Here is a 43,948-nt window from a genome sequence, read left to right as displayed (position 1 = left end):
CCGCTACCGCACGACGAACTGGTCCACCTACAACGATGCGCTCAGGAAGCGCGGGTCGCTGCTGATCTGGCTGGACAAGGAGATGACCTGGCACGCGCCGCATGAGGGACGCCCGGGGCGCCCCCCGGTCTTTTCGAATGCCGCGATACAGTTCTGCCTATCGATCAAGGTTCTGTTCAAGTTGCCGCTCAGACAGACTGCCGGGATGGTCGCCAGTCTGCTGCGACTCGCGGGGCTGGACTGGCCCGTTCCGGACTACTCGACCCTGTGCCGTAGGCAGAAGACCTTGAAGGTTCAGATCCCCTATCGCCGTGCTGGCGGGCCACTGAACCTGCTGGTTGATAGCACCGGCATCAAGTTCCTCGGCGATGGCGAGTGGCAGGCCCGGAAGCATGGCATTCAGGGTCGCCGCCAATGGCGCAAGGTGCATCTGGCGATGGACACCGCCACCTCGGATATCCTGGCCGTCGAGTTCACCCACAGCCGGGAAGGCGACAGCCCCGTCCTGCCGGACCTGTTGGGCCAGATCCCCGAAGACGAAGACATCGGCACCGTGACCGCGGACGGCGCCTACGACACCCGCCGCTGCCACGGCGCCGTCATCGCACGCGGTGGCACGGCAATCATACCCATCCGAAGGAACGGTCGGGCTTGGAAGGAGGACTGTCCGGCTGCCAAGGCACGCAACGAAACCCTGCGCGCCACGCGTCACTACGGTCGGGCGTTTTGGAAGCGGTGGACCGGATACCACGCCCGAAGCCGCGTGGAGGCCAAGATGCGATGCCTGAAGGCCTTCGGCGAGCGCATCGCCGCGAGAGACCCAGACCGCCAGACCGCCGAAATCCACATCCGTGTCGCCCTTATCAATCGCTTCAACGCGCTCGGCACCGCCGAGGTCGTCCGCGTGGCCTGAACCCGAACGGGAAAGGGACACTCACGCCTCAGGCGGCCTTTCTGCAACAAAAACCCCTACGAGGTGGAGATCCTCGACGGCGCGACCGTGAAACGCGTGCTGAGCGCGGCCACCACGAGCGCGATTTACACCGCCGCCGCCCAGACCGCCGACTGGGGCGCGCCGCTCGGCTCCGGCGACACGCTCGTTATCCGCATCTTCCAGCTTTCCGCCCTGATCGGGCGGGGTGCGCCGAAAACAGTGACGCTGACCATCTGAGGCCCCCATGTCCGACGCCGCGATCCATCTCCTGCTGCCCTACCTCCTCGCGGCGCAGGCCCAGAAGCATGTCACTCACAATGAAGCGCTGCGGATCCTCGACGGGTTCGTGCAGCTCTGGCCGAGCAACTCGGATGGGCGCATCGCCGACGTTGCTGCCGGTGATCTCGATGGCCCGGATCGTCGGACGTACGAAAGGCCGCCTGAACTCGAAACTGCACGCTGTCACCGATGCGATCGGACGACCGATCCGGATGTTTCTGAGCGGCCGCCAGACCAGCGATAGCATCGGTGCGCAGGCCATGGTGGGCGGATTGTCCAGAGTCGAGTGTCCCGATCCCTGGTCGAGCGCCAGAGGCGCGCATTCGGCCTTGTGGTGTGGCGCCAGGCCATCGCGGTCGGAGCTCGTGTCGGCGATACAACGACCGCGGCGAAAAGCCTGCTTTTTTGAAGGTCCAGCCCGTTTCTTCCTACCTCCGTCCGGTCTGCACCCCGGACAGAGGGGTCGGCCGCATCGGCGCGCTGGGGTCACCGCACTGTTGAGGTCCAGTCGATGCTCTGGGGCGCGCGAATGACGTCCAGGTCGTCCAGGCTGAAATCCGGCGCGTTCTGGACGTTCGCGACCTGCATGTTGCCGATCCATATCTGCGCTTCGTCGCCGCCCTCGGACGGACGGACGGACACCTCACCGTCCAGATCGGTTTCCACCCGCAGAATGTCGGCCCCCTTGTCGAAGAACCGGATCAAAGCCGACGGATCGCCCTGATCGACAATCTCTTCCGACACCACCTGCTGGACCGCGACGGTCGGCGGCCGGTCCTCTTCGATCTCCGCGCCGTCAGCGGCGGGTCCGGAGACGGTATCGGTCGGCGCCGGCACGATCGAGGCGTCCGCCCCCGCGGCGACGCCCGCCAAGTCCGGCCCGGCGTCCGACGGCACGGCGCAGGAGTATCCTTCGGGCGATGCGGCCGCCTCACCATTTTCGGCCGTCAGCCCGCCGGCCCCGTCCAGGAGCAAGTCTGTCAGGGGAATTGATGCGCCGTCGTCTCCGCGGATGCTTACGGCATCCGCCGGCACGGCGGAAAGGCCGGGAAAGCGCATCGTTACCGCGCCGTCGGGAACCTCGAACGTCAGGGACGGAGGCAGCGGCGGATCGACCGTATCGTTGCCGGGGTGGGTCAAATAGCCGGTCGTATTCAGCGGCACCTGCACGACCAGGGCGTCGCTGTCGGGATCGAAATCGAGCACATCGTGGACGCCGGGATCGATCTCGACGACATCCAATTCGTCCGGCAGTTCGGCGGGCGCATCGCCGGACGCGGGGTCCAGCCACGCCTCCGCGTCGCCGGGCGCGGCCCCGGCCTGGACGGCATCCGGGTGAAGCGCCGCATCGCTGCCGGCGTTGCCCGGACCGGCCGCTGAGTCGCCTGCGCCGGTCGGACCGGCCCCGGGGTCGCCGGTCCCGTCCGGATTACCGGATGCGGTGGTCAGAAGGTCGCCGTTGCGGCCGTCCGGAAGGTCGGGCGCCGCCTCCGCCTCTTCGTCGTCATCGCCGAGCCGCATCAGTTCCGGCAGCGCCAAACCGCCCAGAACCGCCGCCAAAATCATTCCGGTGAACATGTTGCCCCCAACCCCGACACACATCCTGCACGCTACTGGATGTTCCCTCATTGTTCCAATATATTCGACCGACGCGGTTAATGCGCCGGGGTCAACGGCGGATCTTTTCATTTTCGCGCGCTTGGTCTAGTCACCTGCCGGTCGCGCCTTCGCGCGGCAAGGGGCCCGGACTGGACGACATCCCGGACGGCGCCGTCACACCGGAACCATGAAGGAGACGCCCGATGTCGATCACGGCAGAAGACAAGCAGAAGGTCATCAAGGATTACGCGACGAAGGACGGCGATACCGGCTCGCCTGAGGTGCAGGTCGCGATCCTGACGCACCGCATTTCCGCGCTGACCGAGCATTTCAAGACCCACGCCAAGGACAACCATTCCCGCCGCGGTCTGCTCAAGCTCGTGGCACAGCGGCGCAAGCTGCTCGACTACACCAAGGCCCGCGACGAGGCCCGCTATCAGGATCTCATCAAGCGCCTGGGCATCCGCCGCTGAGGCGGCCGCCGGGCATACCGGCACAAACACGGCGAGAGACCGAAAGGGCCCCGGCGGGCCCTTTTTGCTGGGTCCGGTGCCGGAGTGCCGCCGGCCAGAACCCGGACGCCGCGGGGTGCCGGCGCAATCCCCGTCCGCAGCGCCGCCGGCCCGAACCGGGCCGCGACATGCGCGCGATTGCCGCGCGTGCCGGACGCGCGAAAAACGGTTGCCGGACGACCCCATGCACCGATCCCGTCGCACCGCGCCGCATCCGCACACCCCACTGGCCTTGAAACGCGAAATCCTGTAGGGGCGCCTGATCTGAGACGTGACGCCCTGACCCCGGCGCATGGAACGATAGGGGGGTCGGCGGCAATACGGCCGCCATGCAAACGGACCGGCGGAGAGGGCTCCGCGCGGCCCAGACAGGATACGACAGATGTTCAACGAGACCAAGAAATCGATGCAGTGGGGCGAAGAGACCCTCACGCTGGAGACCGGAAAAGTCGCGCGTCAGGCCGACGGATCGGTCATCGCCACGCTGGGCGAGACCAGCGTCATGGCCAACGTCACCTTCGCCAAGAGCCAGAAGCCGGGGCAGGACTTCTTCCCGCTGACCGTGCATTACAACGAGAAATACTATGCCGCCGGCAAGATCCCCGGCGGCTTCTTCAAGCGCGAGGCCCGTCCCACCGAGAAGGAGACGCTGACCTCCCGCCTGATCGACCGTCCGATCCGTCCGCTGTTCGTGCCGGGCTTCAAGAACGAAGTGCTGGTGATCTGCACCGTGCTGTCCCACGACCTGGTCAACGACCCCGACGTGGTGGCGATGATCGCCGCATCCGCCGCGCTGACGCTGTCGGGCGCGCCGTTCATGGGGCCGATCGCGGGTTGCCGCGTGGGGTACGAGGACGGCGACTACGTGCTGAACCCCGAGATCGACGACATGCACAAGCTGCGGGAAAACCCCGACCAGCGCCTGGATCTGGTCGTCGCGGGCACCAAGGACGCGGTGATGATGGTCGAGTCCGAGGCCTACGAGCTGTCGGAAGAGGAAATGCTCGGCGCGGTCACCTTCGCCCATGAGCAGATCCAGCCGGTGATCGACCTGATCATCGACCTGGCAGAGGCCGCCGCCAAGGAGCCGTTCGACTTCCAGCCGCCGGATTACGCCGACCTTTACGCCGCGGTGAAATCCGCCGGCGAGGAGAAGATGCGCGCCGCCTTCGCGATCACCGACAAGCAGGACCGCACCACCGCGATCTCCGGTGCGCGTGCGCATGTCATGGGCCAGCTGTCCGATGAGCAGACCGCCGACGAGAACCTCGGCGCGGCGTTCAAGAAGCTCGAATCGTCCATTCTTCGCGGTGACGTGGTCAAGGGCGGCAAGCGGATCGACGGCCGCGCCACGGACGAGGTCCGCGCCATCGTGGCCGAAACCGGCATCCTGCCCCGCACCCACGGCTCTGCCCTGTTCACCCGCGGCGAGACGCAGGGCCTTGTGGTCACCACCCTGGGCACCGGCGACGACGAGCAGATGATCGACGCGCTGAACGGCACCTACAAGTCGAACTTCATGCTGCACTACAACTTCCCGCCCTACTCGGTCGGCGAAGTGGGCCGCTTCGGCTTCACCGGACGGCGCGAGATCGGCCATGGCAAGCTGGCCTGGCGCGCGCTCCAGGCCGTCCTGCCCGCCGCGACCGACTTTCCATACACGATCCGCGTCGTGTCGGAGATCACCGAATCGAACGGCTCCTCCTCCATGGCCTCTGTGTGCGGCGGCTCGCTGTCGATGATGGACGCGGGCGTGCCCCTCAAGGCGCCGGTCGCCGGCGTCGCCATGGGCCTGATCCTGGAGGAGGACGGCGATTACGCGATCCTCACCGACATCCTGGGCGATGAGGATCACCTGGGCGACATGGACTTCAAGGTAGCGGGCACCGAAAACGGCATCACCTCGCTCCAGATGGACATCAAGGTGGCCGGGATCACGCCGGAGATCATGCGCAAGGCGCTGGAGCAGGCCCGCGCCGGGCGGATGCACATTCTGGGAGAGATGAACAAGGCGCTCTCCGAGACCGCCGAATTCTCCGAGCACGCGCCCCGGATCGAGACCATGCAGATCCCCACCGACAAGATCCGCGAAGTGATCGGCTCCGGCGGCAAGGTCATCCGCGAGATCGTGGAGACGTCCGGCGCCAAGGTGGACGTCAACGACGACGGGGTCATCAAGATCGCCTCGCCCAACGGAGAGGCCATCAAGCGCGCCTACGACATGATCTACTCCATCGTGGCGGAGCCGGAAGAGGGCAAGGTCTACAAGGGCACGGTCGTCAAGATCGTGGACTTCGGCGCCTTCGTGAACTTCTTCGGCAAGCGCGACGGGCTGGTGCACGTGAGCCAGATCGAAAGCCGCCGCCTCAACCATCCGTCGGACGTCCTGAAGGAAGGCCAGGAGGTCTGGGTCAAGCTTCTGGGATTCGACGACCGCGGCAAGGTGCGCCTGTCGATGAAGGTGGTGGACCAGGAGACCGGCCAGGAAATGGTCAAGGAAGACGCCGAGGGCTGAACCCTGTCCGACGCTCGACATCAGCGAGAGGCATCCGTTCGGATGCCTCTTCGCGTTCGGGGGCTCCCCGGCCGAACCCCGCCCGTTCGTGCCAATACGAGCAATCTCGCTTTCTACTTCGTCGCCGACGAACGATATGTTCCACCGGCACTGATGCAGGCGTCCCGCATCCGCCGATTGTGGAACGCCGATGTCCGCATCTTCGTGGAATCGGCCGGCGGGTCCGGTGGCGTCACGCGGCTGGGCGATGGGGTCTTTCGCCACGACAACCGCCTGATGCCGCTTTTGCCGCAGCCGCTGCCGGCGACGGATGACTGGCCGGCCATCGTCTACTGCCGCTTGTTCGCTCCGGCCCTGCTGCGCGACTACGGCCGGGTGATGTATCTGGACGCGGATATCTGTGTGATGGACCGGGACGACGCCCTCCTGTCGGTTCCGCTGCCGGGCGGTCTGGGGGCGGTGCAGGACGGCGCCTCTATCGGCAAGGGACCGGCCGGGACCGGCCTGAGCCGCGGTGAATGGCTCGCCTCGATCGGTCTGCGCGGGCAGCGCTATTTCAACTCGGGCGCCCTGCTCATCGACCCTGCGCCATGGGCCGACATCGACATGTCGGCCGAACTCGGCCGGTTTGCGACCCTTTGCGGTCCTGCCGTGATGATGCCCGACCAGGACTTCCTGAACTGGCTCTTCCAGGACAGATGGACCGAACTCAGCCCCCGCTTCAACTTCCAGCAGGCGCTGTTCAACGATGGGTTCGAGACCGTGTTTCCGCCGGTGTTCCTGCATTTCTCCAGCCGCGACAAGCCGTGGCAGGGCGCGGCCGACCCCGCCACCCCGCACGGCCAGCCGCATCCGCTCTACCGGCGTGAGATCGCGCACCTCGGGCACGACCCGGACCGGCTGGACTGCCGCAGGCCGGAATCGCTGCCGGTGGCGCTGCGGCGCAGGATCCGCCACGGCCTGACCCGGCTCGGGGCGACCACCGGCCGAGAGCGGCGTCTGCGCAGGGACTGGACATGCCGGTGCCGGGTCATGGCCGACGCCCTGATCGACGACATCGCCTGCGGACGCTACGCCGATCCTCATGTCGGCGCCGACGCACCGCTCCAGGATCCCGCGGCCGTCACTTTCGACGGCCGCCACCTGCGGCGTCCTCTGCATCTGGACCTGGCGGCCATGGAGCCATGACCACCGATCCCGTCCTTGTGTTGTGCATGAAATGGGGCAACCTCTACGGGGCCGATTACGTCAACAACCTGGCGCGCGGCGTCGCCCGGCACCTGTCGCGGCCGCACCGCTTCGTGTGCTTCACCGACGACGCCGCCGGGCTGGATCCGCAGGTCGAGGCGATGCCGCTGCCGGATCTGGGCCTGCCGCCCGGCCATGGCGACACGCGCTGGCGCAAGCTGGCGCTGTTCCGGCGCGATCTGGGCGGGTTGTCCGGCACCGCGCTGTTTCTGGACCTCGACCTGGTGATCGTGGACCGGCTCGATCCGTTCTTCGACCTGCCCGGCACCTTCCGCATCCTGCGCGACGACGACCTGTTCCGCGCCAAGCCTCTGCGCCGCCTCAACCCAGAGCGGGACCGCTTCCTGCATATGGTCGGCAATTCGTCGGTGTTTCGCTACCGGATCGGGCAGCACGCCCATGTGCTGGACGCCTTCCTGGCCGACCCGGTCGCCGCCACCCGCGATTACGAGATTTCGCAGCAGTTCCAGTCCGCCCAGCTCGCCGCGCGCGGTGAGCTGGACTACTGGCCCCGCGGCTGGTGCGTCAGCTTCAAGAACGACTGCGTGCCGCGCTACGCGGCAAGCTACCTGCGCGACCCGGCCGTGCCGGAGGGCGCCCGGATCGTCGTTTTCGCCGGCGCGCCCAAGATGTCCGACGTGCTGAACGGGACCGGCGGCAAGTGGTACCGCCGGATCGGCGACGTGGACTGGCTGGCACGCGCCTGGCGCGGAACATGACGCGGCCCGCAGAGCTGATCCGCGCCGCAAAGCACCGCTGGCGGGTCCGCCGCGCCCTCGCCGAGATCGCCGCCCGTCCGTTGCGCGTTTCGCCGCGCCCGCACGGGCTGAAAACGCCGCTGGTGGTCAGCCTGACCAGCTACCCGGCCCGGTTCGGGTGCCTGCATCACACGCTGGCCGCGCTGCTGTGCCAGACCGTCGCGCCGGACCGCGTGGTGCTCTGGATCGCGCGGGACGACATGGCGTCCCTGCCGCGCGCCGTCACCGACCTTGCGGCCCGGGGGCTGGAGATCGCGCCCTGCGGCGACCTGCGCTCCTACAAGAAGATCGTTCCGGCCCTGCACGCGATGCCGGAGGCGACCATCGTGACCGCGGATGACGACACCTACTATGGGGCCGGCTGGCTCGGATCCCTGGTCGCCGCGGGCGCGCCGGTCGTGGCCAACCGCGCGCATCGGGTGGCGCTGGACCCCGGCGGCGCGCCGGCGCCCTACCGCGACTGGCGGCGCAACATCCCGCATCCGGAAACCGGGCCGCTGGTGTTTCCCACCGGGGTCGGCGGGATACTCTACGCCCCCGGCACGCTGCATCCGGACGTCTGCCGCCGCGACCTCTTCGACGCGCTGGCGCCCGGCGCCGACGACGTCTGGCTCTACTGGATGCACCGGCTCTGCGGCAGCCGGCCGGAAAAGGTCGGCGGCCCGATGCGCCTCATCGAATGGCCGGGAACCCAAGGCACGGCGCTGCGGCAGGCGAACCTGGTGCAATCGGGCAACGACCGCGCCATCGCCGCACTGACCGCCCGTTACGGGTTTCCTCAGCCGCAATAGCCACTGACAACTATCGCCTGAGAAGATAACGTTCGTGTCAACGCGGGTCCGGGATCCGCCTGGATCGTTTAAGTGTTGCCTCCGAACGGCTGAGAAAAAAGGGATTTCGCCATGCAAAGAAGAGAGTTCATGACCACCGGCCTTGCGGCCCTGGGCGCCAGCCTGCTGGGCTCTGCCGCATCCGCCCAAACGCTTCCGCCCCGGCTGCAACCCGCCCTGGTGACGCTGCGCCAGCCGCTCCCGGTCGGTGAGGTGCACGTGTTTCCCGACCATTTCCAGCTCTTCTGGACCCTGCCTAACCAGCAGGCCTGGCGCTACGGGATCCGCGTCGGGCGCGAGGGTCTGTATGAGCCCGGCCGCTACTACGTCGGCGCCAAGAAGGAGTGGCCGTCCTGGAAGCCGACGCCCGGGATGATCGAGCGCGAGCCGGAGAAATACGCCCAGTTCGCAGAGGACGGCATGGAGGGCGGCATCGACAACCCGCTGGGCGCCCGCGCCCTCTACCTGTTCGAGCCGGGCCGCGGCGACACCTTCCTGCGCATCCACGGCACGTCGGACCCCAGCACCATCGGACGCGCCGTGTCGAACGGCTGCGCGGGCCTGCTCAACGAGCATGTCAAGATCCTCTACGACCAGGTGCCCATGGACACGACCGTGGTGCTCTACCCCAAGATGGTCTGACGCGCCCCGGGCGGCGGGGCGCCCTGCGTCCCGCCGCCCGCCTCCTGCGCGGCAACTGCGACATCACGCAGCGCCGCCGCTGCGTGGACTCCCCCGGCCGGATGGCTATCTAACGGGCATCATCTCATAAAAGGGCCCATGCGATGGATACCTTCCTCGGTCTCGACGCATTGATGCTGGCGCGGATACAGTTCGCATTCACCATCGCGTTTCACTTCATCTTCCCCGCCTTCTCGATCGGACTGGCAAGCTATCTGGCCGTGCTGAACGGGATGTGGCTGAAGACCGGGGACCGCGTCTATCTCAGGCTCTTCAAGTACTGGGTGAAGATCTTCGCGATCTCCTTCGCCATGGGCGTCGTGTCCGGAATCGTCATGTCCTACCAGTTCGGCACCAACTGGTCGGTGTTCTCGGACCGGGCGGGGCCGGTGATCGGTCCGCTCATGGCCTATGAGGTGCTCACCGCCTTCTTCCTGGAGGCCGGGTTCCTGGGCATCATGCTCTTCGGCCGGGAAAAGGTCGGCCCCCGGCTGCACATGTTCGCCACGCTGATGGTCGCCGTGGGCACGGCGATCTCGGCCACCTGGATCCTGTCGGTGAACTCGTGGATGCACACGCCCCAGGGCTTCGTCATGGGCGAGAACGGCCAGTTCCTGCCCGACGACTGGCTGGCGATCATCTTCTCGCCGTCCTTCCCCTACCGTCTCGCCCATACGCTGACGGCGGCCTATCTGGGCACCGCGTTCATCGTCGGCGGCGTCGGCGCCTGGCACCTGCTGCGCGGGCGCCAGACCAACCGCGGCGTCAAGATCATGTTCTCCATGGCCATGTGGATGGCCGCTGTGGTCGCGCCCCTGCAGGTGTTCCTGGGCCATGAGCAGGGGCTGAACACCTATGAGTATCAGCCGAACAAGGTGCTGGCGATGGAGGGCCATCTCCAAAGCTACGATAACGGCATCCCGCTGATCCTGTTCGGCATTCCGGACCAGGAGGCAGGTATAGTACGCTACAAGGTCGAAATCCCCAAGCTCGGCGGTCCGATCCTGGGCAAGGGCTGGAATGCCTCCATGGACGGGCTGGACACCGTGCCCGATGCGGACGAGCCTCCGGTCGCCGTCGTCTTCTGGTCGTTCCGCATCATGGTCGGCCTGGGGATGCTCATGGTCGTCGTCGGGTTCTGGTCGCTCTGGTCGCGCTACCGGGGCAACCTGCACTATGACCGGTGGCTTCACCGCGCCGCGCTGCTGATGGCGCCGTCGGGCCTGGTCGCGATCATCGCCGGCTGGGTCACCACGGAGGTCGGCCGGCAGCCCTACACCATATACGGGCTGATGCGCACCGGAGAGTCGGTCTCGCCGATCGCGGCGCAGGCGGTGGGCGCGTCGCTCATGGCTTTCGTGGTGATCTATTTCTTCGTCTTCGGCGCGGGGATCATGTATCTTTTCAAGCTCATGGCCAAGGCGCCCGAGATCGGCGAGCCGGAAAGCGACACCTCGGGTCCGATCCGGACCGCCGGCATCACACCGGGCGCCGGTCCCGAAGTCAGCCCAGCAGAGTAAGGACAGACCATGGACATCAGCCTCGACCTGACGGTCGCCTGGGCCCTCCTCCTGGCTTTCGCCGTCTATGTCTACGTGGTGCTCGACGGGTTCGACCTGGGCATCGGGATCCTCTACCCCGCGTTTCCGGCCAAGGAAGACCGCGACCTGATGATGAACACCGTGGCGCCGGTCTGGGACGGGAACGAAACCTGGCTGGTGCTGGGCGGCGGCGGGCTCTTCGCCGCCTTTCCCCTGGCCTATGCGATCATCATGCCCGCGCTCTATCCGCCGATCATCGCCATGCTGCTGGCCCTGGTGTTCCGCGGCGTCGCGTTCGAGTTCCGCTGGCGCGCGAATTCGGCCTTCACCCGGCGGTTCTGGGACTGGGCGTTCATCGGCGGCTCGACCGTGGCGGCGCTGGCGCAGGGCATCACCCTGGGGGCGCTGCTGCAGGGGATCGACGTCGACGGGCGCCAGTACGGCGGCGGCTGGTGGGACTGGCTGACGCCGTTCACCGTGATCTGCGGTCTTGCGGTGGTCGCCGGCTACGGACTTCTGGGGGCCTGCTGGCTCAACTGGAAAACCAGTGGCGAGCTTCGTGACAAATCCCGCCGTATCGCCCGCCTGCTGGGCTTCGTCACGGTGGGGTTCATCGGCATCGTGTCGCTCTGGACACCGTTCCTGGAGGCCGCGTACTTCCAGCGCTGGTTCGCCTGGCCCGAGATCCTCCAGGTCTCACCGATCCCGGTGCTGGTCGCGGGCTTCATCGTCCTGCTGGCCCGCGAACTCTACAACGAGGCGAACGACTGGATGCCCTTCGTCCTGGTGCTGGGCCTGTTCGGCCTGTGCTTCGTCGGGCTGGGGGTCAGCATGTGGCCCTACGTGATCCCGACGGAGGTCACGATCTACGACGCCGCCAGCCCGTACAAGTCGCAGCTGTTCATGTTCGTGGGCGCGGTCGTCCTGGTGCCGCTGATCCTGGGCTATACCGCCTATGCCTACTACGTGTTCCGCGGCAAGATGGAGAAGGGCGAAGGCTACCACTGATGCTGCGGAAACTGGCATGGTTCGTGGCGCTCTGGGTCTTTGGCGTCGGCGCGCTGGCGGTGATTGCCTACGGCATCCGCCTGATGATCCTCTGAGCGCCGGCGGCGCGGCATCCGGTCGGCGCCATGCGTACCGTGCATGGCGCCTCTGCCTGTCCGTCGATTGAAAACAGGCTCCGGAACGAAGATGTGAGCGGTACCGGTACCGATACCGGCCACATCGACCAAGGAGCCGACCAATGTCTTTCGTCAACCGCTTCAGCAAGCGCGCCGCCTACCTCCGCACCGCCCGGGAGCTTCGCAACCTGCCCCTCGACGTGGCGCTCGATCTCGACATCGACCGCAAGGATGCCAACCGCATCGCCCATCGCGCCGTCTACGGCGCCTGAGATGCGCAGGCCTTCGCCGGGCGCGGATGACGCGCCGCCGGCCCGGACCCCCGACCGGGACTCCTGAACGGGCAGACATCGCGTCTGCCCGTTCTTCGCTGCCGGCCGCCACCGCCCGGGCACCGGGCTTTGACCGCGCCGCGCGCCCGGTCTAGCGTCGCGCCATGATCAGAACAGTCCTTTTCGCCGCCGCCCTTCTTGCCACGCCCCTGTCCGCGCAGGAGGAGTCGCCCTCGGCCAGCCAGCCCGCCCTGGGCGGGCCGACCGAAACCGGCACCGCGCCCGACACGCTCATCGTCGCAACCCGTGAGGCCCCGCCCTTTGCCTTCCGCGGCGCGGATGGCGAATGGACCGGCATCGCGCTGGAGATGTGGGCCGCGCTGGCCGATGAGCTGGACCTGTCCTACCGGCTGGAAGAGGCAAGCCTCGACGACATGATCGCCGGCACCGCGGACGGGCGGTACGGCGCCGCGGTGGCCGCGCTGTCGATCACCCCCGCGCGTGAGGAGCGTGTGGATTTCACCTTTCCGTTCTACTCCACCGGCCTTGGCATCGCGGTCGATCCCGGCGCCGACGGCGGCTGGCTGCGGGTGGTCCGCAACTTCTTCACCTGGCAGTTCCTGGCGGTGCTGGCCGGACTGTCCGCGGTGCTTCTTGCCGCGGGCGCCGCGGTCTGGTTCTTCGAGCGTCGCGGCAACCCGGACGAATTTCCCCGCGCGCCGGTCAAGGGGCTCGGCGACGGATTCTGGTGGGCGGCGGTCACCATGACCACCGTAGGCTACGGCGACAAGAGCCCGCGCACCCTGGGCGGCCGGATCGTCGGACTGGTCTGGATGTTCACCGCCATGATCATCGTCGCCAGCTTCACCGCCGCCATCGCCGCGTCGCTGACCGTAGGCCAGCTCGGCGGACGGGTCGCGGGGTTGTCGGACCTCGATTCGGTGCGGGTCGGCGCGGTGGCGGACAGCTCCGGCTTGGACGATCTGGCGGAACGGCGCATCGACGCGGCCGGCTACGACAGCGTCGCCGCCGGGCTCGACGCGCTGGAAGCCGGCCGCATCGACGCCTTCGTTCACGACCGGCCCCTTCTGCTCTTCACCGCCCGGGAAGCGCGCGAGGGCCGGGTCCGCGTCCTGGAGGACACCCTGGGGCGTCAGGATTACGGCATCGCCCTTCCCGAAGGCTCCGACCTGCGGGAGCGTCTGAACCGTGCGCTGCTGGCCTATGTGCGCAGCCCGAACTGGGGCGCGCTGACCCGCCGCTACCTGGGCGCCGCCGACGACGGGTAGAGGGCCGCGGCGCGGCGGCCCCGGATCGTCCGCCGCCGCTGGTCCCACAGATAGACGGCCAGGGTCGCGACCACGACGCCGCCCCCCAGAAGCGCCCTGGGGCCCACCGCCTCGCCGATCGCGGCCCAGACCGCGAGCGGGCCCAGCACGGTCTCCAGCAACAGCAGCAGGCTCACGTTCGCGGCCACGGTGTAGCGGGACGCGACGTTGAAGGCGGTGAACGATACCGGCAGGATCACCAGCCCCGCGATCCAGATCGCCGGCAGCCAGCCGTCGGTGCGGGTCATGGACTCCACCGACAGCGCCGCGGCCAGCCCGGCCGCCAGCGCGCCGGCGCCCATGGTCGACAGCACCGGCAGATCCGGCGCCGCCCGAAAGATGGTGAAGGTCGCCGCCAGGATCGCCGCCACGCCCAGCCCGGCGACGGCCCCGAACAGCGCGCTGCCCTGCCCGCCCGCGCCGCCGCCACCGGACACCGACAGCGCGATCCCCCCCAGCACCACCGCCGATGCGGCCAGCGTGCTCGGGGTCATGCGGTCGCCCAGAGCCATCGCCCCCAGCAGCCCCGACAGCAGCGGCACCGTCGCCACGGCCACCAGCACGACCGCCACGGGCGCATGGGCGATCCCGTAGGCGAAGAGGCTGGCGTTCGCGGCCTGGCACGCCGCCGCACCCAGCCCCGCGGGCGTGGCGAGCGCCGCAAGATCTCCGCGCCGGTCGCGCGACAACACCAGCCACACCGACCAGAGCGCCGCGGCCATCAGCAGACCCCGCCACGCCACCATCTGCGCCGCCGACAATCCCGACAGGCGCATCAGCAGCGTGTCGGGCACGATCACCAGGGCGCCGAAAAGCGCGATCCCGATCCCTCTGAGGTTGCTGTCCATGCCCGGCACCTACGCGACACCGCCGGGCTTGGCGAGATGCCGCATCAGGCCCCCGCGTCGCGGTCCGCCGCGGCCGTTCCGCCGGCACGGCGCCCTCCGACCGGACCGGCCGGCCCCCGTCGCCGCCCGGCGGATCGCCGCGCCCCTCACGGCGGCGGCGCTGCGCACCGGCAACGGCATCCGACGCACCGCGAGCGCGGCCCCCCGCGTCCGGGCGGACGCCGGTGTCAGCCCGGCTGTTTCGTCGTGCGCAGATAGGGCAGCTTCTGGTCGAAACCGCCGAACTTCTCCCTGGCCTCCTCATCGGACACGGCCCCGGTGATGATCACGTCGTCGCCGCGGGTCCAGCCGGCGGGCGTCGCCACCTTGTGCTCGGCCGTCAGCCGGATCGAATCCAGCGCGCGCAGGATCTCGTCGAAATTCCGTCCCGTGGTCATGGGGTAGGTCATCGACAGTTTCACCTTCTTGTCCGGCCCGATGATGAACACCGTGCGGACCGTGGCGTTGTCGGCGGGCGTGCGGCTCTGCGGGTCGCCATCGGCCTCCGCCGGAAGCATGTCGTAGAGCTTGGCCACCTTCATCTCCGGGTCGCCGATCATCGGATAGGCCACCGAATTGCCGGTATAGCTGTGGATGTCGGACTTCCACTTGTGATGGTCGTCCACCGGATCGACGGAGACCCCGATGATCTTGGCGTTCCGCTCGGCGAAGGCATCGGCCATCCCCGCCATCATCCCCAGCTCGGTCGTGCAGACCGGGGTGAAGTCCTTTGGGTGGCTGAAGAGCACCGCGTAGCCGTCGCCGATCCAGTCGTGAAAGCGGATTTCCCCTTCCGTGGAATCGGCGGTGAAGTCGGGGGCCGTATCGTTGATGCGAAGTCCCATGGAATCCTCCTTTGACAGCATTGCCACTGACGTAGTGGCCAGGCACGCCGCCGCAAATGGGTGCGGCACGAAAAGAGCCGGGGTTCCACCGCGGGACCATGTGCGCAGGCGCACCCCGCCTATGCCGAAAACGGTATGGCGTGCGGTTTCGCGGCGCCCTATGTCCCCGGACGACAGGAGGAACGTCATGCTCACTGAGATCAACGGATTGCACCACGTCACGACCATCGGCTCGGATCCGCGGGCCATCGACGGATTCTGGACCGGCACGCTGGGTCTGCGGCGGGTCAAGAAGACGGTGAATTTCGACGCGCCGGACATCTATCACCTCTACTACGGCGACGATCTGGGCCGGCCCGGCACCGCCATGACCTACTTTCCGTTTCCCGGCGCCGCGCCCGGCCGCCGCGGCACGGGAGAGGTGGCAGAGGTCCGCCTGGCGATCCCGCAGGGTGCGGCCCCGTTCTGGGCCGACCGGCTTGGAACCGGCGTCTCCGCGGACCCGTTCGGCGCGCCCGCCGTGGCCGTCTTTGCCCCGGACGGCGACGCGTTCCTGCTGGTCGAGAGCGACGATCCCCGCCCCGCCGCGACGGCCGCCGTCGCCCCCGACCGCGCGATCCGCGGCTTTCACTCCGTCGCCGCGGTCCTGCGCGACACCGCCGGCACGGCGGATCTGCTGCGCCTCATGGGCTACCGGGAGACGGCGCGGGACGGAGCGGCCACCCGCTTCGCCATCGACGGCGGCCGGGCCGGGGCCGTGGACCTGATCGCCCGCCCCGACGCGCCCGATGCCCGCCAGGGCGCCGGATCGGTCCACCACATCGCCTTTTCCGTGGACACCCGCGCCCGCCAGCTCGACGTCCGGACGGCGCTGACCGACCACGGGTTCGACGTCACGCCGGTCATCGACCGGGACTACTTCTGGGCGATCTATTTCCGCAGCCCCGGCGGCATCCTCTTCGAGATCGCAACCGACGAGCCCGGCTTCGACCGCGACGAGCCGCCGGAGACGCTGGGCACCGCGCTGAAGCTGCCCGCCCGGCACGAGCATCTGCGCGACCGGCTGGAGAAACAGCTCGTCCCCCTCGACGCGGGGCGCTAGGTCGAATGGAACGCGGACAGCGCAGGGGGCGGCGGCACGATGGGATATGAGGCTTTGCGCGACGCCGGTAGCGATGGCCGGCTGGCGGTTACCTTCCACGCCACCGGGGCCGACGCGTCGCAGTTGCACGGACTGGCGCGGACCTTCCTGCCTGAGGCCCACGCGGTCTCTCCGCAGGGCGACGTGTCGGAGGGCGGTGCGATGCGCTTTTTCCGCCGCACGGCCGAAGGGGTCTACGACATGGAGGACCTGGCCCTGCGCGTTGACGCCATGGCGGCGTTCCTGCGCCGGGAAATCGCCCGTACCGATGCCGCCCACGTCACCGGGATCGGCTATTCCAACGGCGCCAACATCCTGGCCGCGACGGCCATGGCCGAGCCCGACATCTTCGACGCGATGGTGCTGATGCATCCGCTGATCCCCTGGCTGCCGGACCCGCAGCCGGAGCTGGCCATGACGCGCGTCCTCATCACCGCCGGCAGGGCGGACCCGATCTGCCCGCCGGGGATGACCCAGGGACTGGCCGACTGGTTCACCGCCCAGAAGGCCGACTGCCTGCTCGCCTGGCATCCCGGCGGCCATGAGGTTCCCCAGTCCGAAATCGACGCGGTCCGCGCGTTCCTGGTCTGACGGCCCGGCCTGCCGCCGCGCTCTGCGGTCGTCCGGCAGCGAGCGGAACTCTTACGGAACTCCTACAGACCTCCTACGGAAATCCGACGCGCCGAAAAGCGGGTTTTCGCGGGTCCATGGGTGCGGTCCGCTCAGAACGGTGCAGGTGCCGCAAAGCGCATCGCCCGCCCTCCGGTCGGATGGCGCAGCTCCAGCACTTCGGCATGGAGCATCATCCGCGGCCAGTCCCGCGCCGCCCCTTCGGCATAGAGCGTGTCGCCCAGGATCGGGTGGCCCAGCGACAGCATATGCACCCGCAACTGGTGCGAGCGGCCCGTGACCGGCCGCAGCCGCAGCCGGGTCTCGTCGCCGCTGCGCGCCTCCACGGCCCAGTCCGTCCGAGCCGCGCGGCCCTTTTCGTGGTTCACATGCTGGCGCGGGCGGTTCTCCCAGTCCACGCAGAGCGGCAGGTCCACGCGCCCGTGCGCGCCGGCGACCGCACCCGCCACCCGCGCCACGTAGCTCTTCGACGTCTGCCGCTTCTCGAACTGCAGACCCAGGTGCCTCTGGGCATGGGCGTTGCGCGCGAAGACCATGACGCCGGACGTGTCGCGGTCCAGCCGGTGAACCAGCAGAACACCGGGAAACTCATCCTCCAGCCGCGCGATCAGGCAGTCGGCAAGCGCCGCACCCTTGCCCGGCACGGACAAAAGCCCGGCGGGCTTTTCCACCGCCAGCAGATCGGCATCCGCATGGAGCACCCTCGGCGGCCCGTCGGGCGGCAGGTAGTCAGAGACGACAGAACGTGGCATCCAGGATCCGCCCAAGCCCCTCCGCATCTGCCTCGCCGAACGCATCCGGCTGGTCGCTGTCGATGTCGAGCACCGCGATGATCTGGCCGCCGCCGTCCCGCACCGGCAGGACGATCTCGCTCCGGGTCGAGCCTGCGCAGGCGATATGGCCTTCGAACGCGGTGACGTCCGGCACGATCTGCACCTCGCCCGACCGGGCCGCGGCGCCGCAGACACCCCTGTCGAACGGGATCGTCAGGCAGCCGTGCCCGCCCTGATAGGGCCCGATCTTCAGCTCTCCGGGCGCGGTCACGCGGTAGAACCCGGTCCAGTCGAATCGCGCATCGCTCTGATGTATCTCACAGGCCACGGTCGCCATGAGGGCGGCCGGGTCGGTCTCCGCCTCCGTGAGGCTAGCCACGCGCGCGGCAAGGGCCGCGTAGTCGATCTGCATGTCGTTCCCCATGTCGCCCGTTGTTAAGCGGCTGTTAGCATACGAGCACGTAAGTTGAACGCGCAACCACTGGAGGCCACATGAGACTCGAGACCGAATCGACTCCCCAGACGCTGGTGGTCCGGGTGCTGGAAGACAGGCTCGACGCGGCCGTTGCCGTGCAGTTCAAGGACGCGATCCGGGATCTCGCATGCGACGCCCCGGATCGCGTGATCCTGGATCTGGGTGAGGTCATGTTTCTGGACAGCTCCGGCCTGGGTGCCGTCATTGGCGCGATGAAACTGCTCGCCCCGCGGTCGCAACTGGAACTTGCGCGCCTGAACCCCGCCGTCATCAAGGTGTTCACGCTTACGCATATGGATAGGGTGCTGACCATCCACACCGATCTCCCCTTCATTCCGCCGGTTCCGGTCGAGGATCGGCTTCATGCCCGCTGAGTCGCACACGACCGGCGTCACCCTTCGGGCCGTCGCCCGCTCGAACGGACGCAGAGAATTGCGGATCATCTTCCCGGCGCTGCCGATGGCGGTCCGTGATGCCCTCGTCTCTACCCTGGGCGGGCTGCGGGACATGGGCATGGGCGACGACGATGCGATCCAGACAGAGCTGGTGATGGCGGAGGTGTTCAACAACATCGCCGAACACGCCTATGCGGGACGCGAGGACGGCATCATCGAATTGCGCCTGCTCCAGGAAAGCGACCGGCTGACCTGCACGGTCATCGACGGGGGCCAACCGATTCCGGGCAGCGACCTTCTGGGCATCGACCTGCCGCCAAGCGACGGCTGCATCGCCTCCCTGCCGGAAGGCGGCTTTGGCTGGTATCTCATTCGCACCCTGACGAGCGAGATGTCCTACACGCGGGAGGGGCAGAAGAACGTACTGCGGTTCAAGGTCGATCTGACCCGCCGCATGCGCGCCGTCTGACACAAGGCGGCCGGCGCCTTTCCTTTCGGTCTGACGCGGCCTAGCTTGCGCCGGACCACAGCGCGAAAGGCCGCTATGAGAGACTTTCACCTCCCCGGCAGATCGCCGGTTTTCGCCACCAACGGGATGTGCGCAACGTCCCACCCGCTGGCCGCGAAGGTGGCGGTACAGATCCTTGAATCCGGCGGGAACGCCGTGGACGCTGCCATCGCGGGCGCCGTCCTTCTCGGGCTGGCAGAGCCGCAGATGACCGGGATCGGCGGCGATTGCTTTGCCCTGATCGCCAAGCCGGATGGCACGGTCCTGGCGCTGAACGGGTCGGGCCGGGCGCCGGCCGGGCTCGACGCGGACGCCCTGCGGGCCGCCGGGCATCGCGCGATGCCGCTCCATGACGCCCATGCGGTCACGATACCGGGCGCCATCGACGCATTCTGCCGTCTCTCCGCCGACCATGGCCGCGCCGGACTTGCCACGTCTCTCGCCCCTGCCATCCACTATGCGGAAGCCGGGATCCCGGTGACCCACCGCGTCGCCTTCGACTGGCGCCTGGACGCGGAGACACTGACGGGCGCGGCGCGGTCGCATTATCTTGTGAACGGGACCGTCCCGCGGGAGGGTCAGCTTTTCCGCGCGCCCCATCAGGCCGAGATCCTGCGCCGCGTCGCCACGGACGGCCGCAGCGCGTTCTATGAGGGCGAAATCGCGCAGGACATGGTGGATAGCCTGGCCGCGATGGGCGGGACCCACCGGATGGAGGATTTCGCCGCCTGCGCCGCCACCTACGCCGATCCGATCCGCGGCGCCTATCGCGGCGCGGAGCTGGTCGAACATCCGCCCAATGGCCAGGGCGCCACCGCGATCCTGCTGGCCAATATCCTGGCCGAGTTCGACATCGCCACCATGGAGCCGCTGGGCGCCGAACGCGTGCACCTGGAGGCGGAGGCCGCGAAACTGGCCTATGACGCGCGCGACCGCTTCGTCGCGGATGCCGATTACACGACCCGCCTGGCCCATATGCTGTCCCCGGACACCGCCCGCGCGCTCGCGGCCCGGATCGACCCCGACCGCGCCATGGCCGCACCTGCAGAATTGTCGGAAGCCGTGCACAAGGATACCGTCTATATCACGGTGGTTGACTCGGACCGGATGGCCGTGTCGCTGATTTACTCGATCTTCCACGGGTTCGGCTCCGGCCTCGCCTCGGACCGCTTCGGCATCCTGTTTCAGAACCGCGGGGCAGGCTTCACGCTGGAGGCGGGCCACCCGAACGAGGCCGCGGGCGGCAAGCGCCCGATGCACACGATCATCCCGGCGATGCTGGCCAGAGACGGACGGATCGACATGCCGTTCGGTGTCATGGGCGGCGCCTATCAGCCGAACGGCCACGCGCGGTTCCTATCCGGAATCGTGGATTTCGGCCTCTGTCCCCAGGCCGCGATCGATGCGCCCCGCAGCTTCGCCGACGGCGGCAAGCTCAAGGTGGAGCGTGGCTATACCGATGCCGTCCGCCAGGCACTCGCCGACAAGGGCCACGAGGTCGTGATCCCCGACACCGCCATCGGCGGCGCGCAGGCCATCCGCATCGACCATGACCTGGGCGTGCTCGAAGGCGGATCGGATCCGCGCAAGGACGGCTGCGCCCTGGGATACTGAGAAAAGCACGATGCCGATCACCCCTGTCACGGATCGGCTCTGTTGCACAAACCCGGTGAGGGATTCATGTCGTGAGTCCAGCGTGGTAGCTGGACGACATGAGCAGACCCACACCGCCAACCTACAAGACCAAGAACTGGCCGGCCTATAATGAAGCGCTCAAGCGCCGTGGCTCGCTGACGATCTGGTTTGACCCAGAGATGATCTGGGATGCTGCGCCGACCGGCAAACGCGGCCGACAGCCAACCTACAGCGATACCGCCATCCAGACATGCCTGACGATGAAGGTTCTGTTTGGCATGGCGTTGCGCCAGACGACCGGGTTCGTCGAGAGCCTGTTGCGTCTGATCGGTTTGAACTGGGCGGTGCCCGACTTCAGCACGCTATCGCGCCGCCAGAAAACGCTGGCCGTGAACATCCCGTATCGTGGCTCCAACGGCCCAGTGCATCTCCTGATCGATAGCACGGGCATCAAGGTCGAGGGTGAAGGCGAGTGGAACGCACGCAAGCATGGTGGGCCCAAGCGGCGGGTTTGGCGCAAGATCCATCTTGGGATCGACGACCAAACGCTGGAGGTTCGGGCGCTCGAGATTACCGGAAGCCACATCGGTGATGCGCCGGTGATGCCCGATCTGCTCAACCAGATTCCGGCGGACGAGGCGATCGGCAGCGTCACTGCAGACGGTGCCTATGATACCCGCAAATGCCACGACGCCATCGCTGACCGCGGGGCGAATGCCGTCATCCCACCCCGCAAGAACGCCAAGCCGTGGAAGACCGTCACTGCGGGTGCCGTGGCCAGAAACGAGGCCCTGCGAGCTTCGAAATATCTCGGTCGCGCGATCTGGCGAAACTGGAGCGGATACCACCGCCGAAGCCGCGTCGAAACCAAGATGCACTGCGTTAAATTGCTGGGGCAGCGCCTCATGGCGCGGGACTTCGACCGACAAGTCGCGGAAGTCCAGGTCCGCATCGCCGTCATGAACGGCTACACCGCCCTTGGCATCCCTGTCACAGAGGCCGTGGGATGAATCCGTCCGGGGAAAGGGGAATCTCGGGTATTAAAAGCTTTGTGTAACAGAGTCCGTTCAGGCAGGAAAGTAATATCGCCGAGAAAAAGTCTCAGAGAGCCGGTGTGTTTTCCCGATATTGGCTCTAACGATCTATCGCACAATCGCCAGGACCTGCCGCGCTTCACGTGACAGGTCGATGTCGTTGGGGCTCCCACCGGACGGAATGCGTCAGCAGGCGACGGGCGATTGCCCTTGCGTGCACCCGCGTCTACTCTGCGCTGCGGCACCCCAGGAGGACCGGCATGGGACATGTGATCACCGTAGCGCAACAGAAGGGCGGGGCGGGCAAGACCACGCTTGCGGTGAACCTGGCCGTGGCGCTGAGCCGGGCGGGACATGCGGTGGCCGTTCTGGACACCGATCCGCAGGGCTCCCTCGGGCACTGGTTCATCACCCGCGAGGAAGCGGGCGATCCGGGAATGGAGTTCGGCACCGCCAGTGCCTGGGGCGCGGGGTACGAGTGCAAGAAGCTGCGGAAAGCCCATGATTTCGTCATCGTCGACACGCCGCCCAAGGTGGACAGCGACTTGCGCCCGGCCTTGCGCGAAACATCGCTGGTGGTGGTGCCGGTGGCCACCAGCCAGGTCGATCTCTGGGCGCTGGATTCGATCCTGGAACTGGCCGAGAGGGTCGATGTGCCGTCGCTGGTGGTGCTCAACCGCTTCAAGGCCGGAACGCGGGTCTCCGACGATGTGGAGAGGGCGCTGCAGGAACGCGGGGTGCGCCGGGCCGCAACGGTGCTGGGGAACCGCGTGATCTATGCCGAAAGCCTGGGCCAGGGAAAGGGCGTGCTGGAAAAGGGCAAGGGCAGCTGGACGGCCGAGATGGACGCCCTGACAGACGAGATCCTGGCGGTCCTGTGATCAGCCCCGCTCGAGCGCCGCGCCGGTGCCGATGCCGCGCAGGACGCCGATGAAGAGCGCAACGCTTGCGATTGTGACGTATCCGCTGAGCGCCATCAGGATCGCGAAATTGCCCAGGTAGAAGGCCACGACGGCGACCGGAAGGGCGAACGCGAGGCTGGCGAGGATGATGAGTCTCATGGTCCTGCGATCCGTCTGCTGTAATCCGACGTCTGCGGCGATTGAGCCACAGAATCGAAGTTTCGGAAAGAACAATCTTGACGCCGGATCGGCAGCGGTTCGGCGGGTCATGGAGGTTGTGCGGAAATTGCGATGTCGGGTCAAGCCTTTGCAGGCCGTTGCCGGGAGATTTTGCGCGGATTGCAGGCCGAAAATACACTTTAAGAGAAACTTTTCCGGCGTTTTTTCGGGTATCTATCAACTTTAGGTTGATATTTGCTGAATTCCGGCGAAGATTGGCCGATCCGTGCGCCGAAGCTGGACTCCGTTACGCCGTCATGCCATAGGTGGGGCGCAAGCTACCTCTATCGATCTCTGTCTTTTCCCTTTGCGGAGCTACAGCGCACTCGATCCGGGCACACTTCGCCATGCTGTTGCACTAACGCGAACAGGTTGAAAACTATAGGAGATCTCACGATGGCAACTGGCACCGTGAAATGGTTCAACACCACCAAGGGCTTCGGCTTCATCGCCCCCGACGAGGGCGGCAAGGACGTGTTCGTCCACATCTCGGCCGTCGAGCGTGCCGGCCTGACCGGCCTCAGCGACGATCAGAAAGTCAGCTTCGACCTGGAATCCGGCCGTGACGGCCGCCAGTCGGCGACCAACCTGGAACTCATGTAAGATCGCCTCGGACTCCGGTCGGAGTCCTGTAGGAGAGTTGTAGGAGGGCGCGAACGCATCGTTCGCGCCCTCTTTACGTTTCGGGGGCAGTCTGCGGCCCATGACCAGACGCATGACCAAGACCGAGCGCTTCGCCACGGAGCGCATGTACCGCAACCTCCGCGCGCTGGAGGACGAGAGCGTGGTGGACGACCTGATCCGCGACCTCTGCCCGGACGCGTGGCGCACCCTCCACGACGATCTGGACGTGCGCGAGAAGAAGGTGCATGTCACCCTGCGCCTCGACGCGAGCGTGGCGGCGTTCTACCGCGCCATGGGCCAGGGCTATCAGGCGCGGATCAACCGGATCCTGGCGACCTATGCGCAGCTCCGGATCGCCAAGGCCGAGATGTTCGAGCGCGAGTTTTCCGCCTGGCGGAAAGAGATGCGCCGCACCGGTTCGGTGCCCGGCGTGACCCGCCCCGACGGCTCCAGCTGGGCCGATCCGGAACAGCCTGCCCCCAACGGGCGTTGGCTGCCCAGTGAAGAGTAAACTGGAGGCCCCCATGCTGAAACGACTGATCCGATCCCTCTTCGGCGGCTCGCGCCGCCGGTCCACCACACGCTCCACCGGCAGCGGCAGCGCCGAGAGCCAACTGGCGAAAGGCGCGGCACGGACGGTGAAGAAGCGGTTGTGAGGGTGGCGAGGGTGAGATGTGAGAGCGCGGCTGCAAGGTCGCGCTCTTTTTTTTCAGTCCATGGAACAGACTGCGGAAACAAAGACAATACCTGCGCACTGGGCTCTGAGAAAACTCAACGCGCAGACCTTTGCTGCGAACTGACTTTTGTACCTATATGGCAATTAGTCGTCTGATGCAATGTTAGCTTGAAATTGATCTTTTTAAGACATTTCGCTAACTTCTGGTAATGCCTGCCGAATTGCGCGAGCATAACGCTGACAACCACCAATATTACCATCAAAATTGTGCTGAATGATCCTATTTTGTTCATCAATTTGAACTTTAATCGTACAGTTATAGTTGACGGTTGTCGGAACGTACGATGTTGTCGTTCCCGAATAGCTTCCGTAGGCACTTGATCCGCCAGAATAAGCTGAAGCGCTTCCCGAATTGTAGGAAGTTACGGGAGTTGTAGTTGTAACATTCCGACTCGAGCTCCAGATTATTAAACGCCGCCCTGCGATTGTTTGTTCAGAGTCAGGAAAGCCTAAGATAGAAACTAGAGCGGGATGAAATCAGCCTGAATCGATAGAGGATTCACAGGCCTGCATTTTGGTGATTCACTGTTGCCGACCACAAGATGGAGGGCGAGTAGTGGGTAGAGCACTTTCAATGGACCTTCGAGAGAGGGCAATGGCGCGGCTGTTGGGGGGCGAGAGCGTGCGTCAGGTCGCAGCGGCCCTGGATGTGGCTCCGTCCAGTGTTGTGAAGTGGTCGCAGCGTTTGCGTGCGACCGGGAGTTGCGCTCCGGCAGGGACAGGCGGCCACCCGCCACGCAAGATTGCAGGCGGGCATGAGGCGTGGCTTCTGGAGCGGATAACGGAGCCGTTCACACTGCGCGGACTGGTGGTGGAACTGGCCGAGCGCGGGCTCAAGGTCGACTACCGCACCGTCTGGGCCTTCGTGCGCCGCACGGGCTACTCGTTCAAAAAAAGACCCAACTCGCCGAGGAGCAGAACCGCCCCGACGTGAGCCGCCGCCGTGTGCGCTGGAAGCGGCACCAGGGCCGGATCGACCCCCGTCGTCTCGTGTTCATTGATGAAACCTGGGCCAAGACCAACATGGCCCCGCTGCGCGGCTGGGCTCCCAGAGGTGAACGCCTGATCGGGCGGGCCCCGCATGGTCACTGGCGCACCATGACCTTTATCGCAGCGCTGCGTCATGATCGGATCGACGCGCCCTTTGTTTTGGACGGTCCCGTCAACGGCGAAGCGTTCCGGGCTTATGTCGCGCACGTGCTCGTCCCAACCCTGCGCCCGGGCGATGTGGTGGTTATGGACAATCTGGGCAGCCACAAAGGGCAAGCCGTGCGGCAGGCGATCCGTAACGCGAAAGCGCATCTACTTTTTCTGCCGCCCTACAGCCCCGACCTGAACCCGATTGAACAGGTCTTCTCGAAGCTCAAACACATGCTCCGCAACGCAGCCGAGCGCACAATGGAGGCAACGTGGCGCAGGATCGGGACACTGCTCGACCGCTTCAGCCCACAGGAGTGCGCGAACTACCTCGCCAATACTGGATACGCTTCAAGCTAATCTCATCATGCTCTAGACCCCAACGATTGACGCTACCCTGTCGCAATTTTCATGCCGGCGGCTCTCGCAGCCGTCTGTTCGGGCAGGACGTAGCCGCCAAGCGTGTTCGTACGCACGTCGCCCGGTCAAGTTCTTCCACGCATCGCCGGCAGGCTCGACGCCTTCCAGTTCATCTGAAGTTATCGCCTCTTCAAGCAACGTCTGGACGCTCGCCAGATCGGAAAACGTGGGTCGAGACGGTCCAACTGATCCTGCGCGCCTGCGAGCGGCACGGGATCTTCGACCGTCTCTATACCGACAACGGATCGGCCGTTGCGGGCCACCCGGTCGCTGGCGGGAACGTCCACCGCTTCCGCAATGCAGGCAGGACAACCGAACGCGTTCAGCCGCTTGGCGTCTGCCATCATCCGCGTATCCACCTGCACCTTGCCTTGCCCGGCAATGTCCGGGCGAAGATCGCCGGACGCACCTCCGCGGCGTTGTCGCGGGTGATCGACGACAGGCCCAAGATGGATGGTGCCCATGCAGGGCACACTCCGGGGGCCGCGCCGAGCGCGGACGTGACGCCCGTCCATATCGCAAGATCGTGACGCGCGAGATCGCCCGGCACAATGCCGAACCGGGCGGTCGCAACCGGGCGCGCGGGGCCGGTTCTATGCCCCAGTCTTCGCGGCGGGGCTGGAAAGCCGGATCACGCGCACGCCCACCGCGCGCCAGGCTCACCTTGGCAGCCCGACCTGTACGCCTGTGGCGATGGATCGCAGCGGGCGCGTCCGAGTCGACAACTGGACCTATGGCGGGCCGCTCACGATGGACGCGCTTCTGCCCTATCACGGAAAGGGCAGCGCATCCTTCTGGGCCGCAATCCCGATGTTTTGGCGGAACCGGCGCTGGCCTTCGATGAAGACGGCGCGCTCATCTGCGAAGGCATCGCCGCCATCGAACGCGGCACATACGACAGCCGCGAAGGTTCCCGAACGGCGACGCTACCGGAAGGATGCGGCAATGGCGGAAGAGGCCAACGCCTATCTCGACCAGGCCGAGTTCGCGGCCGCGATAGCGCAGCGCGATCTGAGCATTCCGGCCGCGCCGCCCGAGTCCGCCCCGGCGAAGATTGTGGTCGGGCGGTTTGGCGCGCCACTTCGAGACACGATTGCCGCACCGCGCGACGCGGTGCCCGAGGAATACTATCGAAACATGGATGCCGCCCTCCGCGCGAACCGCGCGTTCGAGAGCACCTTGAACATCCGGCGCGAGGACTTCGACGACGACCGCCTGGGCATCTTCAAGCCGATGATCGCCGGGACGGGCCACACCGCGCGGCTGCCTCCCGAAGAGCCCCTCTACGGCCTGCTGGAACCCGGAGCCTCGGCGCTCTGCCATGACGGTCAGGCGGTCTTCGACGCCGATCGCCCGACCGTGGATGCGGACCGTCGGCAATTGCGATGGCGGCACGTCCGGCACGCCGGGTCCGGCCTGGTATCTCTTCGACACGCCCGCGCCATGAGCATCGCCAGGCGGCAGATCGCGCTGCTGCATGTCGCGAAAGGCAAGCTGCACCTGTCCGAAGAGCACGCCCGCGCGACGCGCGTTCACATGGCGGGTGTGACCGGATCCACGGCTCGACCGGGACGGGTTCAACGCGATCAACCGCCCCGGCGATGCGCATGTCTTCATGACCGGCGAGGTCCTCTGCGGCGTCCGCGCGCGGGTGCATGCGGGCTTCGGCCCGTGGCATCTCGGCTTCGCCTCGAAGGCCCCGCGCACGGGTCCGGAACGAGGTCTCCGCCCGCACCGCGATGAGGCGCCCGCGCCGCGGCAAGGGCCGCATCCCGGGCGTCACGCCGAACACCGTGGTCGTCCCGCCGAAGCTGGAAGACGACGCGCTGCACATCCTCGATACCGAGCTGACCGAGACCGGCGGGAGATGGAGGACCGCGCCCGCGATGCCGGGGCGAATGCCGGGGCCGGGGTGGATCCGGTTCCAACCCCGCAAGGCGACGGCCGAGCCGGTCGTGACCCCGCTCCCGGCGGGCCGACCATGGCCGCCCCGGCCGCCATCCGCCAAGCGCAGCGCCTGCCGGACGGCACGGCGCGGACCCGGCCCGTCCACCTCATCCCGGTCGGCGCGTCTCCCGTGCCGCCCTACCAATAGAGCCAAGACGTGACCGATACGCCCGATCCGATGACTAAGGCCCTCGCCGCTCTGGATGAGGCCGCAGCCGCGCTGGCCACCGCTCGCGCCGCTCTTGCATCCGCCCTTGAAGGGGATGTTCAACGCCCCCGAAACACTCCGTTCAAGCCGCCCGCCACAACGCCCGAGGAGCACCGGCGCGAACATCGCTCCGGCAAGCCGTGCCGGGCGGCGCGACCGGACGGACGATCCGGCCGCGGTCATCCGGCGCACCCGCGACCGGGGTGTGGACCCGTCCGTGGACCATGCGCACCCCTCGGCCCACCTCGCGCTTCGCAAGAACGGGCCGGTCCCGGCCGCGGGCTGGATCGGGGAACCGGTCGCCGGGCCGGACGGGCTCCGGGGCCGCGACGGGCGGACGGCGCGGGCGTGAGAGCTGATCGCGGCGCGGGAGGACCGCTGCCCGAGCCCCGTCTCCACCCCCGCCCCGACGGCAAGATCCCGCGCGTCAAGGGCGCGGGTCTCGTCCGCGCGACGACCCTCGAGCTCACCGCCCAGTCCCGCCGAAAGACCGCCATGGACCCCGGGACCCGACCGGCCGGCCGCGCCCGGATCGCCGCCGCCCTCGGCCCGGGGATGCAGGCATCGACGCGATCCGCGCCGTCCCGGACGAAAGGATGTCCGCGAACCGCGCCGCTCCGGACCCGGCCCGCTCCGTGCCCGCCGCAGCCGTCGCCGAGCTGATGCGCGCCCATCGCGACCGGTCCGCCCGCATGTCCGGCCACGAGGCCGAGGCCCGCGTGGACGCGGCAACCGTCGCGGGCCACATCACGCCAGCGATGCGCGATTGGGGGCGCTCCGCCGTCGGTCGCCCGACCGCTTCGACGAGTTCCTCTCATCCTCGGCCACGCCGTTTGCGAAGCTGTCCGAGCCGCAGCACCGGCCGCGCCCGCGCGCATCCGGCCCGGCGCATATCGACGCCGGCACCGCCGCGCCCGTCGCGAAGCTGTCCGAGCCGCAGCGCCGGCCGCGCCCGCGCGCCGCGGATGACCGCCGCGGCCCCCGACGGATCCGGCGCACGGCCTGCGGCCCTCGCGGCCGTGGACGACGCCGCCGCCGCGCCCGCGCGCACCCGGCGCGGCTCAGGTGGATGCCGGCACCGCCGCGCCCTGCCGCCGGCTCGACCCTCGGGCCGAGCGCCTTCGGCTGACCCATCGCCGGCCGCGGGCCGGGGGCGACACGCGGCCGGGTCCGGGTCCGGGTTCGGGTTCGGGAGGCGTGCGGGCCGAACGGAGCGCGTCCATCGCTCGACCCGGTCCGCCACGTTCAGCGCCACCCGTGCCGCCTCCGCAGATCCGCGGCATGTCCGAAAGCGACGAACAGCGCGCGAAGGCACCCGCACATGCCGCTTCGGCATTCGGGGAGCCGGCACGGGTCCTGCGTCCGGAGGGCGTCGCCATGACGGGCGCGGCACGTATCGACGCGGCCCGGAATGGCGCTCGATGTCCTGCAAGGGCAGCCGCGCGGTCGGTCGGGCCGAGGCGCGCCGCGGATGACCGCCGCGGCCACCGACAGATCCGGCGCCCTGACAGCGGCCCGACGGCTCCGGCGCACGGCCTGCGGCCCTCGCGGCCGTGGACGACGCCGCCGCCGCGCTGGCAACCGTCCGGGCCGCGCCCGACGCCGCCTGTGAACGGGACGTTCGACGCCCCCGAAACACCCCGTTCACCCCGCCCGTCACACCGCACGAGGAGCACCGGCGCGCGCACCGATCCCGACGGCCGCGCCGGATCGACACCGACCCGGACCCGCGCGCCTTCGCCAGCGACCGGATCGACCGCATGACGTCCGCGCAGGTCGCAAACGCCGTGGCCACGTCCCACCCGACCGCCGCTCCGCCGTCCACGCCTGCCGGACCACCCGGCGAAACGCGACCCCCCGATCCCGACCCCATCCGGCGTCGCACCATTCCCGCCAGACGCCGGACCTCCGTCCCCTTCCAGCGACAAACCCACCGAAACCCGGTGACAAACCCGTTGAAAACACACACGGCGGGGGCAGCCTTCCCCCCGACCGCACGATCGAAAGGTTGAGTGCCTCTGCGCCGGGTGGATCCGTGCTCTAATTGCCCAGGATGGCAGTCACATACGCCGTCGTTTCGGCATAGGGCGGTACGCCGCCGTGCTTTTCCACCGCACCCGGACCTGCGTTATAGGCAGCCAGCGCATGGCGCCAGTTTCCGAAGCGGCGGTATTGCTGCGCCAGGTAGCGCGCCCCGCCGTCGAGGTTCTGAGCGGGATCCCTGGGATCGACCTTCAGCAGCCGCGCCGTTCCGGGCATCAGCTGCGCCAGGCCGATGGCGCCCTTGCTGCTGACAGCCGCCGGGTTCCAGGCGGATTCGCGCTGGACCAGCCGCAGAAAGACGTCCTCCGGGATCGAATGCTTGCGCGCCGCCTGCCTGGCGACCTGAAGCCAGGGACCGCGGTAGCGCCCGACGAAGGCCACCGTCGGGACCGCGGCGGCGCGGCGCTCGGGTCCCGGCTTGACCTCCGGCTGGAGCCTGCGCGACCCGGCATATTGCGATGCCGCGCGCCCGTCCAGAACGCCCAGCTTGGACGAAAACGCACTTTTTCCGCGGCTGGAGAACAGCGTGTCGGCCTCTGCGGGGAGGCCAAGAACGACAAGGATCACGGCAAGGAAGCGGAGCGGCGAAATCACCAAGGCAGTCTCCGAATGGCGCAGGGAGCAGGCAGAACTCACCCTGCGACCCTAGCCGCACCGGCACCGTTTTTGAAGCCGGTTTTCGCCCTGTCATCCGACCCGCCGCTATGCCAGCTTCTGGCGCACCGGGAATCGGGCGGAACGAAGGAGCGAGCACCATGGCGGGATCGGTGAACAAGGTCATCTTGATCGGAAACCTGGGGCGCGACCCCGAGACGCGGACGTTCTCGAACGGCGGCAAGGTCTGCAACTTGCGAATCGCGACCTCGGAGACCTGGAAGGACAAGAACACCGGCGAGCGGCGCGAAAAGACCGAATGGCATTCGGTCGCGATCTTTCAGGAGGGGCTGGTGCGCATCGCCGAGCAGTATCTCAAGAAGGGCTCGAAGGTGTATATCGAGGGCCAGTTGCAGACCCGCAAGTGGCAGGACCAGTCCGGTGCCGACCGCTACTCGACCGAGGTCGTGCTGCAAGGCTACGGTGGCACTCTGACCATGCTGGACGGCCGTGAAGGCGGCGGCGGTGGCGGGCAGGACGGCGACCGTGGCGGCTATGGCGGCTCCGACGAGCGTGGCGGCGGAGGCGGGCGCGGCAGCTACGGCAACGACATGGATGACGAGATCCCGTTCTGATCCGCGCGCGGGGCCGGGTTCCGCGCCGACGATCTCGGGGCCGTCGGACGCGCTGACGCCCGTTCCGCCGCCCGGACGGCCGCGCCAGCCGTCGCCGTGGCGCTCGGCGCCGATCGCGCCCATGGCGGCGTCGAAACCGGCGTCGCCATGGGCGGCGGGGGCGCCATGGTCGAACGCGCCGGCCGCGCCGCGCCGCGTCGCCAGGCGCCCGCCGGTGCCGCGGCTCTTGTCGAACACGGCGACGTCGCGCCCGTCCCGCGCCAGCCGCGCCGCCGCGGCCAGTCCGGCAAGCCCCGCCCCGATGATCGCCGCATCCCTCATGCGGGCGCAATCTAGCCTGTATGGGTGGCGATCCAAGCGGTTGGCGGATCGCGCCGGTCGCGCTAACCTGCCGTCAAACGGTTTTCAGGAGTTCACCGATGGTTTCCCCCCGCCGCGCGCTGGCCGCGCTTTGTCTTGTTTTGCTTCCTGCCACGGGCGTCGCCGCCCCCTGTTCGGATTCCGGCGGCCAGTACGAGCAATGGAAATCCCAGTTCGCCGCAGAGGCCCGCGCCGCCGGCATCGGCCAGAGCGGCATCCAGGCGCTGATGTCCAGCGGCTATTCCCAGGCCACGATCAATGCCGATCGCAACCAGAAGAGCTTCAACTACACGCTCGACAAATTCATGCAGGTCCGCGGGGCAGAGACCATCGTGGCCCAGGGCCGCAGCCGCAAGGCCGCGAACCCGGGCTTTTACCGGGCGCTGGAGGCGCGCTACGGCGTGCCGGCCGGCGTGCTGCTGGCGATCCACGGGATGGAGACCGGTTTCGGCGGGTTCATGGGCGACAGCCGCGTGGTGTCGTCGATCCTGACGCTGGCATATGATTGCCGCCGGTCGGCGTTTTTCACCCCCCATGCGCTGGCGGCATTGCAACTGGTGGACCGCGGCGTGCTGTCGGCCAGTTCCACGGGCGCAAAGCACGGCGAATGGGGTCACACGCAGTTCCTGCCGGGCAATGTGCTGCGCTACGGGGTCGATGGCGACGGCAACGGCCGGCTTGACCTGACCAACCAGACCGATGCGCTTGCCTCTACCGCGAATTTCCTGCGCCAGATGGGCTGGCAGCCGGGCGCAGGCTATCAGCAGGGTCAGCCGAATTTCCGCGTGATCGAGGCGTGGAACGCCGCGACCGTGTACCAGAAGGCCATCGCGCTCATGGCCGCGCGGATCGACGGCTAGGCGCCGCGGTCCGGTCGGGCGTGCGTCGCGCGGTCGTCCTCAGTGTCGCGCGCGGCGGGACGCAGACCAGAAGATCGCGGCACGGACCCGCCCTGCAGCGCCGGCGCTTGGAGGATCGGCGCGCTAGGATCGCGCCGGACGGGCGCATAGAGATACCGCATCCCGCGCGCGAACCGGCCCTTGCGTGGTCCGGCCGCGTGGCCGGCCAGGCTGAGCGCCGTTCTTGCGTTCCACGGCACCGGGACGGCGTGTCCCTCCCCGGACGCCTTCCAGCCGCGCCTGGTCGGCGTGCCGGCGAGGCCGGGGGGGGCCGCGTCTACCCGCCGTACGTAAGCGTTAAAACTGCACGCCGCGCGTGGCGCGCCCCCTCACGGTGCCGGATCCACATTCCCTGCCGACGATCGCCGCGCCGCGCGTTCGTCCGCAAGAGGCGGCGGTGCAGCCGAATCCCTCCGCCGCGACGCAGATCGGCACGGCCGGCGGGTCGGGCGGCCTCAGGCAGCGGCAGCAGCGTCGTCCGGCGCGTCACGGCTTCCGTCGGGACGGGCGGAATGCCGATCCGGAGTGGACGGGCGCATATCCCAGGATCGACACCGTCCAACCCAGGCCCGCGCGGACCGACCGCCGTCCGGCCGCGCCCCCATGCGCAGGATCAGGCAGTCCGACAGCGGAGCTGAGCTGCGCCGCGGGGCCATGAGTGGGGCGGCAACTCGCTGATTTCCCGCCGAAATGGGCATGCGCCGATCCGTTGGCGCAAAGGCCGTACCGCCCCGGACCGTTGAAAACCATCCTGCCGTTGCCCCGACGCGCCCGGTCGAACGGTCCGACGGCTGCCGCTCCTCATGCCGGCTGGCCGTGGAAGCAATGGGTGGCGCGCCCGGCGGATTTCGACCGGTAGAGGGCCGCATCGGCATCGGCGAACATGCGGACCGGATCGGGATCGTCGTAGTCGGTCGAGACGGTAATCCCGATACTCGCCGAAACGCGGTGGTCGCGCCCCTCGAACCGGACCGGACCCTCTATATCAGTGACGATCCGCCGGGCTATGCGGGCCAGCGTGGCCTCATCCGTCATGCCTGGCAGGATCAGGATGAACTCATCCCCGCCCACCCTTGCCACCGTATCCGCCGCCCGCACCGAATGAGACAGGCGCGCGGCCACCGCGCGCAGCACCGCATCCCCCGCGGCATGGCCATGGGTGTCGTTGACCTGTTTGAAATGGTCCAGATCGACCTGGCAGAGCGCGAAGGGTTCGGCCCGCTCCCGCGATTGCGCCATCACCTGGTCGAGCGCGCGACGGTTGCGCAGCCCCGTCAGCGTGTCGGTGAAGGCCTGCTCTTCGGCCACGGATTTCGCCCCGCGCAGGCGTTCGACCAGGCGGCGCATCTCCGAGAAAGCCATCTGCTTGGCCTCCAGAAGGTAGAGCGTGTCCACGGTCGGGTCGGTGGGTGCGAAATCGGCGGCGGTGAGACCCGCGCCGCCCAGATCCGGCAGATCCGCCAGACCGAAGGTAAGGTTGAGCACAAAGGCACCGTCCCCGGCCGCGTCCAGGATATGCCCCCGGAACTCGACGTTGCGGCCCTCGCGGAAGCCCAGCACCAGACGGCGGCCGGGGCGGGCCGACATCTGGGCGAACGTGCGCAGCCCCGCCGGGCGATGGACCGCGAAGACGTCCAGCAGGACCTGTCCCACCAGCGCGCGCGTGTGTGCGGTCTTGCGCATCGCGGGACCGGCGCCGACGATCCGTCCCCCGGCGTCGAGCCGCAGGTGCATGGGCATCGCCAGGTCCAGCATTCCGTCGGCAAGGGTCACTGTCACGTCGAACGCTCCGCAAGCTCGAACGCGCGGCCCGGCGTGAAGCGGGAGGACAGCACCACGATCTCGATCCGGCAGGCGTTCCCCGGGCCAGTCTTCAGTTCCGTGGTGACGAGCGCGCCGTAATCGTCCGCCATGGCGCGGATCCCGCCGACCAGCACGCCGCAGAGATCGGCGCTGGCTTTGGAGCAGTCGAGCGCATAGGCGCCGTTGCCCTCATCCTTCAGGCGCAGGCTGGGCAACTGCAGGTCCGGCAGGACCAGCCGCGCGCGGTCGGGAAGCTCGCGCAGCGAGTCGAGGAACGTCTCGAAATCGTCTCCGCCGAAGCGCAGGAGCCGCCGGATCCCGACCATCCGCGGATGCGACACCAGATAGGTGCCCAAATCCTCCATCAGATCCGCGCGGGTGCGTTGCAGGCGGTCCGCGGCGGCGTCGAGCACCGGCTCCGTCACCGTGTGCGGATACTCGAAGAGCAGTTCGAAACTGTCGAAGTCGAGTCGTGCGGCGCGGACCATATCCTGCCAGACCGTGCGCCCGTAGGTGTCCGTGACGAAGCTTTCCATGGCGCGGGCGAGGTTTGCGGACAAGGGGCGGACTCCGGTTGGCGCCCGCGTGTTCTGACAGGGAAACGTTAACGAACGGTAACCGCGCTCAGGTCCAATGCACCTCCTCCCCACCGGGAAGGGCCTGACGCGCCTGCCGGACCCGCTCGGGCGGGGTGCCCGACTGCGCACAGAACGCCAGGATCCAGCGGTCGTCCATCAGCACGAAATCCAGCACCGAAGCCAGAAAATCGGGCGACTCGACCCCGGCGCGGATCGCCGAGGCGTCGCAGCCCGTCGCCCCCATGAAGATGCCCAGCAGATCTTCCTCGGCGACGAGCCAGAGAACCACATCACGAGCCAATGATTGAGCGTGTTCTTGCCGCATCCTGCGGTTGTCCTAAGATCGGAAAGACTTTGTTAACATTGTTCGCGCACTGAGAAAACACAGACCCGATGGATCGGTCGCTCGCGACCCGTGACTTTGGAGACGGAATGGCCCGACGCGTCCTCATCGCTGACGGAATTGCAACGAATCGGATCGCGTTCAAGGCCGCCCTTGCCGCCGCCCGGTACGAGGTGACCGCCGTGGCCAGCGCGGCCGAGGCCGTGGCGGAGCTTGCGCTCGGCCGCGACGATCTGGCGATCGTGGACGGCGGCCTGGCGGATCTGGACGCCTCCGGCCTGACCCGGCTTCTGGCCGCCCGCCCCCATGCGACACCCCCCTGCCTTGTCGCGGTGGATGACGACAGCACCGATATCCGCGCCTCCTGGATCGAGCGCGGTGCGGCGGGCGTGCTCCTGCGCCCGGTGGACCGGCCCTGGCTGCTGACCCATCTGCGCGCGCTTCTTCGCGCGCGGGAAGCCTATGCCGAACTGTCGCGCCAGGTGGCGACCGCGGCGCGCATGGGCTTTGCCGAATCGCCGGCCACGTTCGAGCGCGCGCCGGTCATGGCGGTGGTCGCCAACGACCGCGCCGCCGCTGGGCGGGTCCGCCGCGGGCTCGATACGCGGCTGGGCGCGCGGCTGGAGGCGCTCACCCCCGACCAGATCCTGGGCGGAAGCGAAAGTACCGGCCGGCGCGACCTGGTGGTTCTGGCCGACGAGGGCGAGGATTCGCTCTGGCTGCTGTCGGAATTGCGCTCGCATCCCGGGCTGAAGCGCGCCGCGATCCTGGTGGAGAACGCTGCAGACGACGGTCCGCGCGGCACCCGGGCGCTGGATCTGGGCGCCAACGCCCTGCTGCGCCGCGATGCCGGCCCGCGCGAGCGCGCGGCGATCATCCGCCGCGCGCTGGCCCAGAAGCTGGAGCTCGACAGGCTGGTTCACCAGCTCGACGCCAATCTCAGAATGGCCGCGCGCGACCACCTGACCGGCCTCTACAACCGCCGCTACGCCATGCAGCACCTCGCCGATCTGGCCGGACGCACCCGGGCGGACGGGCGCGGCTACGGTGTCATCATCGCCGATGTGGACCATTTCAAGCGGGTCAACGACCGGCTCGGCCATGCCGCCGGCGACGCCATTTTGGCCGAAGTCGCCGCAAGGCTGCAATCGAACCTGCGCGGACATGACATGGTGGCCCGGATCGGGGGGGAGGAGTTCCTCATCGCCCTGCCCGACACCACCCCCGCCCAGGCGCTGATCGCCGCCGAACGTCTGCGCGAGGCGATTTCCAGCCGGCCGATCTATGCCGCCGGAGAAGCGCAGCGCATCACCGTGAGCCTTGGGATCGCCTGCAGCAGCGACGCGTCGCCGGACATGGCCCTGCAGATCGCCGATGCCGCACTCTATTCGGCCAAGGCCGCGGGGCGGGACTGCACACGTCTGGGAGAGGCGCCGAGGCCGCTCCACCCCGCCGCGGCGCCTGCCGCCATCGCCGCGGCATCCTTGCGCGGCTGACGACATTCACGCGACAAAGCCGCGCAATCGAGACCCGGGGCCTTTCGGGCCCGAGGAGTCCCGGGCTAGAAGGCGCTGAACGGGGGTCGGGGAGAGCGGCATGTTCGACGAGACGACGCAGTACGGCCTGGCGGCCGGGGACCGCGCGATGCGGCCCGCACTGGCCCGCGGCTTCCGCCGCTGCTGTCCCAACTGCGGTGCCGGTCCCCTGCTGCGCGGCTACCTGACCCTGCGCGAGCAATGCAACGTCTGCGGCGAGGATCTGACCCATGCCCGCGCCGACGACGCGCCCGCCTATCTCACCATCCTTCTGGTCGGTCATCTGATGGTCCCGTTCATGCACTGGGTCTTCGTCGCCTTCCGCCCCGAGCCCCTGGTGCTTGCCACGATCTTCTGTACCGTCTGCGTGGGGCTGTCGCTGTACCTGCTGCCCCGGATCAAGGGCATGGTGGTGGGATTCCAATGGGCCAAACGGATGCACGGGTTCTGACCGGTCCCGCGATCCGCGACGCGGCCAGCGTGATCGTCGTGCGCGACGCCGCGGGCACGCCGTCGGTGCTGATGGGCCAGCGCGGGCATTCCGCGGCCTTCATGCCCAGCAAATACGTGTTTCCGGGCGGGGCCGTGGACCCCGGCGACGCCGCCGTGCCGCTGGCCCGCGGTCCCAGTGCCACCTGCGCCGCGCGGCTTGCCCTGCGCGGCGACTGCCCTGCCGGGGCGCTGGCGGCCGCAGCGATCCGCGAACTTTGGGAAGAGACCGGCCAGGTCGCGGGGATCGCGGGCGACTGGCCCGACGCGCCGCCGGACTGGGCGCGGTTCGCCGCCACCGGCCACCGTCCCGACGCGCAGAGCCTGTCGTACATGTTTCGCGCGGTGACGCCGCCGGGACGGCCGCGCCGGTTCGACGCGCGGTTCTTCGTCATGCCGGCCGAGGCGCTGGCCTCCGATCCGGACGATTTCGACGCGGCCACGGACGAGCTGGGACATCTGCACTGGGTCGATCTGCGCCGCGCCCGTGCGCTGGACCTGCCGTTCATCACCTCCGTGGTGCTGGGAGAGGTCGAGGACCGCCTGCCCGACCTCACCCCGCCCGCCAGGGTGCCCTATTTCCGCAACGACGCCGCCTGGGCGGTACTCGACGACGCGGCACCGCAGGGATGAGCGCCTTCGGCATCGCGCTGTCAGGATGAGCGCCTCCGGCATCGCGCTGTCAGGATGAGCGCCTTCGGTATCGCGCTGTCAGGATGAGCGCCTTCGGCATCGCGCTGTCGGGATGAGCGCCTTCGGCATCGCGCTGTCGGGATGAGCGCCTTCGGCGCTACACCGCCAGGATCAGAGCGACGATCGACAGCGTCAGCAGGCCGATCCCCAGAACCTCGCGGCGCGAGATCGTCTCGCCCAGGAACAGGGTCGTGGCGAGGATGGAGAACACCACCTCGACCTGGCCCAGCGCCTTGACATAGGCCGCGTTCTGCAGGGCGAAGGCGGTGAACCAGCCCATGGAACCGACCATCGAGAACAGCCCCGCCAGCCCCGCGATCCGCCAGGCGCGGGCGACGGCGGCCAGCTGGCCGGGTTCGCGCCAGATGAGCCAGGCGCCCAGGATCAGCGTTTGCCAGAGCGTCGCCACCGCAAGCGTGCTGCCCGAGCGGATCAGCACCGGCGCGTCGCCCAGCGACAGCGCCGCCCCCCGAAAGCACACCGCCGACACCGCGAAGAGCGCGCCGGATCCGAGCCCCAGCGCCACCGCACGCGGGTTCCAGCGCCCGGCCTCTCCCGAAAGAACGATCACCGCAATCACGCCCAGGGCGATGGCGCCGGCGGCGCCGGCGGACACGACCTCGCCCAGCAGGACGAAGCCGACGATGGCGGTCAGGATCGTCTCGGACTTCTTGAAGGTGATGCCGACCGCGAAATTGCGCAACCCGAACAGGGCGATGACGCAGGCGGTGGCGAGGATCTGGGCCACGCCCCCGGAAAGCACGAAGCGCCAGAAGGCGGGCGACGGTTCCGGCAGCGCGGTGCCGGTGAACGCCGCGCCCGCGAGCAGCAGCAGCGCCACCAGCGGCGCGGAAAAGAGGAAGCGCGAAAAGGTGGCGCCGGCGGTGGACAGGCGCGTGCGCTTGAGATGGCGCTGCAGCAGGAAGCGGAACGTCTGCGCCAGGGCCGCGATCAGCGTGACGGCGATCCAGGGCGCGATCACCGCGGCTGGCCCACCGCGCGGCCCGCGCCCGGCGGGATCGGCAGGCCCGCGGCGCCGAACCGCGCCATGCCGGCGTCGAGCGGCGGCAGCGGCGCGGCGGGCCGGCGCGTCGCCAGGGAGACATGCAGCATGAAGTGCTCTCCCGTCGCGACCGGGACGCCGTCACGCCACATGGTGTGAAAGAAGCGCATCTTGGGGCCGGACACCGCGATGGCTTGCGTCAGCACGCGGATGCGGTCGCCGGCATGACACTCCCCCAGATGGCGGATATGGGTCTCTGCGGTGAAAAACGAATGGCCGGCGGCGATGTAGGCCGGTCCGCAGCCCAGCATCGCCATCAGCCGGTCGGTGGCGTCGCCGAAGGCGTGGAGATAGCGCGCCTCGGTCATGTGGCCGTTGTAATCCGTCCAGTCGAGCGGGATGGCGCGGTCCGCGGTCTCGACCGGGCCGGACCAGTCGGGGACGGGGCGGGGCCAGGCGGCGTCGGTCGCCGCGATGATGCGGCCCGGCCCGTGGTCGGCGGCGCGCAGCGCACGCAGCAGGCCGACCAGGGCGGCGTCGGCATCGGGCGCGCCGTCCGTGGCGACAGGCGTGAGTTCCGCCACCCGGGCGACGCCCAGCGGGGCCAGCAGCGCGGCGGCGGCGGACGCCTCCGGGCCGGCAAGGGTGACCTCCGGCATCAGATAGGCGGGCTGCGCGGACCCGAGCGTGGCCCCCGCCAGCGGGTCCGGCCCGCCCACCGCCACCATGAGCGCGCGGGGAGCGGCGGCAAGCGTCCCCGGCGCGGCCAGCACCAGATCCGCGCCGCGAACGGCCGCCTCCGGCTCCGCCACCGCCGTCAGCGACCCCCGGGGGGGCGTCCGGTCGTAAAGGCCCGGAAGCGCCCGCCGGACCCGGGCCAGAAGGTCCGGGTCGATCCGGCCGGTATGGCGCACGGCCGCGCCCATGACCGCCCCCCGTGCCGCCCAGTCCGGGCAGCCGATCGCGGCCAGGGTCAGGGTCATCCGGCGTTCTGCGGGGTCGCGCGCAGCCGCGACAGGTCGTAGCCGTAAAAGGCCAGGATCCGGCGCGCGGCCTCCAGCCGGTCGGCGGGAATCGCGGGCTCCCGGTTCAGGATCCAGCCCGCGCGGCCCGACGGCACGCCCACCACGGCGGTGCGGTAGCCTTCATCCACCCAGAGCACCCAATAGGGCGCGACCAGCGGCACGCCGTCCAGACGCACCTCCAGCCGGCCGGGGCCGGTGACGCGCGCGGTGCCGTCGATGCGCAGCGTGCGGCCCGATTTCAGGCAGGTGTTGGTCACGCTGATGCCCTGCGGCGCCGGACCGTAGAGCGCCTGCGTATTGCGGCAGCCGGACTGGAACGGGACCGGGTAGGAGGCGATCTCGTACCATCGGCCCTGGAAACGCGCGGGATCGAAGGACGCGATGGAAGCGATGGGCGCGTCGGTGTCGCGGTAGCTCTCGGCCGGGATCAGCGGCGATTCGGTGGAGCATCCCGCCAGGAGCGCGGCAAGGATCAGGCGCCTCATCCGCGGACCTTGCGCGGACGGGCGGGAACCGGCGGTGCGGCGCTTGGGTCGCGCCCGAGGATCGGCAGACGGGTCATGTCCGGCACCAAACGCCAGCCGCACCGCCTTGGCAAGGCGCCCCGGGTCCGGACCACGCCGGAGAGAGCGCCGGCACGGCCATGGGTACGGCTTCGCCGCGTCCATCAGCATGTCACAGGAAGACGGCCGGGGTGCGGCGGGCGGTTCGGCCGGCCCACGGGGCCCGCAGTCCGGATGATGCGCCAGCAGGTCGGGGAGATGGCGGGGGAAGACGAGGCCCTTTCGGCAGGACCCGCCGACATTCCGGGCGGTTCGGAAAGTGACGCGCCTGGAGGGGCGGAACGTATCCCTCCCGGCACATGACCGGCACTCCGTCTGGTTCAGGCGCGCGCTTCGAGTTTGCACCGCGCGACATCAGAGATCAAGGGACGCGGTGTGACACATGCCGAAGGGCCGGCGTCCTGCCTTCTGGCGGGTGCGCGATGTTCCGTCCGGGTCATGCGCCGCCGGCGCGCCGCAGAAGGTGCGGTCGCGCCCCATCGTCGGCCCGTTCGGATCTGCGGCCCTCCTCGTCCGGCACGGTAAAAACCGACGCCCGTCCCGGCACAACCACCACAGCCGCCCGGCCGCGGCCTACGGGGCCTGACTCCACCCTGACGGAAATGCCAGCGGATCGCCCGGACGACCGACAGCTTGCCGCCTTTTTCATGGCCGGCACCGGATGGCGGGCGATGCCGCAGCCAACGCGCAACGCCGCCGTCGGCGCGAGACGGCGCAAGCCCCCGGGTTCACCGGATCGACGTTCCGGTGCCTGCGGATACCTGATGCGCTGTCCCGGCGCCGCAGGTGCCGCGCGCTGGAACTCACCGTGCGCGGCGGCTATGAGGCGCGCGACACAGTCCCCGGAAGGTCCCCATGTCCCGCGTCCTGATCACCTCTGCCATTCCCTATATCAACGGCATCAAGCATCTCGGGAATCTGGTCGGTTCCCAGCTTCCGGCCGATCTTTATGCCCGCTACCGGCGCGGGCGGGGCGCGGAGGTGCTGTTTCTCTGCGCCACGGACGAGCATGGCACGCCCGCCGAGATCGCCGCCCAGAAAGCGGGCAAACCGGTCGCGGAGTACTGCGCGGAGATGTGGGCGCTGCAAAGGGACCTCAGCGCCGGGTTCCGCCTGTCCTTCGACTGGTTCGGGCGGTCCTCCAGCCCGCAGAACCACGCCCTGACCCAGCATTTCGCGGGCCGTCTGGATGCCGCCGGGCTGATCGAGGAGAGGGATGAGACGCAGGTCTATTCCCCCGCCGACGGCCGCTTCCTGCCCGACCGCTATATCGAGGGGACCTGCCCCAACTGCGGCTACGACCGCGCCCGGGGCGACCAGTGCGAGAACTGTACCAAGCAGCTCGACCCGGTGGACCTGATCGACCCGCGCTCGGCCATTTCCGGCGCCACGGACCTGGAGCGGCGCGAGACCAAGCACCTGTACCTGCGACAGAGCCTGATGCGCGACACCTTGCGCGACTGGATCGACACGCGGACCGACTGGCCGGTGCTGACCACCTCCATCGCTCGAAAATGGCTCGACGACGGAGACGGGCTGCGCGACCGGGGCATCACCCGCGATCTGGACTGGGGCGTGCCGGTGCGGAAGGGCGACGCGCCCTGGCCCGGCATGGAGGGCAAGGTGTTCTACGTCTGGTTCGACGCGCCGATCGAATACATCGCATCGGCCAAGGAATGGACCGACGCGGACGGCCGCCCCGATGCCGACTGGGAGCGCTGGTGGCGCACCGAACGGGGCGCGGCGGACGTCCGCTACGTGCAGTTCATGGGCAAGGACAACGTGCCGTTCCACACCCTGTCCTTTCCGGTCACGATCATGGGCGCCAATTCCACCGGCGAGGACTGGAAGCTGGTCGATTACGTCAAGTCGTTCAACTATCTCAACTATGACGGCGGGCAGTTCTCGACCAGCCAGGGGCGGGGCGTGTTCATGGACCAGGCGCTGTCGATCCTGCCGGCGGACTACTGGCGCTGGTATCTGCTGCGAAACGCGCCGGAAAACGGCGACAGCGAGTTCACCTGGGAGACGTTCCAGCAGGCCTCGAACCGCGATCTGGCGGATGTGCTGGGCAATTTCGTCAGCCGCGTCACCAAGTTCTGCCGTTCGAAGTTCGGTGAGACGGTGCCGGACGGCGGCGCCTACGGTCCCGCCGAAGAGGCCTTGATCGCGGATCTGGAAACCCGCCTCAGGACCTATGAGCGGCACATGGACGCCATCGACATCCGCAAGGCCGCGGCGGAGTTGCGGGCGATCTGGGTCGTCGGCAACGAGTACCTGCAAGCCGCAGCACCCTGGTCCGCCATCAGGGAGGATCCCGCCCGCGCCGCGGCGATCATTCGCCTGTCGCTGAACCTGGTGCGGCTCTACGGCATCCTGTCGGCCCCTTTCGTCCCGGACGCCGCCGCCGCGATGCTGGGGGCGATGCGCACCGACGCGGCCTGGCCAGGTTCCGCCGCCGCCGCCCTTGCCGCCCTGCCGGCGGGGCACGGCTTCGAGGTGCCGGAAAACCTTTTCGCCAAGATCACCGACGACCAGCGCGACGACTGGGCCGCGCGCTTCTCCGGCACCCGCGACTAGCCACCGCACGCGAAAACGCCCCGCCCGGAAATCCGGACGGGGCGTGACTGCCGGTCGGCGAAGATGCCGCCGTCAGTGCGACTGCGCGGCCGAGACGCCGCGCGGCACCCGAACGCTGTCGATCATCTGCTGCACCTTTTCGGGCGTCTCCGCCGTGCGGCCGGCGACGAAGAACGCCACCGCGAAGTTCAGCACCGCGCCGATGGAGCCGATCGCCGTGGACTGGATCCCCAGCAAAGAGCCCTCGATCGTGTCGGGAAAGCTCTCGGTGCCGGGGATGAAGAACCAGCCCTTGTGCAGGAAGATATAGACCACGGTGAAGGTCAGGCCGGTCAGCATCCCCGCCACGGCGCCGGTATTGTTCACCCGCCGCGAGAAGATTCCCATCATCAGCGCCGGGAAGATCGTCGCCGCCGCGATGCCGAAGGCCAGCGCCACGGTCTGCGCGGCAAAGCCCGGCGGGTTCAGGCCCAGCCATGTGGCCACCGCGATCGACGCGGCCATGGACCCGCGCGCCCACCAAAGCTCTGCCGACTCGGAGATGCCGGGATTGATGGAGCGTTTCACCAGGTCGTGGCTGACCGCTGACGAGATCGCCAGCAGCAGGCCAGCCGCGGTGGACAGCGCCGCGGCCATCCCGCCCGCCGCCACCAGCGCGACGACCCAGC

General features: G+C 68.4%; 47 protein-coding genes and 3 pseudogenes (1 of these 50 cut by a window edge). 34 read left to right on the top strand and 16 right to left on the bottom strand.

The genetic code is table 11. The features are described from left to right. From KW83_RS15150 to KW83_RS22020, 3 genes and pseudogenes are all read left to right on the top strand, one after another. On the top strand, nt 1-913 hold a 913-nt coding region (locus KW83_RS15150; RefSeq protein ID WP_036180586.1), incomplete at its 5' end, for an IS5 family transposase. 57 nt (nt 914-970) lie between these two features. Further along, nucleotides 971-1,171: pseudogene (locus KW83_RS15145) on the top strand (hypothetical protein); the annotation flags it as partial. Between the two features lie 7 nt (nt 1,172-1,178). Next, complete coding sequence (locus KW83_RS22020) at nt 1,179-1,457, top strand: hypothetical protein (RefSeq protein WP_081904637.1); 279 nt, start codon at nt 1,179-1,181, stop codon at nt 1,455-1,457. A gap of 242 nt (nt 1,458-1,699) precedes the next feature. Here the strand turns inward: KW83_RS22020 and KW83_RS15140 are convergent, their stop codons facing one another. Next, nucleotides 1,700-2,779, bottom strand: coding sequence for a hypothetical protein (locus KW83_RS15140; RefSeq protein ID WP_152563611.1), 1,080 nt, complete (start codon nt 2,777-2,779; stop codon nt 1,700-1,702). Nucleotides 2,780-3,015: 236 nt separating this feature from the next. On the opposite strand from KW83_RS15140, the gene rpsO reads away from it, so the two are divergent. The 11 genes from rpsO (at nt 3,016) to KW83_RS15095 (ending at nt 13,582) form a co-directional block, all read left to right on the top strand. After that, nucleotides 3,016-3,285, top strand: a complete 270-nt coding sequence (gene rpsO, locus KW83_RS15135) for a 30S ribosomal protein S15 (protein WP_036180579.1) — start codon at nt 3,016-3,018, stop codon at nt 3,283-3,285. A gap of 421 nt (nt 3,286-3,706) precedes the next feature. Beyond that, nucleotides 3,707-5,839, top strand: a complete 2,133-nt coding sequence (gene pnp, locus KW83_RS15130) for a polyribonucleotide nucleotidyltransferase (protein WP_036180576.1) — start codon at nt 3,707-3,709, stop codon at nt 5,837-5,839. 153 nt (nt 5,840-5,992) lie between these two features. Beyond that, the gene (locus tag KW83_RS15125; protein WP_036180575.1) at nt 5,993-7,027 is read left to right on the top strand and encodes a glycosyltransferase; all 1,035 of its coding nucleotides are present in this window, start codon (nt 5,993-5,995) and stop codon (nt 7,025-7,027) included. Next, nucleotides 7,024-7,806 (top strand): hypothetical protein, encoded by a 783-nt coding sequence (locus KW83_RS15120; RefSeq protein ID WP_036180573.1) that lies wholly within the window; start codon nt 7,024-7,026, stop codon nt 7,804-7,806. The genes KW83_RS15125 and KW83_RS15120 overlap by 4 nt, the downstream gene beginning before the upstream one ends. Next, nucleotides 7,803-8,636, top strand: a complete 834-nt coding sequence (locus KW83_RS15115; RefSeq protein WP_051928554.1) for a hypothetical protein — start codon at nt 7,803-7,805, stop codon at nt 8,634-8,636. Before KW83_RS15120 ends, KW83_RS15115 begins: the two co-directional genes overlap by 4 nt. A 111-nt stretch (nt 8,637-8,747) precedes the next feature. Further along, nucleotides 8,748-9,317, top strand: coding sequence for a L,D-transpeptidase (locus KW83_RS15110; RefSeq protein ID WP_036180570.1), 570 nt, complete (start codon nt 8,748-8,750; stop codon nt 9,315-9,317). Between the two features lie 143 nt (nt 9,318-9,460). Next, nucleotides 9,461-10,876: a cytochrome ubiquinol oxidase subunit I gene (locus KW83_RS15105; protein WP_036180568.1), complete on the top strand. Its 1,416-nt coding sequence runs from the start codon at nt 9,461-9,463 to the stop codon at nt 10,874-10,876. Between the two features lie 9 nt (nt 10,877-10,885). Continuing rightward, nucleotides 10,886-11,905 (top strand): cytochrome d ubiquinol oxidase subunit II, encoded by a 1,020-nt coding sequence (cydB, locus tag KW83_RS15100; RefSeq protein WP_036180565.1) that lies wholly within the window; start codon nt 10,886-10,888, stop codon nt 11,903-11,905. Beyond that, nucleotides 11,905-12,000 carry a DUF2474 domain-containing protein gene (locus tag KW83_RS20710; RefSeq protein WP_152563610.1) on the top strand — a complete coding sequence of 32 codons (96 nt, stop codon included), beginning with the start codon at nt 11,905-11,907 and terminating at the stop codon, nt 11,998-12,000. The genes cydB and KW83_RS20710 overlap by 1 nt, the downstream gene beginning before the upstream one ends. A gap of 143 nt (nt 12,001-12,143) precedes the next feature. Beyond that, on the top strand, nt 12,144-12,293 hold the full coding sequence (locus KW83_RS21225) for a hypothetical protein (RefSeq protein WP_200879694.1): 150 nt from the start codon (nt 12,144-12,146) through the stop codon (nt 12,291-12,293). A gap of 164 nt (nt 12,294-12,457) precedes the next feature. Next, a complete protein-coding gene (locus KW83_RS15095; protein WP_036180564.1) occupies nt 12,458-13,582 on the top strand; it encodes a transporter substrate-binding domain-containing protein in 1,125 nt (374 codons plus the stop codon). Here KW83_RS15095 and KW83_RS15090 read toward each other — a convergent pair. Together KW83_RS15090 and KW83_RS15085 are read right to left on the bottom strand one after the other, a co-directional pair. Further along, nucleotides 13,555-14,469, bottom strand: a complete 915-nt coding sequence (locus tag KW83_RS15090; RefSeq protein ID WP_051928553.1) for a DMT family transporter — start codon at nt 14,467-14,469, stop codon at nt 13,555-13,557. The genes KW83_RS15095 and KW83_RS15090 overlap by 28 nt on opposite strands. 227 nt (nt 14,470-14,696) lie before the next feature. Then, nucleotides 14,697-15,353, bottom strand: coding sequence for a peroxiredoxin (locus KW83_RS15085; RefSeq protein WP_036180562.1), 657 nt, complete (start codon nt 15,351-15,353; stop codon nt 14,697-14,699). Between the two features lie 187 nt (nt 15,354-15,540). On the opposite strand from KW83_RS15085, the gene KW83_RS15080 reads away from it, so the two are divergent. Both KW83_RS15080 and KW83_RS15075 read left to right on the top strand, forming a co-directional pair. After that, nucleotides 15,541-16,455, top strand: coding sequence for a VOC family protein (locus KW83_RS15080; protein WP_036180559.1), 915 nt, complete (start codon nt 15,541-15,543; stop codon nt 16,453-16,455). 39 nt (nt 16,456-16,494) lie between these two features. Continuing rightward, on the top strand, nt 16,495-17,085 hold the full coding sequence (locus tag KW83_RS15075; protein WP_036180557.1) for an alpha/beta hydrolase: 591 nt from the start codon (nt 16,495-16,497) through the stop codon (nt 17,083-17,085). Between the two features lie 131 nt (nt 17,086-17,216). Here KW83_RS15075 and KW83_RS15070 read toward each other — a convergent pair whose 3' ends face one another. Both KW83_RS15070 and KW83_RS15065 read right to left on the bottom strand, forming a co-directional pair. Then, complete coding sequence (locus tag KW83_RS15070; RefSeq protein ID WP_036180555.1) at nt 17,217-17,876, bottom strand: RluA family pseudouridine synthase; 660 nt, start codon at nt 17,874-17,876, stop codon at nt 17,217-17,219. After that, nucleotides 17,854-18,309: a GAF domain-containing protein gene (locus tag KW83_RS15065; protein ID WP_036180553.1), complete on the bottom strand. Its 456-nt coding sequence runs from the start codon at nt 18,307-18,309 to the stop codon at nt 17,854-17,856. The genes KW83_RS15070 and KW83_RS15065 overlap by 23 nt, the downstream gene beginning before the upstream one ends. Nucleotides 18,310-18,389: 80 nt before the next feature. Between KW83_RS15065 and KW83_RS15060 the strand changes: the two genes are divergently transcribed. The 5 genes from KW83_RS15060 (at nt 18,390) to parA (ending at nt 22,825) form a co-directional block, all read left to right on the top strand. After that, entirely contained in the window at nt 18,390-18,746 is a 357-nt protein-coding gene (locus KW83_RS15060) for an STAS domain-containing protein (protein WP_051928552.1), read from the top strand. Then, complete coding sequence (locus KW83_RS15055; RefSeq protein ID WP_036180550.1) at nt 18,736-19,236, top strand: ATP-binding protein; 501 nt, start codon at nt 18,736-18,738, stop codon at nt 19,234-19,236. Before KW83_RS15060 ends, KW83_RS15055 begins: the two co-directional genes overlap by 11 nt. Nucleotides 19,237-19,311: 75 nt before the next feature. Continuing rightward, nucleotides 19,312-20,889, top strand: coding sequence for a gamma-glutamyltransferase family protein (locus KW83_RS15050; RefSeq protein WP_036180547.1), 1,578 nt, complete (start codon nt 19,312-19,314; stop codon nt 20,887-20,889). A 98-nt stretch (nt 20,890-20,987) separates the two neighbouring features. Next, a complete protein-coding gene (locus tag KW83_RS15045) occupies nt 20,988-21,920 on the top strand; it encodes an IS5 family transposase (protein ID WP_036172902.1) in 933 nt (310 codons plus the stop codon). A 284-nt stretch (nt 21,921-22,204) separates the two neighbouring features. Further along, nucleotides 22,205-22,825, top strand: a complete 621-nt coding sequence (parA, locus tag KW83_RS15040) for a ParA family partition ATPase (RefSeq protein ID WP_036180545.1) — start codon at nt 22,205-22,207, stop codon at nt 22,823-22,825. On the opposite strand, the gene KW83_RS15035 is transcribed toward parA, so the two are convergent. Then, a complete protein-coding gene (locus KW83_RS15035) occupies nt 22,826-23,005 on the bottom strand; it encodes a hypothetical protein (RefSeq protein WP_036180543.1) in 180 nt (59 codons plus the stop codon). It abuts the gene before it with no gap. A 456-nt stretch (nt 23,006-23,461) separates the two neighbouring features. Here KW83_RS15035 and KW83_RS15030 point away from each other — a divergent pair, with 456 nt between their 5' ends. The 4 genes from KW83_RS15030 to KW83_RS20095 all read left to right on the top strand — a co-directional run bounded on the left by KW83_RS15030 (nt 23,462) and on the right by KW83_RS20095 (nt 25,922). Then, complete coding sequence (locus KW83_RS15030; protein ID WP_036180540.1) at nt 23,462-23,668, top strand: cold-shock protein; 207 nt, start codon at nt 23,462-23,464, stop codon at nt 23,666-23,668. 112 nt (nt 23,669-23,780) lie between these two features. Continuing rightward, nucleotides 23,781-24,200 carry a BrnA antitoxin family protein gene (locus KW83_RS20100; RefSeq protein ID WP_235191435.1) on the top strand — a complete coding sequence of 140 codons (420 nt, stop codon included), beginning with the start codon at nt 23,781-23,783 and terminating at the stop codon, nt 24,198-24,200. Between the two features lie 13 nt (nt 24,201-24,213). Continuing rightward, nucleotides 24,214-24,345, top strand: coding sequence for a hypothetical protein (locus KW83_RS21730; protein WP_268745549.1), 132 nt, complete (start codon nt 24,214-24,216; stop codon nt 24,343-24,345). 636 nt (nt 24,346-24,981) lie between these two features. After that, nucleotides 24,982-25,922, top strand: a protein-coding gene (locus KW83_RS20095) for an IS630 family transposase (protein WP_161785428.1) whose coding sequence is annotated in 2 segments (ribosomal slippage) — nt 24,982-25,314 and nt 25,317-25,922 — 939 coding nt in all. Because the reading frame shifts where the segments join, the coding sequence is not laid out codon by codon here. Nucleotides 25,923-26,101: 179 nt separating this feature from the next. On the opposite strand, the gene KW83_RS15010 is transcribed toward KW83_RS20095, so the two are convergent. Continuing rightward, a complete protein-coding gene (locus KW83_RS15010; protein ID WP_036180538.1) occupies nt 26,102-26,446 on the bottom strand; it encodes a hypothetical protein in 345 nt (114 codons plus the stop codon). A gap of 229 nt (nt 26,447-26,675) precedes the next feature. Between KW83_RS15010 and KW83_RS22015 the strand changes: the two are divergent. The 3 genes and pseudogenes from KW83_RS22015 to KW83_RS22005 form a co-directional block, all read left to right on the top strand. Then, nucleotides 26,676-27,299 (top strand): annotated as a pseudogene (locus KW83_RS22015) (Mu-like prophage major head subunit gpT family protein); the annotation flags it as partial. A 338-nt stretch (nt 27,300-27,637) separates the two neighbouring features. Further along, nucleotides 27,638-28,090, top strand: coding sequence for a Mu-like prophage major head subunit gpT family protein (locus KW83_RS22010; protein WP_407667875.1), 453 nt, complete (start codon nt 27,638-27,640; stop codon nt 28,088-28,090). A 643-nt stretch (nt 28,091-28,733) separates the two neighbouring features. Further along, nucleotides 28,734-29,612 carry a phage protease gene (locus tag KW83_RS22005; protein WP_152563607.1) on the top strand — a complete coding sequence of 293 codons (879 nt, stop codon included), beginning with the start codon at nt 28,734-28,736 and terminating at the stop codon, nt 29,610-29,612. A 565-nt stretch (nt 29,613-30,177) separates the two neighbouring features. On the opposite strand, the gene KW83_RS14990 is transcribed toward KW83_RS22005, so the two are convergent. Further along, nucleotides 30,178-30,771, bottom strand: coding sequence for a lytic transglycosylase domain-containing protein (locus tag KW83_RS14990; protein ID WP_036180619.1), 594 nt, complete (start codon nt 30,769-30,771; stop codon nt 30,178-30,180). A 164-nt stretch (nt 30,772-30,935) separates the two neighbouring features. Between KW83_RS14990 and ssb the strand changes: the two genes are divergently transcribed. Then, a complete protein-coding gene (gene ssb, locus KW83_RS14985; protein ID WP_036180530.1) occupies nt 30,936-31,409 on the top strand; it encodes a single-stranded DNA-binding protein in 474 nt (157 codons plus the stop codon). Between the two features lie 204 nt (nt 31,410-31,613). On the opposite strand, the pseudogene KW83_RS20090 reads toward ssb, so the two are convergent. Then, nucleotides 31,614-31,730, bottom strand: a pseudogene (locus tag KW83_RS20090) (FAD-dependent oxidoreductase); the annotation flags it as partial. Nucleotides 31,731-31,828: 98 nt separating this feature from the next. Between KW83_RS20090 and KW83_RS14975 the strand changes: the two are divergent. Then, nucleotides 31,829-32,629 (top strand): lytic murein transglycosylase, encoded by an 801-nt coding sequence (locus KW83_RS14975; protein ID WP_036180525.1) that lies wholly within the window; start codon nt 31,829-31,831, stop codon nt 32,627-32,629. Nucleotides 32,630-33,469: 840 nt separating this feature from the next. Here KW83_RS14975 and KW83_RS14970 read toward each other — a convergent pair. The 3 genes from KW83_RS14970 to KW83_RS14960 form a co-directional block, all read right to left on the bottom strand. Further along, nucleotides 33,470-34,447, bottom strand: coding sequence for a GGDEF domain-containing protein (locus tag KW83_RS14970; RefSeq protein WP_036180522.1), 978 nt, complete (start codon nt 34,445-34,447; stop codon nt 33,470-33,472). Further along, nucleotides 34,444-35,031: a heme NO-binding domain-containing protein gene (locus KW83_RS14965; RefSeq protein WP_152563606.1), complete on the bottom strand. Its 588-nt coding sequence runs from the start codon at nt 35,029-35,031 to the stop codon at nt 34,444-34,446. The genes KW83_RS14970 and KW83_RS14965 overlap by 4 nt, the downstream gene beginning before the upstream one ends. A 64-nt stretch (nt 35,032-35,095) precedes the next feature. Next, nucleotides 35,096-35,374, bottom strand: a complete 279-nt coding sequence (locus KW83_RS14960; protein WP_036180518.1) for a DUF3572 domain-containing protein — start codon at nt 35,372-35,374, stop codon at nt 35,096-35,098. Nucleotides 35,375-35,481: 107 nt separating this feature from the next. Between KW83_RS14960 and KW83_RS14955 the strand changes: the two genes are divergently transcribed. The 3 genes from KW83_RS14955 (at nt 35,482) to KW83_RS14945 (ending at nt 38,049) form a co-directional block, all read left to right on the top strand. Beyond that, on the top strand, nt 35,482-36,888 hold the full coding sequence (locus KW83_RS14955; RefSeq protein WP_051928550.1) for a diguanylate cyclase: 1,407 nt from the start codon (nt 35,482-35,484) through the stop codon (nt 36,886-36,888). Nucleotides 36,889-36,988: 100 nt separating this feature from the next. Beyond that, nucleotides 36,989-37,378: a DUF983 domain-containing protein gene (locus KW83_RS14950; protein ID WP_036180515.1), complete on the top strand. Its 390-nt coding sequence runs from the start codon at nt 36,989-36,991 to the stop codon at nt 37,376-37,378. Further along, complete coding sequence (locus tag KW83_RS14945; RefSeq protein WP_036180512.1) at nt 37,351-38,049, top strand: NUDIX hydrolase; 699 nt, start codon at nt 37,351-37,353, stop codon at nt 38,047-38,049. The genes KW83_RS14950 and KW83_RS14945 overlap by 28 nt, the downstream gene beginning before the upstream one ends. Nucleotides 38,050-38,206: 157 nt before the next feature. Here the strand turns inward: KW83_RS14945 and KW83_RS14940 are convergent, their stop codons facing one another. Genes KW83_RS14940 through KW83_RS14930 form a run of 3 tightly spaced genes read right to left on the bottom strand, consistent with a single transcriptional unit; the run spans nt 38,207 to nt 40,622 of the window. Then, on the bottom strand, nt 38,207-39,091 hold the full coding sequence (locus KW83_RS14940; RefSeq protein ID WP_327203974.1) for a DMT family transporter: 885 nt from the start codon (nt 39,089-39,091) through the stop codon (nt 38,207-38,209). After that, nucleotides 39,088-40,095: a thioesterase family protein gene (locus KW83_RS19325; RefSeq protein WP_051928549.1), complete on the bottom strand. Its 1,008-nt coding sequence runs from the start codon at nt 40,093-40,095 to the stop codon at nt 39,088-39,090. Before KW83_RS19325 ends, KW83_RS14940 begins: the two co-directional genes overlap by 4 nt. Beyond that, nucleotides 40,092-40,622, bottom strand: a complete 531-nt coding sequence (locus tag KW83_RS14930; RefSeq protein WP_036180510.1) for a lipocalin family protein — start codon at nt 40,620-40,622, stop codon at nt 40,092-40,094. Before KW83_RS14930 ends, KW83_RS19325 begins: the two co-directional genes overlap by 4 nt. A 933-nt stretch (nt 40,623-41,555) precedes the next feature. On the opposite strand from KW83_RS14930, the gene metG reads away from it, so the two are divergent. Next, nucleotides 41,556-43,280 (top strand): methionine--tRNA ligase, encoded by a 1,725-nt coding sequence (gene metG, locus KW83_RS14925; RefSeq protein WP_036180508.1) that lies wholly within the window; start codon nt 41,556-41,558, stop codon nt 43,278-43,280. Between the two features lie 72 nt (nt 43,281-43,352). Here the strand turns inward: metG and KW83_RS14920 are convergent, their stop codons facing one another. Further along, nucleotides 43,353-43,948, bottom strand: the 3' end of a protein-coding gene (locus tag KW83_RS14920) for a sodium:solute symporter family protein (protein ID WP_036180505.1). The gene runs 1,192 nt beyond the window's last position; 596 of the gene's 1,788 nt are visible here — the last part of the coding sequence; the start codon falls outside the window, past its right edge; its stop codon occupies nt 43,353-43,355.

Origin of the sequence: Palleronia rufa (assembly GCF_000743715.1) — a bacterium.
Classification (GTDB): domain Bacteria; phylum Pseudomonadota; class Alphaproteobacteria; order Rhodobacterales; family Rhodobacteraceae; genus Palleronia; species Palleronia rufa.
Note: the sequence above shows the minus strand (reverse complement) of the source record. Positions and strands in the feature narration are given on the sequence as shown.

Excerpts from the sequence above, each read along its gene's own strand:
- KW83_RS22020 (WP_081904637.1), top strand. The coding sequence starts at position 1,179 with ATGTCCGACGCCGCGATCCATCTCCTGCTGCCCTACCTCCTCGCGGCG.
- KW83_RS15140 (WP_152563611.1), bottom strand. The coding sequence starts at position 2,779 with ATGATTTTGGCGGCGGTTCTGGGCGGTTTGGCGCTGCCGGAACTGATG.
- rpsO (WP_036180579.1), top strand. The coding sequence starts at position 3,016 with ATGTCGATCACGGCAGAAGACAAGCAGAAGGTCATCAAGGATTACGCG.
- pnp (WP_036180576.1), top strand. The coding sequence starts at position 3,707 with ATGTTCAACGAGACCAAGAAATCGATGCAGTGGGGCGAAGAGACCCTC.
- KW83_RS15125 (WP_036180575.1), top strand. The coding sequence starts at position 5,993 with ATGCAGGCGTCCCGCATCCGCCGATTGTGGAACGCCGATGTCCGCATC.
- KW83_RS15120 (WP_036180573.1), top strand. The coding sequence starts at position 7,024 with ATGACCACCGATCCCGTCCTTGTGTTGTGCATGAAATGGGGCAACCTC.
- KW83_RS15115 (WP_051928554.1), top strand. The coding sequence starts at position 7,803 with ATGACGCGGCCCGCAGAGCTGATCCGCGCCGCAAAGCACCGCTGGCGG.
- KW83_RS15110 (WP_036180570.1), top strand. The coding sequence starts at position 8,748 with ATGCAAAGAAGAGAGTTCATGACCACCGGCCTTGCGGCCCTGGGCGCC.
- KW83_RS15105 (WP_036180568.1), top strand. The coding sequence starts at position 9,461 with ATGGATACCTTCCTCGGTCTCGACGCATTGATGCTGGCGCGGATACAG.
- cydB (WP_036180565.1), top strand. The coding sequence starts at position 10,886 with ATGGACATCAGCCTCGACCTGACGGTCGCCTGGGCCCTCCTCCTGGCT.
- KW83_RS20710 (WP_152563610.1), top strand. The coding sequence starts at position 11,905 with ATGCTGCGGAAACTGGCATGGTTCGTGGCGCTCTGGGTCTTTGGCGTC.
- KW83_RS21225 (WP_200879694.1), top strand. The coding sequence starts at position 12,144 with ATGTCTTTCGTCAACCGCTTCAGCAAGCGCGCCGCCTACCTCCGCACC.
- KW83_RS15095 (WP_036180564.1), top strand. The coding sequence starts at position 12,458 with ATGATCAGAACAGTCCTTTTCGCCGCCGCCCTTCTTGCCACGCCCCTG.
- KW83_RS15090 (WP_051928553.1), bottom strand. The coding sequence starts at position 14,469 with ATGGACAGCAACCTCAGAGGGATCGGGATCGCGCTTTTCGGCGCCCTG.
- KW83_RS15085 (WP_036180562.1), bottom strand. The coding sequence starts at position 15,353 with ATGGGACTTCGCATCAACGATACGGCCCCCGACTTCACCGCCGATTCC.
- KW83_RS15080 (WP_036180559.1), top strand. The coding sequence starts at position 15,541 with ATGCTCACTGAGATCAACGGATTGCACCACGTCACGACCATCGGCTCG.
- KW83_RS15075 (WP_036180557.1), top strand. The coding sequence starts at position 16,495 with ATGGGATATGAGGCTTTGCGCGACGCCGGTAGCGATGGCCGGCTGGCG.
- KW83_RS15070 (WP_036180555.1), bottom strand. The coding sequence starts at position 17,876 with ATGCCACGTTCTGTCGTCTCTGACTACCTGCCGCCCGACGGGCCGCCG.
- KW83_RS15065 (WP_036180553.1), bottom strand. The coding sequence starts at position 18,309 with ATGCAGATCGACTACGCGGCCCTTGCCGCGCGCGTGGCTAGCCTCACG.
- KW83_RS15060 (WP_051928552.1), top strand. The coding sequence starts at position 18,390 with ATGAGACTCGAGACCGAATCGACTCCCCAGACGCTGGTGGTCCGGGTG.
- KW83_RS15055 (WP_036180550.1), top strand. The coding sequence starts at position 18,736 with ATGCCCGCTGAGTCGCACACGACCGGCGTCACCCTTCGGGCCGTCGCC.
- KW83_RS15050 (WP_036180547.1), top strand. The coding sequence starts at position 19,312 with ATGAGAGACTTTCACCTCCCCGGCAGATCGCCGGTTTTCGCCACCAAC.
- KW83_RS15045 (WP_036172902.1), top strand. The coding sequence starts at position 20,988 with ATGAGCAGACCCACACCGCCAACCTACAAGACCAAGAACTGGCCGGCC.
- parA (WP_036180545.1), top strand. The coding sequence starts at position 22,205 with ATGGGACATGTGATCACCGTAGCGCAACAGAAGGGCGGGGCGGGCAAG.
- KW83_RS15035 (WP_036180543.1), bottom strand. The coding sequence starts at position 23,005 with ATGAGACTCATCATCCTCGCCAGCCTCGCGTTCGCCCTTCCGGTCGCC.
- KW83_RS15030 (WP_036180540.1), top strand. The coding sequence starts at position 23,462 with ATGGCAACTGGCACCGTGAAATGGTTCAACACCACCAAGGGCTTCGGC.
- KW83_RS20100 (WP_235191435.1), top strand. The coding sequence starts at position 23,781 with ATGACCAAGACCGAGCGCTTCGCCACGGAGCGCATGTACCGCAACCTC.
- KW83_RS21730 (WP_268745549.1), top strand. The coding sequence starts at position 24,214 with ATGCTGAAACGACTGATCCGATCCCTCTTCGGCGGCTCGCGCCGCCGG.
- KW83_RS15010 (WP_036180538.1), bottom strand. The coding sequence starts at position 26,446 with ATGGGCACCATCCATCTTGGGCCTGTCGTCGATCACCCGCGACAACGC.
- KW83_RS22010 (WP_407667875.1), top strand. The coding sequence starts at position 27,638 with ATGCGGGCTTCGGCCCGTGGCATCTCGGCTTCGCCTCGAAGGCCCCGC.
- KW83_RS22005 (WP_152563607.1), top strand. The coding sequence starts at position 28,734 with ATGTCCGCGAACCGCGCCGCTCCGGACCCGGCCCGCTCCGTGCCCGCC.
- ssb (WP_036180530.1), top strand. The coding sequence starts at position 30,936 with ATGGCGGGATCGGTGAACAAGGTCATCTTGATCGGAAACCTGGGGCGC.
- KW83_RS14975 (WP_036180525.1), top strand. The coding sequence starts at position 31,829 with ATGGTTTCCCCCCGCCGCGCGCTGGCCGCGCTTTGTCTTGTTTTGCTT.
- KW83_RS14960 (WP_036180518.1), bottom strand. The coding sequence starts at position 35,374 with ATGCGGCAAGAACACGCTCAATCATTGGCTCGTGATGTGGTTCTCTGG.
- KW83_RS14955 (WP_051928550.1), top strand. The coding sequence starts at position 35,482 with ATGGCCCGACGCGTCCTCATCGCTGACGGAATTGCAACGAATCGGATC.
- KW83_RS14950 (WP_036180515.1), top strand. The coding sequence starts at position 36,989 with ATGTTCGACGAGACGACGCAGTACGGCCTGGCGGCCGGGGACCGCGCG.
- KW83_RS14945 (WP_036180512.1), top strand. The coding sequence starts at position 37,351 with ATGGGCCAAACGGATGCACGGGTTCTGACCGGTCCCGCGATCCGCGAC.
- KW83_RS19325 (WP_051928549.1), bottom strand. The coding sequence starts at position 40,095 with ATGACCCTGACCCTGGCCGCGATCGGCTGCCCGGACTGGGCGGCACGG.
- KW83_RS14930 (WP_036180510.1), bottom strand. The coding sequence starts at position 40,622 with ATGAGGCGCCTGATCCTTGCCGCGCTCCTGGCGGGATGCTCCACCGAA.
- metG (WP_036180508.1), top strand. The coding sequence starts at position 41,556 with ATGTCCCGCGTCCTGATCACCTCTGCCATTCCCTATATCAACGGCATC.